Raw genomic sequence first — 57671 nt, 5'->3', positions numbered from 1 at the left:
GAAGGGGATTCACCGTCCAGGTGACCCTCACGCCGACCGGGCTCGATTCACGGCGGGTGACCATCGCGTTCCCCGTGAATAGCCGAGACATCCCGCACATCTACGTGCCTGGCCCCGGCTCACCCCACCGCTACGATGACGGCAGCCTCTGCATCTGGTATCCAGGCGATCCGCCGTCCCAGCGCTGGCGTTGGTATGACGGTGGTGTTGCCCTCGCTGGGCATATCTGCGCGCACTTGATCCGTGAGGCTTGGTGGCACCAGACCGGGGAGTGGGTCGGAGAGGAGGTGCCGCACGGCCCACAGTTGCCTCTCGCGTGGCACGCAGCCTGAACCAAGACTGAAAGTATGGCCAGCCCCACCCCCGAGCCCCCCAACACCACCGCACCGGCGGCGTCCACCACGGGGATGCCGACCGTTCAGCGGTCAACAGCGACGACCGTAACCAGTTCCACATCGCCACCACCAATCGTCAACACCGTAGTGGCCCCTACCTCGGGTGACGCCCTCCTCGCCGCAGTGCTCTCCGGCGCGGTTGTCGCCGCGGCGGTGACCGCCGTCATCAATTCAGTCCTTGCTCGTCGCAGCACCCGCATTGAGGAGCGGTCACGGGTCCGCAATACCTTGGCGGAGGCATACCAGGCCTACGCCGACTACAGGGAGTTTCCGTACGCCATCCGCCGGCGCCGGACAGACCAGAAGGAAGCAGAGCGCATCAGGCTCTCAGAAGAACTCCGCAAGGTGCAGTCCCGGATCTCCTACTACCAGGCATGGACCCAAGCCGAATCGCCAGAGACCGGCACCGCCTACAGCGAGTTGGTAACTGCGGTGCGCAGAATCGCTGGCGGCGCGATGCACAAGGCATGGAAGGCCCCCGGGCTTGAGAATGACGAGGGCATGAACATCGGCCCTGATCGCGTCGACCTGACGGACCTCAGGGCAGCGGAGGAGAAGTTCATCGCCGCAGTAGAGAAGCACGTCGCAGCGATCACGCTCCCCTGGTGGAAACGCACCATCACCTTGATCCAGACATTGGCGTTAGCGCTCAGAAAGCGCTCGACTACCAAGGCGTGATCAGATGCCGGGCGGACTCACCATCGATCGCCGGTTCCGATCAACGCTGATCGACCAGTGTTTCAGTACATGGGAACGGGTGACCGTCGCGGGTCACCGTAGATGAGCAAGAACGAAAGAGCGCGACCCACGCGGGCCAGCGAGAGGTGATTGGTGCCGCTCTCGGTGTGGCTGTGTTCCGACACCACACCGAAATGGGGACTGTAAGAACAAAACAACAAAACAACGGCTCTGTCGCAGATTCGGTGGTGACGAAAGGTTTCACTGCGTCACAGTGAGTCATACATGATCTTGGTTGGCTTGTGACTGTGGTGTTCTCAGGGTTGTCGCCGCTGGTCGTGGAGGACGTCGCGGATGAGGACGAGCGCATCCATGTGCGGGCGAAAACTCCGGGCGGGCCTGTCGCCTGCCCGAACTGCGGGGCCCGGACAGCGTGCGTGCACGGCCATTACGATCGTACTGTCACGGATGTCCCGGTCGACGCACGCGACGTAATCGTGGTAGTACGGGTCCGCCGCCTGGTCTGCCCAACCCGCGGTTGCCGCCAGACCTTCCGTGAACAGCTGTCCGGCGTGCTGGAACGCTACCCAGCGGCGCACGCCCCGCCTGGCCTCCCAGATCGGTGCGGTGGTCCGCGAGCTGGCCGGACGCGCCAGTCAGCGAGTCTTAAGTCAGACTGGGACAGAGCCATCGTGTACGTGTCCTTTGCAGGGAGGATTCAGCCCTTCCCTGTGACCGTCACACGATGGCTCACCTTGTGCTAGGTGCCGATCACCTAGATCTAAGCTGACCACTTCCCTCATGACAGGCAACCACAGGACGTCCACCCATCTCCCCAAGGCCGAGGGCTGCTGGGGCCTGACCGCTGTTCGATCTTTTCAGCGGGTACTCAGGGGGCCTCCAATGTGGCGAGTGGCCTTGGTTGGCCCTGCTCTATGTGTTCCGGCGCTGCCTCACTTCAGGGGAGGACGGCGGCTTGAGGGTCTAGACGCACCACTGCTCGAAGCCGGTGGGGGAGGTTGTGTCCGGGGTGCGGGCGACGCCGGCGTCGAGCTTTCGTCCTTGGGCCGCTTCATGTCGATGATGCCCTGGACGAAAGCCTCGTTGAGGCCGTGGCCGGTGAGGGTGGCGTATAGCTCGTCGAACGGGTGGCGATCGTAATCGACGAGGCGGCCGAGCTGTCAGACTCCTCAAAGGACGGGCTGGCCAGGGCTTGGTAGGCGAGGCCGGCCGCGCTCTCGAAGGCCCGGTCGAGAACCTCGGCTTCTGCATGTGAGCCGGTGATCACCTCGACGCGTCCGCGTGCCGCGTCCAGAAGCTTGTGGACCCTCTCGCCTCCTCTTTGATCATCGACACAAGGAGACAGGTAAGCCTACTCGTATGAGCGGCGGTGCACATCTCCCCTACTCGTTGCCGTGGTGCACCGCCGCGCTTTATATGGTGATCTTGTCCAGCGATCGGCTAGCTTCGCGGGGATGCCACCGGGCCGTTCCAGGGTTTGTAGATTCCGACGAGAGTGGAACTACGCGGGATCAGAGCCCCGTCACCAGGTGTGGTGGCCGTGTGAACGACCTTGACCAGTGTGACCGAGAGCCCGCCCCCGATCCCACGACGCTGATGGAGAATCACCTCCTCTATTCTTTGGCGCCCGGTCACCTGTAGAACGGCGGCCTCATGGGCGCGTGCCCACACGCCGTCGCTTCGTTGCGTGGATACTTGAATCCAGAGGCGATGACCGTAGGGCAGATTGCGGGTGTCGATATATACCTGATGGGTCGCATGTGCGTATCCACCACACCGTCGCAAGTATGAGGCGATCCCCAGGGAGTAACTGCGCCACCCTTTATTCGCGATCGGGATACCCGCAACTACGTCCTTCGCGGGGTGGGCGGCAGCGTAATACGAGGAAATACACCCGCTGGTCGTTGCTGAGGCATACGAGCTTGCAGCCACGGGTGCTGGGCCGAAGCAGACGGTGCCGCAGGCGATCACCAGGGAAAATACGAGCTTTGCGAGGGATTCCCGGTTGGTCACATGACCTCCATTAAGTCCATTTTGTCGCAGCGGTCCAAGTTGCCGCCGCTTCGGTGGACATCATGGAGGCAAGTCGCCATATCCCGCAGCCATGTGGAGAAAATCGAGGCTTTGCTGTCCGGGGAGCGGCGAGAGGAGCCGGACATGACACTTATTAAGTTTATAAGGTCATATATCGGCGCGCTGCCGCTCTACCCCTGAAGCGTGGAGGCTAAGAGTGAGCGAGCGGGGCGTGGATGATGTTGGCACGGGTCTCAGCCGGCGCGGTTCGCGGGTCATGAGTAAGAAGGTCAAGGGCCGCAACGTCATACCCAGGACCTCTGTGGAGTTCTCGGACGGCCTCGGCGATGGTGAGGCAGGCTGCTACGGCGCCGACGTATGCGGCTCCAATGGCCTTACCGGCGAGTTCAACGACACCGCAACGTCCGAGGCGATCCTCTGCGTCTTTGAAAGCGGGCTGGTCGGGGATGGTGACCGGCGGCGTCGTGGAGTCGGCCCAGGCCGGGACGCTTGAGCTGGGGAAGGCTCCGGGAAAGCGATGGAGCGCGATCGATGAAAAATCCCGGGCTCCAGCGCCTAGACCGGCGTCGATGGCGGTGCGCCAGCCGACGGAGGAGAGCAGCCTGCGAGCGGCGAGGTTGTCGACACCGATCAGCGCCACATGCGGGTCCGCGGGATCTGCCTTGGTGTATGAAGTCAAAGGCCGCTCGATGATGCGCGTCCGGTAGGACAGCCTGTCGAGGACCGCCGCGACGAGGCGGGTCTTCGGCATGCCGTCGGAATTCACGGGGGTGAACAGGCCGGTGCTGTGGTTAGCAGGGATGGTGAGATCGGTGTCCTGGAGGATGATCTCGATTTCGTTCGGGTTCTGGTAAGAGAGCCAGGAAATCACCCAGGCGTTGGCTTGGCCGAGGTGGCCGAGTCCGACGAGCCACCAGGCACACGGCGCGTAGCACAGGGGCGGCGCGGGGGCGTCGGCCGGTCGCCCGAGCGACCAGAGGTCCAGCACGACATCGCGGAATCCGGCGTCGTTACCGGGCAGCCGTCGAATGAAGGTGAAGGCTTCTGCCACACCGAGTGCGCCGGCGGCGATCGGGGCGAGAACACAGGTGTCGTCACACGGGTCACCTTCGGTGCGGTCGTCGGCAACCTGGACGCGGGCGGTCCAGCCGCTCCAAGATGCCCGCAGCACAGGAGTACCGGGGCGGGCAGAGGGCGGAGGCGTCTGTGCGCCGATCAGGAGGACCGGCCACGACGGGCCATTCGGGTGAGAAGAAACAGCTCCGATTTCGGTGAGGACGTGGCTGAGTGTCGCGCCGCGGTACGGGCCGGATCTCAGCTGCGCGTCGGCTGTGTCGACGGCGACGAGGACGGTACCGAACGCACGGACGGCTGTCGCCACCGCGGTGAGGAGAGCCGCTTGACCGGCGGCATCTTCGCACGTCGTAGCGTCGGCGTGGATCAGGATGCCGGTTCGCGTGTGGGCGTCGAGCGCGTCCCGCACGGTGGGCTGGGAGCCGTCGTGGGCGGAAAGGAGTGCCGTCCGGTGGACGGCGTCGACACGGCGGGGTTGCTCAGTCATCGGCGGTGACCCTTGCTGAAGAGACGACGGATGATGCGGATGGGGGAGAATGACCCATTGCGGACAGGTTCGATGGAGAGAACGTCGTTGACGGCGTGTCCGTACGAGGAAGTCCAGTTGCCGGCTCCGGTGAAGACATGAACGCCGAGGTCTACCGGTGAGATAACACCTTGAGCGAAGCGGGGCGCGATGATCGCCACGTGTCCGGGGATGGCGATCATCGGGTTGCCCCGGTCTATACGGCTCTGCCGGACCAGCGTGCCGGGATGAGTGTGGATGTCGCCCACAACTTGGAGGCCGTCGCGGCGGCAGCGTTGGTTCAACACGCTGTAGCCGATCGCACTGAAGGTGATACCGCCGGTGAGGCAGTCAGGGTCGAGATCGTCGTAGTAGGCGATCCCGGTAATGGGCCGAGGCCCGCGCTGGGTCGTCGCGTCTAACGGAGTTAGGAGGAAAGCACCGGATTCTCGGACACCCCCGCCCCGACGGGCGAGCTCTCGGATGAGTGCTTCATAACGGTCTGATCGGATGGTCAGTACCGGTCGGCTCGATGTCACCGGTGGCCGTCCGGAAGGGAAGCGTTGCGAAGCTCGCGATGGATCTCGGTCAGATAGAAGGTGATCGTGCGGGTAGGGTTCCAGGCTCGGTCGGAACGCTCGGCCATCCAGTTCCCGTGTGTCAGCAGTCCTTGGCGGTCACAGGCCAGGTAGGGGGCGTTGCCCTGCGAGGAAGACCAGTCGCGGCGGAACACCAGCTCCGCAGTCCCGCCCGTCGGCCACCTGTCGGTGGGCAGGGGGGCGTTCTTGTCGAGGTCCCACGGCTGCCCGGCGGGGGCAGTCGCGGGATACCCCTCGACGTTGAGGTGCATGCCGAGCTCCCGGTCGTCGCCTGCGACGATGGCGACGACGAGCGTGGGCCAGTCGAGTCGTACGAGGCGCCAGAGTCCGGCGTCGACCCCGCTGTCGAACTCTGCGGAGGCGAGGTCGCACTCAAGACGCACCAGCCCAGGATCATGGACGGGGCCCGGCACGGCCGTCACCCCTGCGCCCGGATGTGCGGGGCCAGGTCGAGCGCGACCGAGCAGGTGCCCTCTGCGGCGTAGCCGCCGATCGGCACCGTCTCCGACAGTTCCTCAGTGGACCCGGGCAGGCGCAGGATCAGGTCCGCAGCCGAAGCCTCGTCGATCTGGAACGCCTTGATCGCCTCCCGGTGGACCTTGGCGACCCGCCACCCGGGCTTGGCCTGGATGTTCCGCGACGAGCCGCCGTAGGTGACGGTGACGCGGACCTCCCGGCAGGAGTGGACGATCACGTGCGCGTTGCGGCTGCCGAACAGTTCCTCGACGGTCCGCGTAACGTCGAGCGCCTCGTCCTGGTCGAGCCCGTAGGCCAGCGAGCTGTCCCCGAGGTTCACGAGCTCCTTCAGCGGCGTGCTGGGGGCGATGTCGGCGTAAGTGCGCGGCGTGGTGTCCGTCGCGACGTAGGTGTGGATGCGGGGCATGGGAACAACCCTTCTGTAAACGATGGCGTGGCCGGTGCAGGACACGTCCTTGATCAAGAACATTGAACCACAGAAAATCGCGAAATCAGTTAAGTTTCGATCGTCGGCGTGTCGCGGGGCGTCTTGGATCCTCAACCACCTCCAGGAATAATGTGCGTATGATCCTGACGTTCTCGGATCCTGCCCTCGCGCAGGCCGTCGGTTCGCCCGACCTCCTCAGCCAGACGTGGCCAGTCGCCGTCGGTGAGGTGATGCTGCTCCTGCACGTGCTGCGGATGGCCGCTCCCACCCTGCTCAACGCCCTCGCCACCGGCCTGGTCCGCATCATCGCGCCGAGAACCGCCGAGGCGTCCAGCCGGATCATGCTGTCCTACAAGGCCGTCATCCTCAGTGCCGTGGCTAAGGGGGAGAACGACGCGGAGGTGCTGAGCCCTCACCTCGTCCCGGACGGCGTCTCCAGGCTGGAGATCGCCGAGCTGTTCGTCGGCGGACAGCCCGCGCTGCGGAAAGTGGCGGGATGACAACTCCGCCAGGCACACCGGAGTTCGCGCCGGACTGGTCGCTCCATCCTGGAGCGATCCTTCAGGCGATCCTCGACGAGCGGGGCATCAAGCAGGCGGACCTCGCCGACCGCACCGGCCTTACCCCGAAGCACATCAACCAGATCGTCAAGGAGAGCATCGGTATCTCCGGTGAAGTCGCTCAGGTGCTCGAACGCGCTCTTGGCCTGGACGCGCTGTTCTGGCTGCGTGCGGACGCCGACTACCAGGCTCACGTCAGCAGGCAAAAAGCCGTCAGCCAACTGCTGGACTACGCGGAGTGGTTCAAGGGGTTCGACCGGCCAACGCTCCTTCGCCACGGAATCATCGCCCCCAAGGAGGCCAAGGAGTCCGCTGCCGAAAAGGTGCTGAAGTTCTTTGGCGTCGCGAACCCCGCGGCGTTCGAGCAGACCTGGCAACGACCGCGGGTCTCCTTCAGAAGGAGCCAGGCTTTCGACGTCGTCGAGCAGAACACCGCACTGTGGCTGCGTTTGCTCGACCTAGCCGGCCACGCGCAGGAGGCCGCCCCATTCAAGATCGGCGCACTGCGTGCCCTCACGAAACAACTACCCGCGATGACAAACCTGAGCATCGTGGACGGCTTCACCGTGGCCCGCAACGCCCTGGCGGAGGCGGGGGTAAGGCTGGTCTTCGTGCGGCAGGTGGACGGATCCCGGTTGTCCGCCGCGACCTGGTGGCTCACGGCGGGTCAGCCCCTGATCGGCGTCACCGAACGGCACCACAAGCCCGACGTTTTCTGGTTCAGCCTTATCCACGAGATCGGGCACATCTTGCTCCATCCCAAGCGGACGACCTTGCTCGATCTCGAGGGCGAGCGATCTGAAAAGGACCCGGCGGAGCAGGAGGCCGACTCCTTCGCTGAAGGCGTTCTCTACCCTGCGGACGCCTCCGCCTCCATTGCCCGGGCCACGACGAGAGAGCAACTACTGATGCTCTCGACGCGGTTGGGCATCGGCCCGGCGATAGTCGCTGGCAGGCATGGCTGGCTGACCAATCGGTGGCATGTCGGCTCCAGTCTGCGCGGCAAGATCACAGAATCAGACGTCGAGGCAATGGAAGACATCAGTGGCACCCGCAGAATCGCCGACCTCGTTCCCGGCACGGAGAACCCTGCTGGAAGCCTGGCCCCCTGACCAGGTATATCGCTGGCTCTGTTGACCACGGGAGGATGAGCACCACAGCCAGGCGATCTACACTACAATCCGGTCAGGGGGAACAATTGTCGTGAATACGCTGAAGGCATGTATGTGTCGGACGCTGTCCCCTAGGGCGATCAGCGACCTAACCCAGTGTCCCGGCGAGCGCCGCGATGAGGGAGTTGCTATCCCTTTGTCGTTGATTACAGGGAGGAGGCAGACGCTCTCCGGTATCCTCTGTGGCGGACGGTCGGAGTTCCATGGGAGGCCTGGTGCGGTGGTGATGAGCCTGCAAGCCATCACCACAGTCACAGGTGCCTAGAGCCAACCGTGATAGCGAAGGCTGGATGATCGACTGCCACAGAACGGTGAGCAGTACAGGCGAGGACGTGTCGCGGTGATCATGGGGTGGATGAGCCGCTGAGCGCATACCCGGCAGCACCCTTCGGGGATGACGGGCGCCAGATCGGCCAGTAGCGCCTCAACCCCGGGTAGTTCGGCGGGTAGCGGGTCACGGTCGGCGCGGCACCCGCGGTAGCTCAGCAGCATCTCGAACGCGGCGCGCAACTCAGTGAGGTTGCGCCGGCGGGCGCCGAGCAGTGCGAGGTAATCCTCGACCGTCCAGGGGGCCAGCAAGCCGACACGGGTCATGTACACCGCGACGCGGTCGATGCGGTATCGGTCGTTGAAGTCCATCAGGGTGTAGCCGAGCAGCTGCAGGATCACCGGCAGAGGGAAGTTCTCAATTCTGCGGGTGCTCTTGAAGTCCACCAGCAGCCCGTCGACGATCAGATCGGCGTCAGCTGACAGATGGGCGCTGCCATCAAACGTCGGTCCGGAGAAGCATGCGGCGGTATCGGTCTCAGCGCGGAGTCGGTCGAGTGGTCCGCGTTCGGCGGCGCGCAGTTGCGCCAGGATGTCATCAACTAGGTGCTGGTGCGGGAGCGCCAGCAGCCGGGTAAGAGTGAACCCGCCGGGATCGGCGAACGCCGCCTTGCACAATGGCGTCAGGGGGAAGGCGATATAGCTGCGGCAGTTGAGCGCATACCATGCGGCCGCAATCAACATCCGGGCTAGACGTTCTTCGTCCTCATCAGTGCACATCAACGGCCTGGTCCGATTATCTGGGCAAAGCTCGGGGATCACAGCGTTCATGAGCTCTTCGAGTTGCTTGCCCACGACCTCGATCGTCTCCCACGCGCGGTGGGGGCCAAGGTCGTTGGCGGTGAGTTTCAGCAAGGAAATTCCGGACCGGGTTGCGCTGTCGACCGGGTCGATTGTGGTAAAGGCCAGGCGTAGCCGCTGGTCGATCGCGGTGCCTACGGTTCCGGCCTCGCCGCCCACGCCTTCACCCGGCAAAATCACTGGCCCCGCCGGTAGCTGAGCCCGGTAGGTCGCTCGCAAACGCCGGACCCCCGCTGACAGCTCGCGATCGAGAAACCGGCGAAGGGGTGTACGCGGGCACTGCAAACCATGCGTGAGGCTCATATTGCGTATAGTATTTATCGCAGGCGCTGATCTCCATGTAGACATGGTAGGAGGCGCCATACCAATCTCTAAAAGATCAACCAGGCATCAACGATTCCATCGGAAATGGCCGAACCGCTCGCCTCCGTGGACGAGGGCTCACCCCCGTGCCCGCAAGGGAGAGTCGTCTAAGTCAGGTATTAATTCCGAGCGGCTGATCTAATAGTTGGCAATAAGGCGTTTGGCTGCGAGTCCGTGCGGGCAGGTTGGATAGTTACGTTCACAACAGTTTGAACCGTCGACATGACGGTCCATCCCTGAGCTGTATGCGGCATGGCGTACTCTGGCGGCTTCGGAGTCTTGGCGTAAAGCGGTGACGAGAGAATGAACCTGCGCTGGTCGACGGCAATATTCGAGGCGATCGCCATCATCTCAGCACTAGGTGGGCGAATGCGTCGCCGGTATGGTCATGGCCGTGTGCGGTGGTCAACTACTTGGCTCCTGTAGCTCGGCATCGAGGTCGTCAATATTGGGCGGGAACCATCGGCTGGGCTGGCATACGTCTACCACCGGTGTTAGCGGTATCTCCAGGCGCTCCTACGGTCACCAGTTCTCCGAGTCCTCCATTAGTTGGCACGTGTCACTGGCAACGCTATGGTTCGATCGTTTAACGGTCACATAAGTGGTTCTTGTGACAATCGAGTCCGGACGCTGCGGCGCGGGTCGGATCGTAGCAGCTCTACAATTTCCAGTCTGCCCGGATCTAAGATGGGTGCCCTCATGAGGGCGGTGGCCAGCTCCCGGCGCACGCTGGGATTCTTGTCGGTAGCTAGCTGTAGGGCTATTTCGTGAGGAAGTAGTGCCGGACTGTCACCCCAGCGGTAAGCGGCGAGGGCTCGCAATGCTGGATATGGGTGGGTGGCGGATTGTTGGGGGTGCAGTGTCGAATGCGCGGTTGGCAGGCGGGCAATTGCTTTACCAATATGCCATTGAACATTTACGCCCTCCGCTCCCAGGGTGGTGAGGGCTATGTGCTCGATTTCCGCAGATTGGTCTGGATCTGGATCGAGCATAGCTGCACAACGTAGAGCCATGATTGGCAGCGTGTTCTCCTCATGTTGCTTGACGGGGCGGTCGCAGTATCGCCCTCTGGCGAGGTCCAGAAGGCGTGAAAGACATAGACGCTTTGTCTGGGTGTCGACGTGGGAACTGAGGATGTGCAGGGCGCGGATATCGCGGTCTCGGTTTCGATAAGATTTCCGTTGGTTGAGGGCTCGATCGAGTAGGGTGACGGCGAAATCATTCTTGGTTTCTTGGTCGAGCACAGTCGCAAGTGTGGCATCAGTTGGGGCGTTCCAATGTATGGAGTTCCCATCCGTCTCGCCCGGTTCGGTGGGAGAAAGTTGGCGTTCTACAACCGTACGCGCCAGAGCCAATGTGGGGGCTGGGTCGGCACCGGCTCGGATGATCGCGAGGCAAGCGGGGAGGCTTTTCGATATAGAATGACTTAGAAGGCGGCTTAGTAGTTCGGCGTGCCTCTTCGCTCGTGCAATGTCGGTCCAGATGAATTCACCCATTCGCTCGTCGGTGAGCAATGGCGGGATGAGGAGTGATATGGCCTGCTCGTAACCGAGTTCAGCCAGAGAGATCAGGATATGGGCAACTTGTTTGTCGATCCCTCTGAACCATCCACTCGGCTCCGATAGCAGTAGCTCAAGCTGCTGAAGCAGGCGTTCAGCTTGGCGGCCATTCAAGACATCGGCAACTGCCTGAAGTACATCGAAGGCGTGCACATACGGCGATGGTTCTATGGATGGGAAGCTAATCGGATCTAGCGAGATTTCGTCCAATGCCTTATCCGCCCACCATCGGGCATCGTCATCCTTGAGGAGATCGCTGACCGTGGCGCTGGCCGCGTATGCTGCGGCCCGGCTTGTTGGCACAGCGTTGTGTGGGGCGGCGGGAACGTGTGCGGGTTGCTCCGGGAACGAACGTGCGGCTGCCGCCGCACGTTTCGCCGCCCCTGAACGTATGTAGCAGCCTGTAGCTTGAACGGCATCTCCCTGATTTTCGAGCAGGGAGCCTAAGACTTTTTCTGCTTCGAGCTCACTGGTAATCTGCGCGCGTACGACTGCTTGCCACCGCCAGCGCTGAACTTGCCGGAGACCCTCTCCCGGAGTGGTGTCGTCCTGGGCGGCTCTCAGCGCGAGTTCTGAAACATGTGGCGACCCAGGGAGCGTGCTTGGTCTGGCGTGCGGTCGCAGTGCTTGAGCGATCGAGTGCTGTGGATCATCATGACTGGTGTCGAACCAGAATCGCACCGTACGCAGGGCATATAGCCAGTCGGCCGCCTCGTCGAACATCTTCTCGGCCGACGCACGCTCGATTGCCTCGAGATAAAAATGCTGGGAGTTGGGTCCGTCTCCAGATAGGGCAAGATAGCGAGCATTGCGAGCATAAAGCCACGCGATCATGCGACGTGGTAGGAGACGGTGCATCTCACGCACCAGATCTCCCCATTCACCAGTGGCGTCGGCAAGACACATGCGGACACGAACGGCGAGCTCTTTGACGCGAGAGCCTCCTGGGGCCACCGACCTGTCCACGATCGCTCTCAAGGGGTCGAGTCGTTCGAGTACCAGATTAGGCTGGCCATCGGCTATGGCTTCCTCGCAAAGAAATACAGCCGCTCTGAGCTCATCGTGATCTCCTGTCGCGAGGGCATCGAATTTCGGCACATAGCTCGCTAGATCACTACCCTTAGCAACCCATACGGCGGCGTCCACCACATCGAGGAGACGTCGAGATTCCTGTGTGAATGATATCCTGTTGCCTTCATGATCCGCCCTGTCCAACAGTGCGAAGCCGGCCTCCCAAGGCTGGACGCGATCGAGGTGATCCCAAGCCAAGCTGACGCTCAGTCGAACTGCGGCCTCTACTTCCCCGCAAGCTCGCAGAGCCTCCGCTTCCCTCCTCTTCATCAGTTCGGCATGAGGTGTGAAGTTGGCCGATCGTAGACGCTCAGATAGTTCGGCGTAGTGCACGGCCGCTCGATTGTCTCCAGCCTTGAGCAGGCGTTTTGCCTCGACCTCAGACGCCCTCAGATCAAGAGAGTCCAGAGGACCGCGGACAATGGCGTCGACCTCGATGTCGTGGGAAGACGCGGAGGAGACCTCTGCGGATCTCGGCTTCAGCCCACGTCTTCGAAGGTGACGCAGTACCGTGTCAGCGTCGACGACTCCAGCCATCCGTCCCCATGTTTTTGCCAAGTCGGCCAGGTCACCGAATAGGCTTCGAGATGTGACATCAAAGCTTTCCGCAATCGGCGTTATACGATCGAGTGCTTCCTGGAGATCTCTTTCGCCTTCCTCGACCAGAGGACACCAGACATGAAGGTTGTGCAGGAAGGCGTGGGTGGCGGCATGGACCCCACCGAGAGTTGGTGCACCCCTGGCTTGAGCAATTGTGACAGCATCGCGGATCTTGTTCAGTCGTTCCCGGTACTTCTCGGCGAAAGCTCCTTTGACTGAAGATTCGAAAAAGGTGCGTTCGCTAGCATGGGCTGCTGCTCGGCTGGCTAACTTGGAGAGTTGTTCCAGATCGCCTTTAGGCTTGGCTACAATTCCTAAGCAGATATCTCCAAGCGCGACCCCCTGGGCGTTTTCGTCGAGAACATGGAGAGCTTGTGTTATTACATCAATGAAATCGTGGTTCCTGGGTGACACTGTCAGGGAGGTCTTGACCTGGAACTCTGTATATAGGGCAACGGGCAGCTGTCTACCGTAGACGACGATGTCATCGAGCAGATGACCCCTGACCCGCTGTTGAAGGGCCAGTGCGGCTATGGGAACCGGCAGTCCCGGAGGGTGTGTCCCCCGCAACAGGTGTGTAAGCATTATCGCTGCGATGCGGTACTCGAACAACGTTCCAGCGCCACCGGTCGCCTCTGCGGAGACGATCTTCTTCTTGGGCATGATATTGAAACGATAGCGCTGTCGGCTGGCCTCAGCCGTACTCAATCACTTAGGTGTGCCAGTCAATGGTGGTTCCCGATCTTGTTTGATAGCGTTGGTTGGGGTCAGACGGCCTTCGAAGCCGTTACGGCTGTTGGCCGTCTCACCGCCGGAGCGCTGGTCCTTGTCGTAGCCCAGATGGTCAGTCAACTTCCCCTTCCAGGGCAGACGGTGGGATCTCGGTGGTTCCGCGAGGGTGGCGGCATGCCGTTGATCGAGCTCAGTGCGCCATCGGGCAGGTATCTGTCGTTCACCGAGCGGGAGGAGATCGCCCTGCTCAGGGCCCAGCACAAGGGAGTTCGTGAGATCGCGCGCTGGCTGGGCCGGTCGCCCTCGACCATCTCGCGGGAACTGCGGCGTAATGCCGCCACGCGAGGTGGCCGCCTGGGTTACCGGGCATCGGTCGCGCAGTGGAAGGCCGAGTTGATGGCGCGACGCCCAAAGACGCCGAAACTGGTGGCCGATGCCCGGCTGCGGGAGTACGTGCAGGCCCGGCTGTCGGGTCAGCTCCGGGGGCCGGCCGGTAAACCGGTAGCCGGTCCGCGGGCCTCGGTCTGGAAGGGCCGCAACAAGCCCCGGCGTCAGGACCGTTTGTGGGCGCTGTCATGGAGTCCTGAGCAGATCTCCCACCGGCTCAAGGTGGACTTCCCCGATGATGAGTCCATGCGCATCTCGCACGAGGCGATCTACCAGGCCCGGTTTATCCAGGGCCGCGGAGCGCTCAACCGCGAGATGGTCGCCTGCCTGCGCACCGGCCGTGCACTGCGTGTCCCCGCGCTCGCAGCAGGCGTCAGGCCGGCGGCCATGACACCCCGGACGTGGTGATCAGCCGGCGGCCTGCCGAGGTGGAGGACCGTGCCGTCCCAGGCCATTGGGAAGGCGACCTCGTCATCGGCACCGGCAGCTCGGCGATCGGCACCCTGGTGGAGCGCACGACCCGGTTCACCCTGCTGTTGCACCTGCCCCCGATGGAGGGCTACGGCACTGCCGAACGGGTGAGGAACGGCCCGGCACTGGCCGGCCGCGGTGCCCAAGCCGTGCGGGACTCCATCACCAAACAGATCACCGCGTTCCCCCAGCAACTGCGCCGCTCGCTGACCTGGGACCGGGGAACGGAACTGGCCCAGCATGCCCAACTACGCATCGACACCGGCGTGCAGGTCTATTTCGCCGACCCCCACAGCCCCTGGCAGCGCGGCACCAACGAAAACACCTATTGGGCAGGGTGGGGTGTGTGGGGCTGCTCCGACGGGAGAGGCTCGACGTTGGGTCGTTGGGTGACTCGGAAAACACGTGCCGGAAGGCTTTCCGTTGATATGTCCACAGCGGCCCGCAGGGCGAGAGTCCTGGCGGGGAGTGACTTGATAGAAGCCTGCTGAGCCGTCAACTCGCAATAGGTCTGTCCCCCTACCTGGGCTCTCGCCTCTGTCTTCGTCAACTACGACAGCAGGGAACAGGACGTTTCGATGGTGACAGTGGGGATCGACCCGCACAAGCACGTGCACGTCGCGGTGGCCGTCGGCTCCGACGGCCGACGCATCGGCAAGCCGCTCACGGTGAAGAACGACGCGCTGCTGATGACCATGCTTCTCGACTGGGCCCGGACGATCACCGATGGCTCTGCCGTCACCTGGGCCATCGAGGACGGCCGCGGCTTCGCCCGCCGCCTGGCCGACGGACTGTTGCTCGCCGGCCACGAGGTGGTCTGGGTTCCCACCCGCCTGACCGCCGCCCACCGCAAACTCCACGCCGCCACCGGCGCCAAATCCGACCCCGTCGACGCGGTCGCGGCCGCCCACGCAGCCATCGCCACCCCCGATCTGGCCCGGCACCGCATCGATGAGCACATCCGTGAACTGCGCGTCCTGGTCGACTACCGCACCGACCTCATCAAACGCCGCACCATGCTGATCAACCAGCTCAAGGCCCAGTTCCACGTCTGGCTCGACCACACCCCAGGCGACCTCACCCGCCCCAAGAGCCTGGACTCGCTGACCTCCCTGCTGAACACCGCCCAATTGGGCGCCCACGTCCGCCGCGTCCTCCTGGCGATGACCTCCGAGATCTCCGGAGCCAACCAGCGCGTCCGCGACCTCGACACCACCATCAAACAGATCGTCAGTCCGCTGGCCCCGGCCCTGCTGGAGATCACCGGCATCAGTCATAATTCCGCGGCGGTCCTGATCTCCCAGATCGGAGACATCACCCGCTTCTCCAGCTCAGCCAAGCTCGCCCGCTACACCGGCTGCGCACCGATCCCCGTCTACTCCTCAGACCAGGAACGTCACCGCCTGCATCGAGGCGGCAACCGCCGCCTCAACAGTGTTGTCTACACCGCAGCCATCGTCCAGAAACGCTTCCACCCCGCCGCCCAAAAGCTCCTGGCCCGGCACGAACCCGCCAAAGGCAAACGAGGAGCACGACGCATCCTCCAACGCCACCTCATCGACGTCATCTACCACGCCATGACCACCGACCAAGCGACCTGGCACCACCACATCGCCCGCCACCACCCCCTCGCTTGACATAGAAGCATCAACGGCCTACTGCGCCAGTACTTCCCCAAAGGCACCGACCTGTCACGATGGGATGCCGAACAGCTGGCGGCCGTCGCGCTCGCACTCAACACCAGGCCCCGAAAGACCCTCGGGTGGAAGACACCGGCAGAAGCCCTCAACGAGCATCCAAACTCACTGCTGAACAGCACTGTTGCGACGACTCCTTGAACCCAAGTTGGCAGCCCCTGTCCGAGTGATGGATCAAGCTGTCCCGTTGCGATCGCCGGGCCCCTGCCGGCTGGCCGCGGTCGCGCTGCCACATCGCCATCTCCAGCGCCTCCAGGCCGGCCACCTTCCCACCGAAGCCGAGGAACGGATCGACCGTTGTTCCGCATCCGGCTCGGCCTCACCGCCGTCGACCTCGCCCTTGCCCTGAACCACGAACCGGCGGATCTCCCAGGCGCCCTCATCCAAGTAGCCGCGCAATCCGGAGACGCCTATGCCTACCAGGAGGTGCTGAACCATGCGCCTTTCCGAACCTCCACCACACCAGCTCAGGCGGAACAACCCCTCGCAACAGCCTAACGTGCCGCACTCGGTCAAGGCTCCATCTCACCGCACCTCCTCAAGGAACTCACAGCATCCGCCCACACCGCCACGGCTATCCTCAAGCAAGCCCTTAGCGAAAGCCGAGCGGCTTCCTAGCTGGTTCCGGGAATTGTCTAACGCTTCCTGGTCATCCCCGGGTAAGTATCAAACGTCACATCTGTACGTCCCGATCTTCCCGACGACAGGCAGGCGCTGATGGATCCGCTGCGTGACCCCGATCCGCGCGAGATCGGGGGGTTTCGTCTGGAGGGTCGTCTGGGGCAGGGTGGGATGGGTGTGGTGTTCCTCGGGGTGTCGCCGGCGGGTCAGCGGGTCGCCGTCAAGGTGATCCGGGAGGGCCTCCTTGATCGTCAGGACATCCGGCAGCGGTTCGCAGGAGAGGTCAAGGCGCTCAAGGCCGTGTACGGGTCCCGCATCGCATCCCTGGAGAAGGCCGACGCCCTGGCGGAGCCGCCATGGCTCGCAGTCGAATTCGTCCCGGGCGAGACGCTCGACACCCACGTCAGGGTGCGGGGAACTCTCGCGCCGCACCTGGTGGCGATCCTCGGGGCGACCCTGGCCGAAGGGCTGGCGACGATCCATGCGGAGGGGCTGCTGCACCGTGACCTCAAGCCGCACAACATCATCCTGGGTGAGGGCGGCCCGAAGCTGATCGACTTCGGCCTCGCTGTGCTGGCCGAGCGAATGCAGGTGATCACCGAATCCGGCGTCCCGATCGGGACGCCGGTCTGCATGGCACCGGAGCAGGCCAGAATCGAAGAGCTCACGGTCGCGACCGACGTCTACACACTGGCCGCTACTCTGCTCTATGCGCTGACCGGGCACTATCCCTTCCGCGCCGATGACGTGCGGGTGCTGATCTACCGGATCGGGCATGAGGACATCGCCCCGGATCTGTCTGGAGCGGATGGGCCGCTGAAGGAGTTGTTGGAGGCCATGTTGGCGTTCGCCCCTGCCGATCGTCCGTCGCTGGCCGAGGTGACCGATCGTCTCGTTGGTATCGCGATCGAGAGCGGGATCACGGTCGCCGAGGCGCGTACCGGTCTGTCGACGGCGACTTTCTGCGTCAAGGGTCCAGGGCCGGAGGTTGTCTTCCCTCAGGAGGCGGAGGCGCCGACTGAGCTTGTCGCGCCTCCGTCCCAATTCGCCGGGTCCCAGGGCTCGCCGGGGCCGATCGGATGGCTCTCTGATCGGCTCCGCCGGTCGTATGCACGTCAGCCGTCCCTGTGACCGGCCGCGAACCTGTGACGGGCCAGGGAACGACGACGGCGCTGGAAGCACGGAAAACTTGGCAAGTGAAGGGGATGGCGTGACCACCCAGGATGGGGCCGTTCGGGACGAGACCGCCTTCGCGCCGGGGGCGCGGATTCTCGCGCGGGACGAGGAGTGGCTGGTCCACAACTCCGAGACGATCGGCATCGAGGAGGTGGACGGGCGGCAGATCCTCCACTCGAAAATCAAGGCCGTTGGCATCTCGCCTTTCGTCCAAGATGAGCAGGCCACGTTCTTCACTCAGCTGGAGCCGGTCAGCTTGCTCCGGCCCGAGAAGACCATCCTGGTGGCCGACCCCAGCTCCCGGTTCAGGCGGAGCCGGCTCTTCCTGGAAGCGGTGATCCGCAAGACGCCGTTACCCCAGTCTGAGCGGGGTCTCGCGCTGCCTGACGCCTTCCTGATGGACGCGAAGATCTACCAGCAGCGCCCCGCTGAGCTCGCCCTGCGCGGCCTGAGGCCAAGGATCCTGATCGCCGATGTCGTCGGCTTGGGCAAGACTCTGGAGATAGGGCTGCTCCTGGCCGAGCTCATCCGCCGAGGCCGGGGAGATCGCATCCTCGTGGTAACTCCACAGCACGTGCTGGAGCAGTTCCAGCACGAGCTGTGGACTCGGTTCTCCATCCCGCTGGTCCGGCTGGACTCGGTGGGGATCTCGCGGATCCAGCAGCGCATCCCCTCGGGCCGTAACCCCTTCACGTACTACAAGCGGGTCATCATCTCGATCGACACCCTGAAGAACCGCGACATGTACAAACACCACCTGGAGAGCATCCAGTGGGATGCCGTGGTGATCGATGAGTCGCACAATCTGATCGGGGAGGCCAGCCTGCGCAACCAGTTGGCCAAGGTGCTCGCGCCGCGGGCCGACGCGCTCATCCTGGCAAGTGCCACCCCGCACAACGGTGACAGGAAGTCCTTCGCCGAACTGATCAATCTCCTCGACCCGGCGGCCATCGCCGACAAGGACACCTACTCGGCCGAGCAGATCGCGCATCTTTACATCCGGCGCACGAAGATCAGCCCGGAGGTCCGGAACGCCGTCGGCAAGGAGTGGGCCAACCGTGGGCCCTCGGTCCCTGTCTACTGCCCGGCGACCCCCGCCGAGGAGACGATTCTCGCGGAACTCTCGAGGGTCTGGCTCGCCGGTGAGAGCCTGGTCGATCACAAAAGGCGGCTGTTTCCTTACACCTTGTTCAAGTCGTTTCTTTCCTCCCATCGGGCGCTCGCCGCGACAGTCATTACCCGGCTGCACACGATGAGCGAGCAGACAGGCCTGAAACAGGAGCGGGAGACGCTGGGCCGACTTGTGGGAGAGAAGGGCAGCGTCGACCTCCGGGGCGAGCGGGAAGCGGTTCAGCGTCTGGGCGCGAAGATCGCGCCCAGTCTCAGACCGGAGTGGGACGCTTTGGCGCGCCTCGGTGAGCTCGTCGGCGCGATGACCGACCATGACTCCGCCAAATTGGCCCGGTTGGTGACACTGCTCAGGGAGATCGGAGTCGGCCCGCGCAGCGACCGCCGGGTGGTCGTCTTCTCCGAGCGGATCGCCACGCTGAAATGGCTCGCCGAGGTCGTGCCGCCCCTGCTCGAGTTCACCGACGGCAGCGCCGTCCGGCGGATGGACGGCACGTGCTCCGACATCGAGCAGATGGAGATCATCAACGAATTCGGCCGTGGCGGCAGCCCGGTGCGTCTGCTGTTCACGGGCGACGTCGCGTCCGAGGGCGTCAATCTGCACAAGCAGTGCCACCATCTCATCCACTACGACCTGCCGTGGAGCCTCATCCGGATCGAGCAGCGCAACGGCCGCATCGACCGGTACGGCCAGCGTGAGCAGCCGCAGTTCCACGCGCTCATGCTCACCTCCCAGAGCGGTGCGAAGGACGACAACACCGTCTCGACGCGGCTCCTGGAGCGGGAGGCGACGGCGAATGCCAGCCTGGGCAGCGCGGAGTCGGTCACCGGCCTCTACCGGGCGGACAAGGAGGAGCGCAGACTCATCCAGGACCTGCTCGCGGGGAAAACCGTGGATCAGTCCTTGGACGAGTCGGCGCCGCAGGACGAGGGCTGGGCCGCGTTGATGGGGGAGAACGTCGCGCCGGCCATCGAAGCCCCCGCCCGGGCGAAGATCCCGAGCCTCTTCGCACAGACCCGTGACTTCGTCGAGGAGGCCATCCGCGAGGTATACGGCGATCACGGCCTGAACCTGGAACGGGACGCGGACATGTTCCAGTTCACCCCGCCGACGGACCTGTGGCACCGGCTCTCGCTGCTTCCTCCGTCCTACCTCAAGGAACGGAACATCCGGGAGCAACTCCGGCTCACCTTCGACCGCGAGACCGCCCAGGAGCGGCTCGACCTCGCCCGCAACGACGAGAACACCATCTGGCCGGACATCGCCTACCTCAGCGACATCCATCCGGTCGTCGAATGGCTGGTCGACAAGGTTCTCGTACGGCTGGGCCGCCAGCAGGCGCCGGTGATCGTCGCGGAGGTGGGCGACCCGGTCTTCCTGGTCCAGGGCATCTACTCCAACGCCCACGGCAAGCCCACCGTCGTGGCCTGGATGGCCGTAACCGGCCTGCCCGGCGCTCCGGTCGTGCGGGACATGTTCGAGACGCTCGAACGAGCCGGTGTCGGACCGCGCCTCAGCAACACGAACGAGACGGTCGACCTGGCCCACCTCCAGACGCTCGTCGGCAGCGCGGTGCAGGCGGCCCGTGATCATGTGGAGGAGCAACGGGCCGGGTGGGACGCGGAGGTCGCGGTGCCGCTGGAGGACTACCGGAGCCGACTGGCGAAATGGCAGCAGGACAGTCTCCCCGGTCTGCCGAGAGGCCGGGACAAGGATGCCGTTGTGGAGACCGCGACCAGGCAGGAGGAGCTGGTGAACAGCTTGATGACCACGGGTGAACCGCTCATCAGGGTGCTGGCCGTGCTCGCAGGGAAGGGCCGCTGATGGCTTTCGACTCCCTGGTCAACCGTGGCGAGTACTTCTCCAGTCACTACCTGGCCGAGATCCTGGCCGGTGAGCTGAAGCGCGGCGTCCTGGCCCGTTGGGCCGATGAGGAGAAGGCAGGCCGCAGAACGCCGCGGCTCGGCCTTCGCGCCCTGCGCCGCCCTGCCAGGGGGGAGCGGGGTTTCTTCGACGACCGTGGTTTCTTCATCGAGTACGGCTCCCGCCCCGACGACGACCCGCCCGCCGAGGCCGAACGGGCCGAGCGTGATAAGAAACTGCACGAACTGCACATCGCCGTGCTCGGCGCGCTTGGCTTCCGAGCGCAGCCGCGAGAGATCGAAGTGGTCAACTCCGGTAGGACCTGTCAGGTTCCCGTGGCGTACGCGGACCAGAGTGTGATCGCCGTCGAGTGTGGCTGGGCGGCGACCGTCGATGCCGCCATGGACCAGGCGACCGCGGGCAGACTCCTCACCCCGGTCCGGCTGGACACCCGGGAGTCGATCGACACCGGAGCGGACCTCGCCTCGTTCCTGTTCTCCGCCGAGCAGCCGCCAAGGTATGTGCTGATGCTCGCTGGCGGCGTGCTGATCCTCGCCGACCGCCACACCTGGGGTGAGCGCCGCTATCTCGGCGTCAGCCTGGACCTCGCCTTCGGCCGTGGCGACCTCAAGCCCGGCGGCGAGCTCGACATGATCGCCGCGCTGTTCGGCGCGGACACACTGCTGCCTCCCGCCGAGGGCGGCGCCGAAGCCCTCTCCGCGCTGGTCGACGGATCCCGGCAGCACGCCGTCGGCGTGTCCGAGGAACTGCGCGAGGGGCTCCGTATCTCGGTCGAACTCATCGCCGACGAGGTGCTGGCCAGGTTTCGCCAGGCCGATGTGCGTCCCGAGGAGTTCATCGACCCCGGGCAGCTGACCCACGAGTCGCTGCGCTACCTGTACCGGATTCTTTTCCTGCTCTACGCCGAGGCCCGGCCCGAGCTGAAGATCCTCCCTGTCGATGACGAGGCCTACGTCGAGGGGTATGGCCTGGCCCGCCTGGGTGACCTGGTGGTCCGCGACCTCGTCGGAGAGGCAGCCCACGGCTTCCACCTGTATGAGTCGCTGGACCTGCTCTTCCGCATGGTCAACCAGGGCCACCAACCGCGCGAAGTCGTGCGAGCCGATGGGAAGCGATCCGATGGTGAGGGGCTGCGCTTCGAGGCGCTTCGCTCGGAGCTGTTCGACGCAGGGAAGATCAGCTTGATCGGCCGCCGAGGCACGCCTGGTTCAGGGTCGGGCATCGTCGTGGACACCCGTCTTCGCAACGCGACCCTGCATGAAGTCCTGCGCAGGCTCATGCTCCGCAAGGCGCGGAAGAAGGAACGCGGGGGGTTCATCTCCTACGCGCAGCTCGGAATCAACCAGCTCGGCGCGGTGTATGAGGGCCTGATGTCCTACACGGGCTTCATCGCCAAGGAACGCCTTTACGAGGTCGCGAAGGGCGATCCCAAGGATGGTTCGTGGATGGTTCCCGAGTCGAAGGTCGCCCAGTACGCCGACGAGGTCTTCGTCAAGCGGCCGCACCCAGAGACCGGAGTGATGCAGCGCGTCGTCAAAGAGCCGGGCGGGTTCGTGTACCGTCTCGCGGGGCGGGACCGGCAGACCAGCGCCTCCTATTACACGCCGCAGTCGCTGACCGAGGTCACCGTCCAGCTCGCACTCAAGTACCGCCTTGACCAGGAGGGGGTGACCACTCCGGCCCGTGAGCTGCTCAACTGGCGGATCTGCGAGCCGGCCCTTGGCTCTGGTGCGTTCCTCAACGAGGCCATCAACCAGGTCGCCGCCGAATACCTCCGCCGAAGGAGAACCGAGCCGGACGCGCCGAAGTTCGACGACGACAAGTACCCCGAGGAGCTGCAGAAGGTCAAGGCATACATCGCGCTGCACAACTCCTACGGCGTCGACCTCAACGACACCGCCGTCGAGTTGGCCGAGGTCTCGCTGTGGCTGAACGTCATGCATTCCGGACTGCAGGCCCCCTGGTTCGGCCTGCACCTGCGCCGCGGCAACTCCCTCATCGGCGCGGGCCGCCGCGTGTATGGCACAGCCCAGTTGGCCAAGGCCGCCTGGCTCACCCAGGCGCCGGAGGACGCCCCGTTCTCCACAGGCACGTTGCCGCCGGAGAAGATCCACCACTTCCTGCTCCCCGCGCACGGCTGGGGCGCTGTCGCGGGGGAGAAGGAAGCCCGGCAGCTCGCTTCACAGGACACCGCGAAACTCGCCGCCTGGCGTAAACAGATTCGCCAGCCCCCGACCGGCAAAAAGAAAGCCGGGCAGCGGCGGAGCCAGATCCAGCGGCTGCAGGAACTCGCGCAGCGCGCCGAGTACCTCTGGCGGCTCGTCCAGCAGCGCCTGGAGATCTCCGAACGAGAGATCAGCCGCCGCATCGACGTCTACGGCGCCGATGATCTGCCACAGCCGGCCAAGGCGTACGACCGTGCGGACATTCTCCGGGATCTTCACTTGGTCGGCGCACCCTACTGGCGGCTCAAGACCGTCATGGACGCCTGGTGCGCCCTCTGGTTCTGGCCCGTGGACAAGGCCGACCTCCTAGACGGCTCCGCCGAGATCTACACCCGCCTCCAAGCCCTCACCACCGCACTTCCCGCTCCGTACGGGTCCCGCGACCGCGAGCAGCCGGAGCGATCGGTCCTGAGCGGATTTGGAGGGGATAACGCCGGCTTCCCCGAAGCGTGGGAGCAGGACTCGCTGTTCGGAGGCGGCCTCAAGCAGCTGACGCTCGCGGCCGGTGGCCCAAAGGCCGCAGCCAAGTCGCAGTCGAAGCCAGTGGATCACCTCGCCGGGGTCCGCCCGACGATCCCGCTCGCCGACCTGGACGACTGGCTCGACTTCGCCGAGGCCGTCCTCGGCCGAGCGGACCTGGAGAAGGGGTTGGCTCCCGAGGAGATCGACGACCTCGGCGAACTAGCTCAGCACGAGGACCAGGTCCAGGACGAGATGTTCATGGACCCGCCGACCCGTATCAAGGACCGCTTCCCCTGGCTCGACATCGCCGAGGACATCGCCAAGGCCCAGGGCTTCTTCCACTGGGAAGTCGAGTTCGCCCACGTCTTCAAGCACGGAGGCTTCGACCTCCAGATTGGCAACCCCCCGTGGGTGCGACTCAACTGGGAGGAGGGCGCCGTCCTCGCCGAGCTCGATCCCTGGTTCATGCTGGCGGACAAGCCCCCGGTGGCGGAGTGGCAGGCGAGGAAGGAGGCGTTGCTCGCGGCTGAATCGGACCGGGCGTTTTTTCTGACGGAGCTGGCCAGCAACGTTGGCGCGGTCGAATTCCTCGGCTCCGTCGCGACGCACGATCTGCTTGCGGGCACGCGTCCCAATCTGTATAGGGCCTTCATGGTCCGGGCCTGGCGGAGTCTCGGGCCCTCCGGCATCGCCGGCCTGCTCCACCCCGACAGTCACATGGTCGGGGCTCAGGAAGGGAGGCTCCGTGCCGCGGCCTACCGGCATCTTCGGATGCACGCCCACTTCCACAACCGGCGACTGATCTTCGCGGATGTGGACTGGAACGTCGAGTATGCCGTCCAGATCTACGGAGCTGTGAAAGAGATCGGCTTCACCCATGTGAGCTGGCTGTATGACGTGGCCGCATTGATGGGGTCGTTCGACCATGACGGTATGGGAGAGCGGCCGGGCATCAAGTTCAACGGATACTGGGACCTGCGCCCGCACCGGGACCGGCTCATCGAAGTGAACGAGGACGTCCTGACCGAATGGCAGCTGCTGACCGGGGAGACAGGCGTCCCGGCCGCGGAGACGAAGTTGCTCTACCCGGTGACCAGTGCGGAGCAGGGCGCCATCGCCGCTCTTTCTCAGGTGAAGCGTCGGCTTGGTGCATTCGACCCACGGATCAGCATCGGTTACAACGAGACCAACGCCAAGAAGGACGGGCTAATCGAATGGCGGGCGGGTGCTCCACGGGACTGGTCGGAGGTGATCCTGCGCGGCCCCCAGTTCACCCTCGCCACTCCGTTCGCCAAGCAGCCTCCGCGGATGGGCCGGAACGACCCTGTCGTGAACGTGGCCACGCTTCCCTCTGATGCGGTGCCCACGACCGACTACCAACGAGCGACCGACATTGACCGTTACCAGCAGGCCCAGGACCGCTGGCTCGACCATCGCAAGCTGGCGGAGTTGCGAGCCGACATTGACCTGATCGCCGAGATCCGGGAATCACTCGCGACCAGCAAGAAGGTCTCCCCAGAGGCGGTTTCCGACGGGGAGATTGAGATCCGGCTACGCGCGCTGGCCACCCGCCGGTACACGGAGTTCTATCGGCTCGCCTGGCGGGAGATGATCCCCAACAGCACCGAGCGGAGCCTTTTCCCCGTCCTTATCCCGCCCGGGCCGGCTCATATCCATCTCGTCCGGAGCGCGGCTCTCGCCACCAATCGGGAGACCACTCTGCTCGCCGGGTTCTGGTCCGGGTTGCCGCTTGACTATTTGCTCAGGGTCACCGGACGAGGGCATCTTGACGTGACGGGGGCGCGGACACTGCCCGCTCCCGATCCGGAACACCCTCTGGCGGAGGCCCTGCTGCTCCGGGTCATGCGGCTGAACTGCTTGACCGACGCGTACGCCGACCTGTGGGGCGAGCTCCACACCGACGTCTGGCGAGCAGAGCGTTGGGCTTGCGGCTGGCCTGGGCTGGAGCCACTTGGTGGGGTCGGCCCCGTATGGTCGGCGGCAACGCCGCTTCGGACGGAGCGGGCGCGGCGCGCCGCCCTGGTGGAAATCGACGCGCTGGTCGCGTTGATGCTGCACATGGATGCCGATGAACTTTCCGCAGCTTACCGTTCCAGGTTCCCCCACATGATCACTTACGAGGGTGCCATGTGGTTCGACGCGAACGACCGGAAGATCGCGGAAAATTTCAACGCTTACGGTCACGGCCAGACGAAGGGGCATTTCGAGCAGCTCATGAGGCACCTGGCCGATCCGGGGAAGGTCTCGCCGCCGGAGGGATACTCGGCGCCGTTCTACAAGGCTGACCGGGAAGGTGAGTACCGGCAGGCGTACGCCGCCTTTGCCGAGCGGCTGCGTGCCGCGCGGGAGGCGCAAGCCGTACGGGGGGGTGGGAAGTGAAGCCGACGCTGACGGCGGAGGGGCTGCGGCGGAGCCTGACCCATTACCTGTCGACCACGTTCGCGCTCGCTGAGAGGCCGGTCAGGGAGGCGCTCGGGCAATTTCTCAACGACCCGGAGCAGGGCATCTTCCGCGGTCCCTTCTTGCGGATCCGCACGCCGTTCCAGCAGGCCGAGGCGGGTTGGCGGGAGTGCCTCGGGTGGGCGCCCGCGAGTCTGCCCAGCCCGTACCGGCACCAGGCGGAGGCGTTCAAACGACTCAGCACGCTGCAGGGCGCGGCCGAGCCGACGCTGATCACGACGGGTACCGGTTCTGGTAAGACCGAGTCGTTCCTAATCCCGGTGCTCGATCACTGCAAGCGGATGGGCAAGCCCGGTGTCAAGGCCGTGCTGCTCTACCCGATGAACGCCCTCGCCACCGACCAGGCCGAGCGGATCGACCGTTACCTGGCCGACGCGGGGCTGGCAGGGGTGAAGGCCGGACTGTATATCGGTGATACCCCTGCCAAGGGGTTCGGCAATGTGCTGACCGACCGGGCCGACATCCGGCGGGAACGGCCTGACCTGCTCATCACCAACTACAAGATGCTGGACCTGTTGTTGCAGCGCTCCGAGGACCTGGAGCTGTGGGAGGGCTGCGATCTTGCTTACGTCGTGGTGGACGAGTTCCACAGCTACGACGGAGCGCAGGGCACCGACGTGGCGATGCTGCTGCGGCGCTTGGCCGCCGCGGTCGGCCAGGCCCGGCCGGGTAATCCGATGGGCGGCATCTGCCCGGTCGCCACCTCGGCCACTCTCGGTGAAGGCGGCGACAGCGCGGAGATCCGCATGGTCGCAGAGCAGGTCTTCGGGGTGCCGTTCCCGGCGGCGTCCGTCGTTGTAGAGGACCGGCTGGGTGTCGACGAGTTCATGGGGGAGATCGACTACCGGCTACCTGTGCCCAGCCCCCAGGAACTCGCGGCGTTGCCCGATCCGATCGCTGACCCGTCGGCGATCGAGAAGATCGCCGAGCTTCTCCTTCGGAGAGGGCCGGACTCGGACTACCGTCCGCTGGACCAGGAGCAGCTCGGCGAGGCGCTTCGCAGCCACCTGTTCACGCGGGCGGTGCTCAAGGTGCTGGACGGTGGGCCGCTGACTCCGGCGGAGATGCTCGGCCCGCTTCCCCGCGATGGTGCCTATGGCTGGGACAACGCGTTGCGCAAGGATCCCGGACTGGCCGCGGACGCGCTCGCCCGGTTCGTCGGCCTGCTCGCTCATGCCCGGGGTAAGGACGACAGCCCGTTTCTGCACATCGAGAGTCACTTGTGGGTCAGGGCAGTCTCCCGGCTGCTGCGGGCGGTGACCCCTGAGCCGATCTTCGCCTGGTACGGCGACATGGCCAGGACGACGCAGGTCACGGGTGGCCCCGACACGCCCGCACTGCTGTCTCACACGTATCTGCCTGCTGTGCACTGCCGGCACTGCGGCAGGTCCGGCTGGGCGGCGGTCTCGCCGCTGAAGAACCCCGCCGAGCTGGTCGTCTCGCCGGAGCGGGTCTACCGGGCGTCGGCGACCGAGCGGGCCCGGCTACGGCCCCTCATCGCGGCCACTGTGGAGGAGGCGCGGTCGCAGCTCACGGCCGGATCGGCCTCCGGCGCGGGGGTGGCGGTGCTGGACCTCGGCGGGAGCCGTCTGCGTCCGCTGTCCGCCAGGGACCTGGAGGCCGAGGACGCAGGTATCGACGGTGGCGTCTTCGTTTTCGCGGACCTGATGAACGACCAGGCCGCGAGGGACGAGCGGTGCCCGGCCTGCCAGGAGGACAACGGCACTCTGTTCCTGGGTGCGGGCATCGCCACCCTATGTTCGGTGGCGATCACGCAGCTGTTCACCGGCGGCTACCTGGAACCGGAGCAACGCAAGACGCTGCTGTTCAACGACTCCACCCAGGACGCCGCGCACCGGGCGGGGTTCGTCGCCAACCGCTCCTACCAGTTCTCGCTCCGTTCCCTGCTCGCCTCGCAGCTGTCGGAGGAGGAACCGAGCACGCTGAACGACCTCATCGGATCGCTCATCGATGTCGCCGGGGAGCCCGGAAACCTCGTCGCGGTCGTCCCGCCCGACCTGTACGACCGGCCGGGAATCCACAGTCTGCTCTCCAGCGGGGGCAGCGGGTCGCGGGAGGCGTGGGACCTGATCGGCGAGCGGCTGGCGTTCGCGACGGTGCTGGAATTCGGGCTGCACTCCCGGCAGGGCCGCACCCTGGAGCTGACCCGCACGGCCGCTGCCGAAGTGCTGCTGGAGGACCCCGCGAGGGTCGCCGCTCTGGCCCGGAGTCTGCATGAGCAGATGCGTCAGGAGAACGAGGATCTGCTCGCGCCGGCCGCACTGCCTGGCGAGGCGAGGTACGTCGCGTTCGTGCGGGGGATCTTGGAGCAGCTCCGCCGACGTGGTGCGGTGCGGCACCGCTGGCTCGACCCCTACATCGACCAGGCCGGAGTGCGGCGCTGGCTCATCTGGGGTGGCCGTCCCGACGGCATGCCGGCCTTCCCCAAGGGACGCTCCGCGCCGGCGTTCCTGCTTGACCGGCCCAAGACCGGGAGCCAGTTCAAGGTCGCCACCCGGGCCGGCAGCTGGTATGAGGACTGGACGCGCCGCTGCCTAGGCCTGGACCGGCCGGGCGCGCTGGCGTACCTGACCCGGCTGTTGCCGATCCTGGCGGAGAACGGAGTGCTCGCCGCGCGGACCACGCTCGACGGCGGCACCCGGGTGTACGGCCTGCACCCCGGGCACATTCAGGCATGGAGGCTCGGAGACGACACCGTGGCGCGTGCCGGGGTGGAATGTGACGTCTGTTCGTGGGAGCAGACCCTCCATCCCGACCGGATCGCCGACTGGAACGGTCAGCCGTGCCCGAAGCTTCGATGCTGGGGCAAACTCGGCCCGGCGACAGACCATCGGTACCGGCAGGACTATTATCGGACCCTCTATCGTAGTTCCGGCGCTTTCCGTGTGGTGACCGCCGAGCACACCGGTGTGCTCACCCGGGCACAGCGCGAGGACGTCGAGGCTCGTTTCAAGCAGTCGGCCGGCTACACCGATCCCAACGTGTTGTCGTGCACCCCCACCCTCGAACTCGGCATCGACATCGGTGATCTGTCGGCCGTCATCTTGGCCTCGCTCCCCTCGGGACCCGCCAACTACGTCCAGCGTGCCGGGCGTGCCGGTCGGCGCACCGGCAGCGCCCTGGTGCTGACCATCCTCGATCGGCGCTCGCGGGACCAGTACTACCTGGCCGAACCACGCCAGATGATCGACGGCGAGATCATCCCGCCGGGCTGCTATCTGTCAGCCGTGGAGATCCTGCGTCGCCAGTACCTCGCGCACCTGCTCGATCTGGCCGGCCGGGACAGATTCCCCGGGGTGCCGCCGATGCCGCGGCTCTCCTCCGCCCTGTTCGGCTGGCTGGTGGCGCTCGCCGCCGCGGCCCAGCGGGACGGGGCCCTTCTGGCGGAGCAGTTCCTGGCGCTGTTCCCCGCCGTGGGTGACCAGGAGACCGTCAGCCCGCTGACCGCTTCGGACCTCACTCGGTTCGCGCTCACCGGGCTGGAGGAAGCCGTCAACAGCGCGCAGGAGATCTGGAACGGGCGGGTCGAGGATCTGCGCGCCCGGTTGCGGGCCATCGGCGAGGCCGCCGACGGGCTGGTACCCTCCGACCCCGAGCAGCTCAAAGTCATCAAATCGCTGCGGGCCGAGCGCAGGGCCGTCGCCGAGCACCTCAGCGAGATCGGCATGGCGGGCGCGCACGCCACGATGGTGGAGCTCGGGCTGCTGCCCAACTACTCCCTCATCGACTCCAGGACTGCACTGGAAGCCACCCTTACCTGGGAGGAGAAGACCCCGGCGGGGGACCGGGTCTACCACAGCGAGCTACGGGAATACAGCCGCTCGGCGAAGCTGGCGCTGACCGAGCTGGCACCGGGAAGCTCCTTCTACATCCGCGGATACAAGCACCGCGTCTCAGGGCTGGACATCGGGTCGCCCGAGCGGCCCAGCTGGCAGCAGTGGCGGATCTGCCCCGAATGCGGCTACGTCCGCACCAACCGGGCGGCTCAGGACAGCAGCCGGTGTCCCCGGTGTGGAAACACCGATATCGGCGACAGTGAGCATCTGCATAAGGTGCTGCGGCCCCGGCGGGTGACGGCGCGGGACCGCAGAGACGACGCTCTCATCCGCGACGACCGTGAGCAGCGGGAACGCGTCTACTACAACAACGCGGTCGCGGTCGACATCGACTCCGAGCGGGTGGAACCCCAGGCGTGGCGGCATGCGGAGGTCACTTTCGGCGCCGACTTCACCCGGCACGCGGTGATCCGCACCTTCAACCTGGGCGTCGCCCGGGGAGACCGGGGCGCCGAGGTCGCCTTCGCCGGGCAGTTGGTGCAGATAAATCCGTTCTTCACCTGCGTGACCTGCGGCGGCACCACGATCAACGGCAGGCCTGACGTCGCAGACGCCACGTCGACGGTGTCGGGGCCGCCGAGTCCGGCCGCCGCTCACCACCAGACGTGGTGCAGGCACTACCGGTCCCCGGGCACGGCGACGCACGAGGACCTGATCCTCGCTCACGAGCTCCCCACCGAGGCCCTGCGCATCCTGCTGCCGGTCGCCCTGGCCAGGGTCAGGGAGCGGCTGCTGTCGTTCACGGCCGCCCTACTCGCCGGGATCCACGCACACTACGGCGGCGACCCGGATCACCTGGCCGTCGTGGCCGCGCGGATGCCCGACCACACCACCGGCGTCGTACGGAACTTCCTGGTCCTGCACGACACCCTGCCCGGTGGGACGGGGTACCTGCACCGGCTGGCGTCCTCCGACGCCTTCCGGGATGTGCTCTTGCGTGCCCGCGAGGTCATCCAACGCTGTCCCTGCGTGAGTGAGGCACGCCAGGCGTGCCACCGCTGCCTGCTGCGCCACGTGTCCGGCCGGGACTACGAGGTGGTCAGCCGGACCGAGGCGCTCGACCTGCTGGACCAGCTACTCGGCGAGAACGGGGACAAGTGGGTCATCGCGCCGGTGTCCAGCGTGGCCGGCATCTCCCTGGACAAGCAGGTGGAGAGCGAGCTGGAGGGCCGTTTCCTGCAGGGCCTGCTTGACTGGGCAGGCCGCCCAGACTCCCCCGGCAGTCTCACCGAGAGCGGAAAGGCCGACGGCAAGCACACCGGGGACCTGCGGATCAGCGGACCGGACGGCACGGTCACCCACTGGCGGATGACCTTACAGAACACCCTGCCCGGTACCCGACCCGACGTGGTGTTCGAGCGGTTGGACGCCGCGCGGCTCGTCGTCGCCGTCTACCTGGACGGCTACCGCTACCACGCCAACGTGGAACACAACCGGCTGGCCAACGACGCCGCGATCCGGGCCCGACTGCGCGCGCAGGGGGTGGTCGTCTTCCAACTCACCTGGGACGACGTGGAAGGCTGGACCGGCACGGAGCGGCCCCGCGTCTGGCCGCCCTACCAGGGACTCGCGCAGGACGCCGCCCGCGGCATTCTCCGCGGCCCCCGAGGTGACGGTGATCCGGCTGACCTGGAGCGATACATCTGGACCAACCCCGTCGACCTGCTGCTGAGTTTCCTCGCCTCCCCGGAGGCCGAGTGGCGTCGCCGGGCCGAGGCCGCGGTGGCCGGACTGATCCGCCAACCCGGCGTGGCGAAGACCGCTTCGTCGTCCTCCGGCATCGCTGAGCGGATATCGGCCGCGCTGCGCGGCGAACCCCTGCCGGAACCCACGACCGGATCCATCACCCTGTATCGCGCCGAGGACGACAACCGGTGCCCGATCACTCTCCTGCTGGATGTCCGGGCAGGCGCGGCGGCCCCCATCGTGACCGCGCTGACTGTCCTGGACGACCGGGATGAAACGATCAGCGCCGACGAAGACGCACATCGGCGCCGCTGGGCCGCCTGGCTCTACTGGGGTAATCTCCTCCAGTTCCTGTCGACGGGCGACGGCGACGGCGGGCAGCTCGCCTGGAGTGCCCTCACCGGCTTCGACCCCGCGCAACTCGCCGTGACCGGCGGAACGGGTTTGATGCTCGCGCTCCACGACCAGCCGCCCATCGACCTGTTCGCCGACGATGTGGTCCCCCCGCGTTCCATCGTGGAATCTTCGGTGGCGGAAGCACTGCCAGGGGATGGGGAGTGGGCGGAGATCTTCGAGTATCTGAACATCGAGGAGCCGGGTCTCCTTAGCCTCGCCCAAGAACTCGCCGCACGGGGTGTCCCCGCACCCGAGGTGGGCTACGAGCTGGGGGAGGGGGCATGGCAGGCCGAACTGGCCTGGCCCGCCGCCGAGGTAGGAGTCGTGCTGGCCGCCCGCAGCGAGGACGACTCCGAGGCCGAGAAGCGGGACGCGGCATACGCCCACGCCGGCTGGCTGGCGCGTCCGGCTGTCGACTGGAACGCCGATTCACTGGCTGAGCTGATCAAGGGAGTTCGATGACCGCGGCGACCCTCCGGCTGCTGGACAAGGCCGACCAGGAAGTCGGCAAGCTCGACCGGTCCGTTAAAGGCGCCGTCTACGAGTTCCAGCACAAGTTCCGCAAGAACCCCCACAGCCACGGACTAAATCTCACGCAGCTCAAAGACGGCTCGCGACTGTACTCGGCATGGGTGACCGCGGACTACCGGGCGCTGCTCCTGCACGTCGGGGACGCGGACTACCTGCTGCTGTCGGTGCTGCACAGCAAAGATATCGACGACAAGCTCGACCGGCTCGCCTACCAGATCAACCCCGTGACGGGTGGAATCGAGTTCGTCGACGTCCAACGGATCGAGGACACTGTCCTGCGGCCTGCCAAGGCCCCCGGACTCTTCGATGCCTACACCGCCGAGCAGCTACTCGATCTCGGTGTCGCCGAGCCGCTGCTGCCGCTCATCGCGAAGATCACGACGGTTGGGGAGCTGCGCGGTCTCGCCGCGTCCGCGCCGCAGCTCACGGTCGACATCCTGTTCGGGCTGCACGACGGCAAGAGCCTTGACGAGGTCCGGGAGCAGATCACAGGGCCGGTGAAGGCCGACGACCACATCGATGCCGACGACTTCGCCACCGCCGCCACCCGGCCGGCGACCCTCGTCACCACCGACGACGCGGCCCTTCAGGCCGTGCTCGGCGAGTCCTTCGAACGCTGGACGGTCTTCCTGCACCCGACGCAGAAGAAAGTCGTGGAGCGCAGGTACAACGGGCCCGCTCGGGTGAGCGGAGGTCCGGGAACCGGGAAGACCATCGTCGCCCTCCACCGGGTGAAACACCTGATCGACCGGATCGGCCCCGGACACAGCAAACCGGTCCTGCTCACCACCTTCAACCGCAACCTCGCCGCCGATCTTAAGACGCGACTGCTCGAACTCGGAGGGCAGGAACTCGTCGACCGAGTCGACATCGTCAACATCGACAAACTCGCCCACGAACTCATGGCCCAGGCGTCAGGCCAGGGCAAGAACCGCCGCCTCATCTCCGACGAACAGACCGTACGCGAGTGGCGGCAACTGCTCCTCGAACTCGGAGAGACGGGCTGGGACCCGGAATTCCTCGCCGCCGAATGGTCCCACGTGATCCTCGGCCAGGCAGTCAACTCTCGCGCCGAATACTTCCAGGTCCGGCGGGCCGGGCGCGGCCGGTCCATCAGCCGGCCCGAGCGGGCGAAGATCTGGCAGCTCGCCGAGCGCTTCACCAAGCACCTCGACGACAAAGGACTGTGGACCTGGCGGCAGGTCGCCGAGCACGCGGCCAGACTGGAGATGGAACGAGCCGCCAGGGTCCGCCGATACGAGAACGACAAAGCCCGCGTCGGCGGGCAGGAACTCATCCACCGCGCCGCCGAGTCAGGCGCCTGGCTCGACTACCGGTACAAGCACGTTGTCGTGGACGAAGCCCAGGACCTCAACGCCGCGCACTGGAAGATGCTGCGCGCCATGGTCCGCCCCGGACCCGACGATATCTTCCTGGTCGGCGACGCCCACCAGCGGATCTACGACAACTACGTGTCACTCGGCAGCCTCGGAATCAACATCCGCGGCGGGCGCTCCTCCCGGCTGACCCTGAGCTATCGCAGCACCCACGAAATCCTCGACTCCGCCCAGGACCTGCTGACCGGCGAGACCTACGACGACATGGACGACGGTACCGACCATCTCACCGGTTACCGCTCGGTGCTGCGCGGCCCCCACCCCGACTTCCGGGGACTGCGGACCTGGGACGAGGAGCGGAACGCCATCGCGGACCAGATCGCCCAGTGGAACGACGTCCCGCCGTCCGCCATCGCTGTCTGCGTCCCGACCGGGGACATGGTCACCGAGGTCGCCTACCGGCTCGCGGAGAAAGGCATACCCGCGGTGGAGATCGGCCCTGATGGCCCTCGCGGACCGGACGGGGTCAGAGTGGGCACGATGCACCGTTTCAAGGGTCTGGAATTCCAGCGGATGATCATCGCCGGGGTATCCGACGGGCTTGTGCCTCGGCGAGCGATCAAGGCATATCGTGATGCAGATCCGCTGCGGTACAAACGGGAGCGGCAACGGGACCGATCGCTGCTCTTCGTCGCCTCGACCCGCGCCCGCGATTCCCTGGCAATCTTCTGGCACGGCATGCCGAGCCCTTTCCTGCCGGTCCCTTGATGCTCATCGCCGACACGCCGACGCCGGTCTGTGCACTCATGAGCCCTGTCATACAGTCTGCCGCCAAGGCCCGACCGAGGGGTCACGCCCTGTCGCTTAGAGCGCGAACCCCAGGGAGCACCACTGCTACCCCGCGACCAGCACGTCCTCACGGTTCGGAAGCAGGCGTAGAGCGCTTGCGGTGACACGTGTGCGGCCGCACGGGGTAGCTCCAGCTCCGCCGCGAAAGGGCGCCTCCCGTACTCCCCTCGGTCGTTGACTTCCTGTCCGCACCACCGGCCACCCGGCGCGGACAGGGAGGACATGGGTGAGACAGCGGAAGTCCCGACGTGGAGCGCTTGCTCAGCGAGGTGTGCGGATGGGGGGATTGCAGTCACGCCAACTGATGAAGCCCGGGCCTGCGTATCCAGAGCAGAGCTTGAACACCATGATCCAGCTGATGTAGGTGCGATCACTCTTGCAGTCGCCCTCTGGGGCCGTGACCGTGTAGATGGTGGGGTCGACTGGATTGTCCGTCGCGTAGTCGACCTTAAAGCGTAGGCCGTCGGTGGGGTTCTGGTCGCAGACGGTGATGGTCCGGCGGTCTGCGGAGACTGTGGCTTTGGCCGCGTTTCCGTAATGGTCGACCCAGGGGCCGGACATGGACGCCGGAGCTACGGGGGTCGTGGTGAGGAGGATGGCGAGTGCGGCGGCGTGTTGGAGAAACATGGTGACCTCCCTCGGCAACGGACGTACATGGTAGGTTGCTTAGAGTAATGTATCGAGTGCAGGTTGTTAATGCTGCTGGCTGGTGACGTAACGATCGGGTCGGTGTTGCGTCGTGGGTAGGTCGGATGGGAGGCAGTGATGAGGATCAGAAGTTCGCCGTCTCCTGGGCAGGGTAAGTCGCCGGCCGCCTCCGAAGATCGGTTCAGCCCGTTGTCTCCGCCCGCGTCACGCGCGATGCCGGTGAGTCCCCGCCGGCGTCGGCCCGCCTTGGCCGCGCTCGCTGTTTTGCTCATCGTGGGTGGCGGTCTAGGCACGACGTTGCTCGTGATGCGGAGCGGGCATCGTGTGGCGGCTATTCAGCTTGTGCGGCAGGTGGGTACGGGCCAGCAGCTTGAGTTAAAGGCGATGCGCGAGGTTCAGATCGCCGACACCGGCGTCGAGTACCTCTCCTGGTCGCTACGCGAGACCTACTCCCGGCACTACGCTCTGGTCACGTTGGTGCCGGGCACCCTGCTGACCAAGCAAATGATCTCCTCGGTGCGACCGGAACTGGGTCCCAGTGCGGCCCGTGTAGGGCTGGCGCTCAAGGCCGGGCAGTTCCCCAGTGGGCTCAAGCCGGGTTATCGGGTCCAGGTGATCCACGCACCCCTTCAGGGCGGCTCTGCCGGGCGGTACCGAGTGCTCGCGCCGAGTGCTCTGATCGACGGTGTGGAGAAACCGGTCACGGGTGGATCACCTGGGCTGATATCGGTGATCGTGGACAGCACGGTTTCTCCGGCCGTCGCCGCCTACGCCTCCAGCGGCGAGATCGCGCTGGCGGAACTCCCCGCATCTCGCTGAGTAAGATCGCTCTGCACGCAGATGGAAGCGCGACTCGCGACAATATGCGCGGACCACAGAGGCCTGCCTGTATGCCTGCGTTGTGTGGAGTTGCCTCTAAAATAATTCCTCGGGCTAATTGTCCTTTATGTGAGGCTGTCCAGGCGCAGAGGTCGATCGAAATCTGCCACTAGAGTTCCATAACTCTCCGTAGTAGCATGACTACCAAACGCAGTTATCCCCTTTGAACTGCGAGGAAGCTCATGTGGCGCGATATCCGTGGCTTGACGATGGCCGGAATGCTGGTGCTGGTTGCACTCGCCGCATGTCAGCAAGCGCCCAACAATGCCATCTCACCTGAAAGGCTTCCTCCCTCTATAAATCCCGCCGATCCGGCAGAGTCTCAGGTAAAAGAAGCTGTACTGCGTGCGTATCGGGGCATGTGGCAGGATTTCGCCTCTGCGGCGCGGACAGCTGACTGGAATGCCGCCGAACTGCGGGATCACGCCACGGGTGACGCGCTGCTCATCCTGCGGCATGGCCTCTGGCTCGCCCACCGCAATGGGGAAGTGATCAAGGGACAGCCGGTCCTCGATCCGCGGATCACCTCCCTCGTGCCGATGCCAAGTCCCACGAAGGCGAAGATCACTGACTGTGTGGATGACACCGACTTCCGTCTCCGCGGAAAGTCATCTAAGCCTGGCAAGGAGGATTGGCCGGCCGGCCGCCACAAGACCACGGCAGAACTCAGTCTGCGAAAGGATGCCTGGTACGTCACCGCTTTTGTGCTTCGAGAGGCGGGGACATGCTGACACGTATCGCTCTGCTGATCGCAGTGACCTACGTCACGTTCGCGACTGTCCCCCATGCCTCCGCGATGACGGATGGTGATGATCCTGGCGGCAGTGCGCTTGTCGGATGCGGCTCTGATCGCAGGACCGGGTGCATGACCGAGGCTCGGCGCTGGGGAAGGACACCTTCCGCGGTCCGACCGCCCCGGCCTGGTGACGGGGGTGTATCAAAGACCGGGGCGAAGCCACGTTGCACGTCATGGCCCGGGGTTGCGCCTCCAGGTGGCCCGGAGGGCGGGCGGTGGATGATTCTCAGGTGTCCTGGTCAGCCCGGATTGCTGATTCACGACGATGGAGCGCCGGAAGCCCCGGAAGGGGAGGATTCTGACAGGCCGTCCGTCACGCCTCTGATGGTGGCGTTGATGGCCAGGGATCGCTTCGTTCTGCCGATTCCGAAGATCAGCTCGTCGCCGCGGCCCTCGGACCCGCAACTGGTGCGGTTGCCGATCTGGCTGGCGATCGCGCACGACATCTGGCACCCGTATATGTCCACCGCCTCGGCGGGAGGAATCACGGCGACGGCCAGGGCCACGCCGGTACGCGTGGCGTGGGTCATGGGAGACGGGGCGATCGTCGTATGCCTGGGGCCGGGGACGAGGTACCGGGATGGAAAGGACGACCCGCGGCGGTCGTCACCTACCTGTGGCCACACCTATCTCGAATCGAGTGCGGAAGCGCCTCATGCCAGGTACCGGGTGACGGCGACGGTGACCTGGAGCGTCACGTGGAGCGCGATTGGGCAGAGCGGCACGCTTCCGGCACTGACCACCACCGCGGCCACGAGCTTCCGCGTGGCCGAGTCGCAAGCGATCGTCACGTCGTGAAGGGGAACCACGTAGTGACTACAGGGGTCAGGCCGGTACGACCGGCGACCGGGACACCGAAGAGGCGGCGTAGCGCCGGCCGAGTGCTCTTCGGCGGCATTCTGGTGATGGGATGCGCGTTCGTCTCAGCCGCGGTCACGTTACGGGTCGACGGCCCCACCGAGGCGATAGCCGTACAGAGGGACTTACCTGCCGGCCACACGCTCGCGGCCGCGGACCTGCGGTTCGTCAAGGCCTCCACGGACGCGGAGTTGATCGCGGCGGGACGTGCCGCGAGCGTCATCGGCAGGACGCTCACGGTGCCGATGGTGGCGGGTGCGTTGCTGGTGGATCGGAACGTCGGTGAGCCGGCCTACCCCATGCCTGGTCAGGCGATTATCGGAGTGGCGGTGAAGCCAGGCCAGTACCCGCCTGAGCTCGCCGCCGGGGATCGTGTCGCCGTGGTCGCGGTTCCTGGAGATGCGGCTACTTCGGACGTGAAGGTCGAGCCGACGACGATCGTGGCGGTGGTGACCCGGGTCAGCCAACCGGACCAGCCGCAGAATCCAGCCGTCGTGACCTTGCTCCTGGCACGGACATACGCCGAGAAGATAACCGCTCCAGCGGCGCAAGGGCTGGTGAGCCTGATGCAGATCTCTCCGGAGGAGCCATGACCGTGATCGGTGTGGCGTCCATGAAGAATTCGCCGGGCGTCACCACGTTCGCGCTCGCTCTTGCCGCCACCTGGCCGTGCGGAGAGGTGCTGCTGGCGGAACTCGACGCCGCGGGCGGCGAGCTGGCGGGTCACTTCCGGCTCGAACCCGACCCAGGTGTCGCGTCGCTGGCCACCGAACTGCGCCGCAGTCAAGAGCCGGACGTGTTGGGCAGGCACACCCAAGCCTTGCCGAGGGGACTCCGCGTCATCGCCGCTCCCGTCCGGCAGGATCAGGCGTACGCCGCGATCAGCGCGATGACAGCCACGCTTCCGGACGTGCTCAAAAAGCTGCCCCCAGAAACCACCGTCGTCGCAGATCTCGGACGGCTCACCGGCCCTTCTACGGAGCTCGCGGCGAGGGCGGACCACGTCCTCATCCTGACTCGGCCCAGACTCACCGAACTCGCCCACTTGCAAGGGCTCGCGGAAGCCGTCCCGCACGCAGAGATCGTCTTGATCGGCCGCGGCACCTATCCCGCCAACGAGGTGACCGAGGCGGTCGGACTCCGTATCCGCGCCCACATCGCCCACGACCCTGGCGCACGGGCGTTCCTGGAGGGGCGTCGGCAAAGGACTCGGGTGGTCAGGGCCGCACGTCGGCTGGCCACAACGCTTTCGACGGGAGCTCATGTGGGGGCGGCGTCATGAGGGAGATCATCAGCCAGCTGCGTGCCGAGGTGGCCGACCGCCTGGCCGCCCGCAGCCAGGCGGATGAGGAGAGCGGCCGTCCCCCGATGACGCCTCAGGATCGTAGGGAGTACGGCAGGGTACTGCTCATCGAGGCTCTTGACGCCTACACCCGGCAGGCTATCGAGACCGGGCGGTCTCCGCTGGACGCCGGCACCGAGGCGCGTATCGCCCAGGCAGTGGAGAACGCGCTGTTCGGTCTGGGCGGCTTCCAGGCTCTGCTGGACGACCCCGAGATCGAGAACATCAACGCTAACGCTTTCGACGACGTGCACGTCACCTATGCCGATGGCAGGGAGGAACAGGTCGATCCGGTCGCCGAGTCCGACGAGGACCTGACCGAGCTGATCCGCGCGGCGGCCGCTCTGCTGGGTGTGGGTGAACGGCGGTTCGATCCCGGCTCTCCGATCCTGTCCATGGAGCTGCCGGACGGCTCACGCCTCTTCGCGGTGATGTCGGTCTCCCGGCGGCCCGCCGTGTCGATCCGCCGTCACCGGCATCCACGGGCGACGCTCCCGGAGTTGCGAAAGAACGGCAGTTTCGACGAGCGCACTGAGGACCTGCTCCGCGCCATCGTCCGGGCCCGCAAGAACGTGGTCATCGTCGGCGCCACCGGTAGCGGCAAGACCACGTTGCTACGCGGGCTGGCGTCGGAGATCCCCAGAAGTGAGCGCCTGGTCACCATCGAGGAGCACTTCGAGCTTGGCCTGGATCGCGACAGGGACGCGCACAGCAATGTGCTCGCGTTGCAGGCCAGGCACGCCAATGTCGAGGGCCAGGGCCGGGTCACGCTCGCTGAGTTGGTGCGGACGGCCCTCGGCATGTCTCCCGGGCGCGTCATCGTCGGTGAGGTCCGCGGCGACGAGGTCATCCCGATGCTCAACGCGATGAGCCAAGGCAACGACGGTTCCATGTGTACGTTGCACGCCAGCTCCAGCAAGGGGGCGTTCTCCAAGCTCGCCTCGTACGCCGTCCAGTCCGCCGAGCGACTGCCGATGGAGGCCAGTGCCGTCCTCGTCTCCGAGGCCGTGCACTTTGTGATCCACATGGCGTTCGCTCCGGACGGCATACGGGTGCTGTCCAGCATCAGGGAGGTCGTCGGATGTGAAGGCATCTCCGTCACATCCAACGAGATCTGCCGGCCGGGGCCGGAACATCGCGCGGTGCGGGCCCATCCCCTTCGTACTGAGACCCTTGAGGAGCTGGAAGCCGCGGGACTCGACGTCGAAGCGTGGTTCGAGTCATGACGGAGAAGGCGCTTCTCGCCGCGTTGGCCGGAGCCGGCATCGGTATCGGCCTTCTGATCATCGTCTCCGGCCTGAAGCGGCGCGACGTCCAAGGAGAGAAGCGGGGCTTCCACGCGAGTCCGCAGATGCTCGTACGGTTCGCCGGGTGCGTCGGCGTCGCCGTCCTCCTCGGAGCCGTCACGCGCTGGCCCGTCGGCGCCGCACTAGGAGGGCTCGCCGCCTGGTACCTGCCGGCATTGCTGGGCCCTGACCGCGAGCAGGCACGAGCCGTGGCGAGAATCGAGGCCATCGCGGCGTGGGCCGAGATGCTGCGCGACATCCTGGCCGCGTCGGCGGGGCTCCACCAGGCGATCAGCGCCACCGCACCGATCGCTCCCGAGGCCATCCGGCCGCAGGTCGTCGAGCTCGCCACACGAGTGGACCAGGGGGAACGGTTACCGGCGGCCTTGCAGCGGCTGTCTGACGACCTGGCCGACCCGACGGGTGACCTGGTGTGTGCCGCACTGATCTTGGCCGCCAGAAGGCAAGCCGGCCAGCTCGGCGAACTGCTCGGCTCGCTGGCGTCCGCCGCCCGGGCTCAGGCCGTGATGCGGCTGCGTGTGGCCGCCGCACGTGCGCAGATCAGGTCCTCGGTGAGGACGATCGTCGTCGCCACGATCGCCATGGTGGGTGGGCTGATGCTGTTCAACCGCCACTTCCTCGCCCCCTACGACACAGCCGTGGGGCAGGCGGTACTGCTCACGGCGGGGTTCGTCTTCGCCGGGTCGTTCTTCACGCTCCATCGGCTCGGCCAGGTAGGTGAGCCGGCACGGATTCTCACGACTTTGAACGGGGGCGATGATTGATGGCACTCGCGCTGCTGCTCGGAGCCGGGGCCGGTCTGGGCCTGCTCCTCATCGTCTACGGGCTCTGGCCTGGCCGGTTGACTCTCGCTCAGGAGCTAGAGCGGCTGCGGTACGGCAGTCCTCCCCGGCCTCTGGCCGATGGTGATGCCGGTTGGGGCGGGCGGCTGGGGCGGCCGTTCATCAGTCCGCTGTCCTCCTGCGGGCTTCCGGGGGCGGTGACTCGTCGTGACCTCGCCATCTGTGGCAAGTCCGCGGAGCGTTACCTCGGTGAGAAGGGCACGGCGGCGCTCGTGTTCGGGTTGCTGGGCCCGTCCTTGTACGCAGTCGTCGTGCTGAGCGGCATTCCTGTGCCCTGGCAGGTGCCGGTCTGGTCGGTCGTCCTGCTGACGGTCATCGGCTTCTTCGTGCCCGACCTCGCGGTGCGCTCCCAGGCCAAGGAACGGCGGGCCGAGTTCCGGCAGGCACTTTCCGCGTTCCTGGACCTGGTGGTCATCTCCCTGGCGGGCGGCCGTGGCGTCGATGGCGCCCTTGCCGATGCCTCTGAGGGCGGTGACGGATGGGCGTTCGCGCGTCTTCGAGGCGCCTTGCAGGCCTCCCGTACCGCACGACGAACCCCGTGGGCGGCTCTCGGGCGGATGGGCGAGGAGTACGGCGTGCGGGAGCTGTCCGAGCTGGCCGCCGCGGTTGGCCTGGCGGGCACCGAGGGCGCCCGGGTGCGGGAGTCGCTCGCCGCCAAGGCGGCTTCTCTGCGGGCTCACCAGCTCGCCGACATCGAGACCGTCGCCCAGCGGTCGACGGAGCGGATGAGCCTGCCTGTGGTCGGCCTGCTCTTCGGCTTCCTGCTCTTCATCGGCTATCCGGCCATCGCATCCGTGCTGGTCGGCTTGTAATCCGAAGGAGGAAACGGTGACCCGACTCATGACCCCTTGCATCGCGATGAAGGAGCGCCTACACCAGTGCCGAAACATCGCCCGGCGCCAACCGGACCGAGGAAGCTTCACCACCGAAAGCGTGATCGTCACCGCGATCCTCGTCGGGATCGCGATCGCCGTGGGAGCCATCCTGCTCGCCAAGGTTCTGGCGAAGGTGAAGTCCATCGATCTGCAGTAGAGGCCGGGGCGGTGACCTCGGAGACGGCGGTGGCGTTCCCGTTCGTGCTGCTGCTCATCCTGCTCATCGTGCAGTTCGGCGTCTGGCAGCACGCCACCCACGTGGCCCAGGTCACGGCCATGGAAGCGCTGGCGTCCACGCGCGTCTACGGAGGCAGCCCCACCGCCGGACGGGTGAAGGCGTCATCGATGCTCGCCCGGCTTGGGCACTCGGTCCTGCACTCCACCCACGTCTCGGTGTCCCGCACTTCTGACGCCGCACGCGTCGAGGTCGCCGGAGTGGCGCAGGCGGTGGTGCCGTTCCTGCGCCTGCCGGTGAACTCGGTGGCCTACGGTCCGGTGGAGCGGTTCAGAGGAGACGGCAGATGAGGGCGACGGAGCGAGGGACGACAGCCGTCGAACTGATACTCCTCGCGCCTCTCTTGATCGTGCTGGCTCTGCTGATGGTCGCCCTGGGCCGTCTGGTGACCGCCCGGCTGGATGTGAACAACGCCGCCCACCAGGCTGCCCGGGCGGCATCGCTGGCGCGGACCCCGGTCGCCGCGGCCTCCGCTGCCCGCTCGGCGGCCGGGGCCGCCCTCGCTTCCAGGCGAGTCACCTGCGCCCGTCGCACCGTCGATGTGACTCTCGGCTCCTTCCAACCCGGCGGCAAGGTCACCGTGAGCGTCACTTGCCGCGTACGGCTGGCCGACATCGCGATGGTCCACATTCCTGGTGGCACCGCCCTCTCCGCGAGATCCGTCGCGCCCATCGACTACTGGAGGTCTCGATGAGCGGTTTCGTGGCCGGCATCGTGGGTGGCTTGCTTCTGCTCGCCGGCATCGTGCTGGACGGCGGCCTGGCCCTCGGCGCGAAGGTGCGGGCGCTCAACGAGGCCCAGGAAGCGGCGCGGTCCGGGGCGCAGCAGCTCGACCTCGCGGCCTACCGCCGCAACGGCGCGGTGCGGCTGGACCACGCCCGCGCCCGGACCGCCGCACTTGCTTACATCGCCGCCACCCCCGATACGGCAACTGTGGCGGTCTCCGGCAACACAGTGACGGTGGTCGTGCACGCCGTCCAGCCCGCACAGGTTCTCGGCCTTGCCGGAGTCGGTGCCTTTCGCGTGTCAGGCCGCGCCACCGCTATGGCACAGCGCGGAGTAACGGGAGTCTTGCAATGAAGAGCGCGTTCGCAGTCGCCGGCCGACTGATCAGAATGCTCGGCGTCCTGGTCGTGCTCGTGCTGATCGAAGCCGGGCTTCCCCTGATGCTCGCCCGGTTCGCCGGCTGGCCGCTGCCGAGGCGACTCCTCGCCTGGGACGGGATCGAGCACATGCTGGTGAGCCCGATCCCCGACGACGCGCTGCTCAAGATCCTCGCTTGCCCCCTGTGGCTGCTGTGGGGGGCTTTCACGGCCTCGTTGCTGGTAGAGATCATCGCTGCTGTCCGCGGCGTGGAGATCCACGTCCCCATGCTCGGGCCGATGCAGACCTTGGCGGCAGGACTGATCGGCTCACTCGCGATCGCGGTCCTGCCGATGGACGGGGCAGCGATGCATCACAGCCAGGCAGGACCCGCCACGGCGGCGGTCGCTGCCGTCACTCACGAGCTGTTGCCGGCAGCGCCGGTCAGTGAGGCGCGGCGCCGGACTCAGGCCGCGGACCCGGCACCCGTCCACGTCGTCGAACCCGGCGACACACTCTCGAAGATCGCTGAACGCAAGCTCGGGAGCCCGGGCATGTGGGGCCGGATTTGGCGACTCAACGCCCACAAGGTGCAGACCGACGGGCAGGTCTTCACCGATCCCGACCGCATCGTCCCTGGTTGGCGTCTCCACCTACCGAGGAATACAGCCCACAGCCACAAAGCGACGAAACCCGAACGGCCAGAGGGTGACACATCACCGTCAACCGTGGAGCGACGCTTTCCACCACCACCGGCGTACCCGTCCCCTCCGGTCCGACCACCCGTCCAAGAGAGCACGCCAGCACCAGACGCTTCACCAAGCTCAGCGCAGACGCCGGACGCTGTCCCGCAGGTGGTGGTCACCGTGGAGCTCCCGTCCGGGGGATTGGTCTCCTTGGCCTTCGCCGCTGGCATCAGCACCGCATGGGCGGCCGCACGCTTTCACCGTCGCCGCCGACGGATTCCGCCGCCGCTGTCATCCGATATCCCCGCCGATCCCGAAACCGACCCGCGACCCGCACCGGCGGTCAGAGCGCTACGCCGTGCCCACCTGCGCACGTACGTCGAGAGGGACCAAGAGCTACCGTCCGACACCGCCCTCATGCGAGCCGCGTTCTCCATCGACGTCCCTGACAAACTCGTCGCCGGACGGCGCGAAGACCAGACAAGCGTCGAGATCCAGCCGTCCGGACTGAGCCTCGGCCTCATCGGGCCAGGAGCCCGGGACGCGGCCCGCGTGATCGTCCTGGACCTGCTACGGCAAGCGGACAACTTCCGCTGCGAAGTCATCATCGGCGCCCACGACGCCCAGGACCTGTTCGGTGCACCGCAAACCGAACTGCAAGCCACAGCAGACGCGATACCTGGACTGACGCTGGTGGAGACGGCCGGCACAGCCACCGACCGCTTCATCCAAACCCACTTCACCCGCAGCCGTATGCTCGTCGAACGCGGCGCGGAAGACATCGACACGCTACGCCTGGCCGACCCCGGCGAAGTCCTGCCCGCCGTCGTGCTCGTCGCCTCGCTGACCGACGACCTCTTCGACCGAGGCATCGGCGCCATCCTGATGTCCGCCGACCGCAGCGGCATGGGAGCCCTGCTGATCGGCGACTGGCCCGCAGGAACCACCTGCGAGGTGGACCAGAACGGCACGGTGACCAGCGCCGGAGGCCCGAATGCTGCCCATTTCAGCGGCGCTCAGCTCTTTCACCTCCCTCTCCAGGACGGCACCGCCTGTCTTCGTCAACTCGCCGAAGCGGCCGAAGATGTCAGCGACGCCGCTCCGATAGAGGACGCCTCACCTGAGCCAGGATCAGCCACTTGGGCCGGTACTGCGCTTATCCGCCTCTCCATCCTCGGCCGCCCGCTGATCCAGGCCAAGGGGCGTCCTGGGACAGTGGCATTGGGGGGTCTCCAACTCCAGCTACTCGTCTTCCTCGCCCTTCACCCGGACGGCGCGACCCGAGACGAGATCTGCGTCGCCCTCTGGCCCGACAAGGCAGTAGACGTAGGTGTCCACAACCCGCTCCGACATCTGCGTGACGCTCTGAGATCGGCATCCGGCTACGCCGACAAAGGCCGTCGAGACGCCCCCTTCGTCAAAGCACATGGCAACGCCTATCGCCTCGATCCCAGCTTGGTAAGCGTGGACCTATGGGATTTCGACACCGCCGTCAGCGAGGCCCGCACCGCTAACGACCATACGGCTCGTCTCATCGCCCTTACACGAGCCGCCGACCTCTGCCGTGGCCCCTTGGCGCAGGGCCTCACCTGCGAATGGATCGACGAGGCACGCACTTTTCAGACCAGGACCCAAGTCGACGTCCTGAGCCAGTTGGCGTCCCTCCAGGAGGAGGAGAAACCGGAAGAGGCACTGAGCATCCTCGAACGAATCCTTCTTCTCGACCCCGATCCAGAAGACACCTGGCGTCGCATCATCCGTCTACAGATCCGCTTGGGACGCCGCAGCCAGGCGCGGAGCACAGCAGCGTTGCTGCAGAAATATCTGCAGGAGCTGGGTGTCCAGCCCACCCAGGAAACGGAGAAGCTGCTGACCGAGCTCTAGTGACGCTTAGCCCTCGCTGGTCCGGATGGGCACTCCTATCTCATTTCGCTCGTAGTTGCGGCGAGCGTTTTTCTCGATCTTGCGGGTGACCTCGTCGGCGAGGTTGAGGCCATTCATCTCGGCGACTGCGGCTACGTAGATGAAGATGTCCGCCAGTTCCTCCCCTAGGTCGGGAAGGCTTCTGCGCCATGCTGTGAAGGCTTCTCCGACTTCGGCGGTGAGAAGGCCGAATTCTAAAGCTACATCCGTAGTATTGAACCCTTTGTGGTTCTTGTTCTCCCAGATGAGTTTTTGGGCGGATTCGATGTCCAAGACTCCTCCGGCGATGGTGCAGCAGGGGTCTCAGAAGCCTAGCGGGACTCATGTGCCGTGTACTGGTCTATGCCGCAGTCAGCCTGTCGAGGGGAGTTCGAACGTCGTGGTGTCGAGGGTGAGCACGGTGGTGTAGTCGGCGAGTGTGGCGAAGACTCGCTCGTAGCCGGTCAGGACAGCGGCGATGTCGTCCAGGGGGAGGATCCTGCCGTCGCGTGCGAGGAGTCGTTCGTGGACGGTGGCCAGGGGGGCGGTCAGGTGGATGAGGGTGCCGGCGCGCGTGATGACGCTTTCGGCGAGGTCGATCGCTTGGGCCCAGGTGATGCGGGATCGGCCTCGATAGAGGGGGCCGTAGACCAGTTCGCTGATGAAGCAGCGGTCGAAGAGGATGCGGCCGGGTTGGGCCAGGATGGTGCGGTAGCGGTCGGCGAGGTCCAGGTGGTCGGGGGTCTTGGGGGAGTGCACCACGGTGAAGTCGTGGTGGGTGGATAAGTGTTTTGCCAGGGTGCTCTTGCCGACTCCGTCACAGCCTTCGAGGACCAGGGTTCGGTACTGGCCCGCCACCTGGTCGAGGTTCATGTTGAGAGCCAGGCTTGGACAGCTTCGGGGGTGTTCAGGTGTGCCTCGGTGGCGTACTGGATCATCAAGTTTCGCCAGTTGGGCTCGCGGCCGTGAGCGTGGGTGTAGGTGGGTCGTGGGTGCACCGCGGCTGTTCGAACGCCACGGGCGGTGGCCGCGCCGATGAGCAGTGCGGTTCCTGGAGGTGTTTCGGGGCCGGAGACGTCGGCGAGGAGCCGGGTGGCTGCGCAGGCTGCGGTCAGATCTAACAGGGCTGCTGCCACCGGGTCCGGGGCGTTGAAGCGCTGGGGGAGTGTCACTGTGTGGCCGGTGGCTCTGCACGTCTCGGCTAGTCCGTCACCCCACACACCGTACGGCGAGGCTTCGACGTAGATCGACGGAGAGGTGAAGGGGCTTTGGCTTACCTGATGTTCTGGGCCGTCGGGCAGGTCGAGCAGGGCCTCGACCGCTGCGTCCAGTGCGCTGTCCACCTGGGACAGGTTGCGTGACCGGAAGGCGGCGAAGCGAGAAGCGGCCGGCGGCTCAGGCGTAGGCGGGCGGCCGAGCCTGGGGACGCGGACGATACGCGTGGCCACGGCCTGAATGAGGGGGTCGGGGAATTCAAGGTGGGGGCCTGTCTCGGACAGGGAGTAGGTCTGGAAGTCCGTGCTGAGGACGACGACTGGGACGCCGCAGGCGACGGCGTATCCGATCTCCATGCAGACACCGTCGTCGAGGCTCGGCCCGTGCAGGAGGGCAACCATCGCGTCGAGGGTGCGGAGGCGCTCCCGGTCCAGTTCGAAGAGACGGCGGCCCTTGACCTCCGCGACCAGGTCTTCCTCGTCGGTGTCGCAGAAGGGGAGGAAGACTTGTTCGGGTCCTACCTTCGCCGCGAGACGTTGGGCCAGGTCGGCCGCGAGAGCGCGGTCGTGCGCGGCGAAGAGGCGATGGGCTACGTAGATGGACACCGGAATGCCCCCAAGGCGATGAGTCAGCCGCCACCAGGTGCGGCCATCGGATATGACGGGGCGGCGACATATCGGGCTGCGGCTATGGCGGCTTCGGCCAGAGCCTGCCCAGGTGTCGCGCCGTGCGAACGGCGGGCGAGGAAGGTGCCGGCCAAGGTGTCGCCGGCTCCCGAGACCTCACGTGGAGTGGACGGAGGGGGGACGACGGAGATCGTCTGCTCTCCGAAGTGTCGTATCACTGCGGCCCGAGGGCCATTGGTGACGACCAACTCCGGCAGATCGGCAGGATCACCGAAGTTCTCTAAGAGCCTGTACTCCGCCGCGTTGACGAACACCGTGGTCGTCTCCGGCAGCCATTGCGCGGCAGCGCGAATCATCTCTTCGGCACTCGACAGAAAGAAGTCGACGCTGAACTCGGCGTTGTGCTGGGCGAGTCGGGTAAGGACCGCGGCCACGTCGAGCGGCCGGCGGCAGCAGACATGGTACGTATCCTGCGGGTGCCGATCGATATGGGCGAGGGCGTGTGCGGTCAGGTGTTTGGCCACGCCATAGTCCGGGCGCACCGCGACGAGTTCGTCTTCCGCGTCGTATTCCAGTTCAAAGGAGGCGGAAAAGCCGTCCACCTGGCCGTGTGCTGTCCAGTCGATCGCGTCGAGTCCCGGGACCTCTGGCAGATGCGCGAGGTCGTTCCCGAGCACGCAGACCGGTGCGGCCGGTCGGCCACCCTTGACGGAGGCCAGAGCCACGAGAAGGGCCGCGCCACCCACTCTGCTGCCGGTTCGGCGGTCCGGATAGCGGATCTTGTCGTGGCTTACGTTGCCTATGACGTCAAGGCGCTTCATGATCCCGAGCCTGTTCAGAGACGATGGGGGCGGTGTGTACAGGCGACGACCTTCGTGCAGACCGGCCGGCGAGCGCAGAGCTGCGGGGCCGGGCCGTTGAGGTAGAGGCGTTTGAAGTAGATGAGGACAAGGTGCACCCACCACGTGGGGACGACTTCGCCGGGGATGGTGACCCGGTATCCGAGCTCGGCAGGTAGTGATCGGTAGTCGGCTGAACGGGCGTGCACGGCGGCTTCAAGGGTGTGGCGGAAGACTTCGTGAGCGATGGCGCTGGACGGGAGGCGGATGCCGAGTGCGGGGGCCAGCTTGCTGACCATGCCGGAGTCCACCGGGATGATCCCGCAGTGGTATCCGAGGGCGGTGAGCATCGCGCACTGGGCCACCTTGTAGGAGGCTCCGCGGACTCGCTGGGCGAAGTCCAGGATGAGGGCATCACAGTCGGCCTCGCTGGTCGGGTCGATGCCTTCTTTGTCCCAGTTCCTGAGAAGCTCTGCCAGCGACCGCAGGTAGTCGATTCGGGTTCGGGGAAGGCCGATAGGCCGCACCAATTCACTGAGTTCGGCGTCGGTGGCGGCGATGAGACGGTCGAAGCCCTGGGCATCCGCCGCGGCGATCACCTGGGCGTAGGTGCTCACCATGCGGTAGGAGACCCGGGTGGACCAACCGGCGGCCAGCATGCGCATCCGTGGATCGGTGATCGAAGTCGGCCACCAGCGGTTCTCGTCGTGATTCGCTTCGACCTCGGCCTGGACATCGGGCAGCGCGGCGGCGCGGGTGACCAGGCGGTGGACGCGCCGGATGTCGATCGCTCTCGGTTGCGCGCGTTCGATGGTCATGGAGTGACTCCAGCACAGACGCGAGCCGCCAGAAGCGCTATAGCCAGATTGGATGAGAACACGGGCTTGCGGAACCGGTGTTCCAGCTCGTTGATCACTGGAAGGGTGTGCCATCCGGTGCACGACAGCACCACTGCGTCGGCGGCTACGACCGCTTCCCTTGGCAACCGCTCCATGAGGCCTCGGACACGGTCGGCGGTCACCTGAGGATAGTCGTCAACCAACTCCAGACTGGCGTGGGAGAGGACCTGGATGCCGACGTCGCCCAGTGCCACTGCTTCTGCTTCCGTCACTGGAGCGGGATAGGGCGTGGCCAGTACGACACGTGTAGCGCCCGAAGCAGCAAGGGCACCCAGCAGTGCGTCGAACGCGGTGAGGACCTCTGCCGGCAGCGCCGGCCCGCCGGTGAACCCCGCTGAAGTGCACGCCAGCACTACCGCGTCCAAAGGGACATGCGACAACGATTCCAGCGCCTGCGCGGACGCCTCGCGCAGACCGTGCCAGAACGAGGAATCGATCGCGGTCGTTCTTGACGCCGGAACGAGCCGAGCGTGGTGAAAGACGACATTGGCCAGCCGCACACGTGCCAGCTCGCTCTCCACCGCGATATTGGCCCAGGGCAACAGCAGCCCGACCCGCACGGTACGGGGAAGCGACGCGTCCAGGGACGCCAACGTCGCGAGCGCACCGTCAGGCAGTGGTCGCAACGCGTTCTCCGTAGATCATGCGCGGTGCATGCCCTGTGACGACGAGGTCGGCGGTCGTGCCGAGTGGAACCGCGGCGTCGCGCTCCACGATCTGGATGGAGTACGAGCCCAGCCGCCGCCACCACGTGCCGTTGGGGCCGACGAAATAGGAGTGGAGACCGGGCACTCGCAGCCCGGCCGGGTAGACCCGTTCCTTCATCGGCTTGTCCCAGGCGTAACCGACGTCCGCTTTCCACGACGCGAAGTGCTCGGCCGACGGCAACGGCTCCAGCTCGCCGAGCGCCGCCAGCGGTGTCCCCGGGTAGGCGCGGGCGAGTCGCACGTTCGTGCGGTGGCACATCAGGCCGGCGTCGAGAATGTCGGCCAGACCACGAAGGTTCGCGACATGGGTGGCATGGGTCTCGCCCGGCAGGCCATAGATCAGATTAAGGCCTGGCAGCAGCTTCGGCAGACCGCCCGGGCCTCGATCGGCACCCGCCTGGTTCACATGCTCAACGGCTCGAATCAGGATCTCAGGCGTGCAGGTGAGGGAGTTCCGTTCGATGACGACCGGGTCGAAGCTCTCGATGCCCATCGGCGCGCAGTTGCCCTCAGTGCAGTAGTCCGCCACCAGCTTCGCGATGCGCAACCCGACGGGAGCGGCCACAGCCAAAGGATCGGCGTTGTCGATGTGCAGCACCTCCAGCTCGGGGCAGCGATCCCGGATGCCGCTCAACAGGGCGTGGATCTCGTCCTCGTTCCGATTCCGGTAGGAGAAGAAGCAGGTCTGCTGGCCGAGCCGGAAGTTCCGGACTCCGGCCGCGTAGAGCTGGGCCGTTTCGGCGATGACGTCCGGCACTTCGCGGAAGACGACGAGGGGCGACTTGGCTGGCTCATTGCAGAACTGGCAGAACTTCCGCCGCGTGCAGCCGCGGTACAGCTCCAGCTCGGCGATGGGCCGCCAGAGCATCTGCTCGACGAGGGCGGTGAAGGAGTCGCGGTCACGCCGCATCCCGTCGTACTCGGCCGGATGCCAGCTGCCGAGCGCAAGGTTCCCGGATGTCATCGTGTGCGTGTGGACGGCGTCGAACAGTCCCGCGTATCGAGCTGGCTCGGCCAGGGCGTATGTGGACAGAGGGCCGAGAAGGTACCGGCGGCCTCGCGTGCAGGCGAGCGCGCGGGCGATCTCCTCCAATGAACCGTTGACAGCGTGGAGATGGACGGACGGGACCGCGTCGCCGGCGACGACCACCACGATCTCAGCGTCCCGCAGGAGGTGGATGGCGTCGTCGCGATTGACGGTCGCTGAGTACGTGAGCGGGTCGCTCTGTGGAGGTTCCACCGTGGGCTTCCCGCCCGCCAGGCACCACCGGACGTCGTCGATCGTCAGGTAACGCACATCTGCCTCGGGCAGGAGGCGCCGAAGTGCCGACCAGGCGTTGCGGACGTAGGTGGACAGGTACGGCGGTACTCCCAGACCGCTCGGCTCGACGGTGTAGCAATCCAGGATCACCACGGGCCGCATGTGGTCCTCCTTCCACGAGTGCGTCGACGGCGTCTCAGGCAACGGTCCGCCGGAGGAGATTGCCGCCGCGGCCCTCTCAGTCTCAGCGCCGCCGGTGTTTCACAGGAGGGAGTGACCAGGTTGTTCGGTTGTACGCGGGTTGTCATTCGGTGGCGCAGTGTTCAATTACTGGAACCCAGGGTGATCGGCGAGGCATCATCAATACATGGGTGGCTCAGGAGGGAGCGGCGAAGGTAACGCCGCGCTCGCGGCCGTGATCCACGAAGCCGGGTGTTCGCACGCCGCGTTGGCACGCAGGGTCAACGAGCTCGGCGCCTTGCAGGCGGAGGTGTCGCGCTATGACAAGGCGTCCGTGACCCGTTGGCTGCAGGGTATGACCCCCCGGGGTCGTGCTCCCCAGTTCATCGCCGCAGCCTTGGCAGGCTTCCTGGGGCGTCCTGTCGCACCGATCGACCTCGGTTTTCCGGAGCAGCCTCAGAGGCCCGTGGTCGCGCGTGCGCTGACGTACTGTGATGACGTGGGTGAGACGCTGCATACTCTGGCCGAACTGGGTTCCACAGACATGTCCCGGCGCAGCCTGCTCGGCACGGTGCCGTTCGTCGCCACAGCCCTTATGGACCCGCAACGACAATGGCTTCTCTGGCTTCTGGAGGAGGAGCAGGCCCCGCGTCTTGCCGCCGTCACGGACGGTGGACCCGTCGAGCAGGTCCAAGCGATGATCGACATGTTCGACGAGATGGACAACCGGTACGGCGGTGGCGGGGTGCGGGCGAGCATCGTGCACTACTTGAGCACCCAACTGGTCCCCATGTTGCAGCAGCGTCACATGCCCGTTCGTCAGAAACAACACCTGTACACCTCGGCTGCGAAACTGGCCGCGACAGCCGGTTGGTGCTCGTATGACTCCGCCGACTACGGACTCGCCGAGCGCTACATGATCCAGTCGCTCAGGTTGTGTGCCGAAGGCGGAGACCGGGTCCTCGGCGGTCAGATCTTCGCGGGTATGTCGCACCTCGCCACAAGTCTCGGCCACCCGGCAGAGGGCGTCTCATTGGCCCGTGCGGGACTCGCCACCGCGAAGTCGGCAGGCAGCTCCCTCGGGCTCATGCGGCTGCACGTCATGGCTGCCCGGGGATACGCCGCCCTCCGCGACTCCCGCCAGGCGACGGCCTCCTTGCACGCGGCCGGAACGGCGCTCGAGGACAGCCAAGGGTCTGCTGAGGAGTCGCCTTGGGTCCGCTTCCTGGACCATCACTATCTGGAGGCCGAGGCCGCCCTGGTCCACCGCGACCTCGGCGAGGCGCAACAAGCGGAGCGTCTGGCCACGGCCTCGGTGAGAGCCAACGGCGACCGGCGTCGCCGCCAAGCAATCAGCCGTTCGGTACTCGCCACCGCTCTGCTCCAGCAGGACAGGCTGGACGAGGCCATCGCCACCGCGAGCAACGCCCTCGACCTGCTGGGAGACGTCCACAGTGAGCGCTCTGTGCAGGCTCTACGCGACTTCCGCGGACGGCTGGCACCCCGCAGGAACGAGGCGATCGTGCGCGACTTCGAGCGGAAAGCCCGTCCTGTTCTCGGCGCCGCGGCCTGATCGGGTCAGTACCCGTCAGGCGTCGGCGCGTTCTGGCCCCTGTCCACAGGGATGTTCGCACCTGTGACCGCTCGGGACTGGTCCGAGAGCAGGAACGCGACCACATCCGCCACCTCCTCCGGTAGCACCAGTTCACGTCCGGGGAACTCGTCGCGGAACCGGTCGAATGCCGGTGGGTCGTCCCGCCGCATCCGATCCCAGCGCTTCCCGGGTATGAGCATCGATCCCGGAGAGACGGCGTTGACGCGGATGCCGTCCCCGGCCAGCTCCCGCGCCAGGGACGACACCATGTGGATCTGTGCCGCCTTCGCCGCGCCGTACTGGGCTTGCGGTCCCGGTTTCCAGCCGGAGATCGAAGCCACCACGACGACGGAACCTCCACCGGCCGCCCGCAGGTGAGGGATGCTCGTCGCGATGAGGCGAGCCGCGTGACCGACGTTGACCTCCCACGTCGCCGACCAATCCTGAGCGGTCGCCTCCGAGATGCCCTGGCCTCGTGCTCCTCCCGCACAGGCCACGACGCCGTCCAGGCCGCCCAGCGTCGACGCCGCCTCCTCGACGAACTGCTCCAGGGGCCCTGGCACGGCGACGTCAAGGGAGCGGGTGAACAGCGCATCCGCCCGTCCGGACGAGCGGCGTAGCGTCTCCAAGAACTCGGGTTTGCGGGCGCATGTCGCCACGCCGGCTCCCTCGGACAGCAGCAGGCGGACCACCTGTTCACCCAGCCCTCGCGAGCCGCCTGTCACCAGGACTCGGCGTCCTGTGAACCGCTCCGCTCTCGCTCGCTGCCCCACCTCGGGCGTTTCGTCGGTCATTCCGCAAACCTTTCCCCAACTCTGCCAACCCGCACGCCCCAAGACACCCTCTGTGCTCTCTTCTGCGCCGACGGCCCAAAGGGTTCCCTTGTGGTCGTACTCGGTCCAGGACGATTCGCGAACAGCGGCCGCTCCCTGATCCGAAGACTGCGCGAACCCGGATGCGCCTCCGCCAACTGCCGAGGGGCGGCACCGGGTCGCGAGCCCAATCACGACACGAGCGAGAGCCAGCGACCGCGCACTGGGCTCCTCTCCCAACTCGGGAGGCACACCATGTCCCCGGTATCAACCCCGCGCAGCAGTCTTGTGCTGACCGGCACCCCCCAAGCCGTCAAGGTTGCGCGGTCGCACACCGCCGATGTCCTAACGCGATGGGGCGTCCAAGGAGACGTCGTAGAGACGGTGCAACTCGTGGTCTCGGAACTGGCGACCAACGCCGTGCGGCATCCGCAGGAGAGGCAGGGACAGGCACTCGTTGCCGCCGAGCACGGCAGCGGGCCGGCCTTCGAGCTGTCCTTGGAACTCACGGGCGACACCGTCAAGGTTTCGGTGTGGGACCAGGACTCCACGCCACCGGTACGGAAGCAGGCCGAGGTGGAGGCGACAGGAGGACGAGGAGTTCTCCTCGTCGAGGCGCTGAGCAAGTGCTGGGGGCATCACCCGGCCCCCGGCAGGCCGGGCAAGGTCGTATGGGCCGAGGTCGCGTTCAGTCCCGCCAGTTTCGGCGCCTTCGGCGAGGGGTCGCTCATGGCACAGGGAGAACCCCCTGGGTTACGCACTCCAGGACCGTCACAGGAAATGAATCGTCACTCGACAGTCGGCGTCAGTGTGCAAGCGGCCCACCCCCGGCTGCTGCTGACCAAGGAAATAGGGTCGCCGCTCTCGTTGGCGGCCTCTGACACCGTCCTCGGTGGCCGGCAGGCCCCCTTCGACGTCACCTGGCCGGCAGTGCGCGGGACACCCTCTGAGTGACCTTGCTGATCGACATGCACTTCCTGAGCCCCACGCTCTCCGGAGCCGTCTCACAAGAGGAAACGTACGTGACTACCATCTTGGGCGAGACCATCGCCGATCTGTTCACCAGCGCAGTGAAGCTGACCCTGCGAGGGCAAAAGGTCAGTCCTCGGGGCATGGCCACCCTAGAACTCCTGGACGTGCGGCTGCAACTGGCCCAGCCTCGTGCCCGGCTGCTGTCAGCCCCGCCCGCGCGGGTTCTCAACACGGCATTCGCGGTCGCCGAATGTGTATGGATCCTTTCGGGGTCAGATGATCCGTGGATTTACGGCTACAACAGTCGGCTACGCCAGTTCGCGGAGGACGACGGCATCCTGCGGGGCGCGTACGGGCCCCGGATGCGCCGCTGGGCCGGCCATATCGACCAGCTCGCCCAAGTGCTGACGACGCTGCGTGCCGACCCGGACTCTCGGCGAGCCGTGATCCAGCTTTATGACCCGATCCGTGACGGCGGCGGTCATCGGGACGTGCCGTGCACTCTGGGCTATCGCTTTCACCTCCGGCACGGCCGGCTGGACATGGTGACCACGATGCGGAGCAACGACCTGTGGCTCGGATTCCCTTACGACGTGTTCACCGCCACCGTCCTGCACGAACTGATGGCCGCCTGGTTAGGGGCCGAGCTGGGCACCTACCGCCATCACGTCGATTCGCTCCATCTGTATGAGCGCGATCTGGAAGCGGCTGCCACGCTCGCTCAGATCGGCGCCAGCCAGGTCATGGCCTCGCTGTGGACTCCATGGGAGCACTTCGACGAGCTACTTGCGGCTGTCCAGGCCGGCGAGCCGGTCGGTCATCAGGGCTGGGACGCGATGACTGCCGTCCTGGTCAGCTACAGGAACTGGAAACGTGGCGAGCGCACCGACGCGGTCCAGGCCACGGGCGGCATCGAGGGCCCACTCGGCGCAGGTTTGCGCACCTGGTACGAGACCCTGCTCAACGACGCCCCCGTGGTGATTGCATGAAGCCGTCGCTTCGCGGCCGTGGCCCCCGCGTCATCCTGGGCCTGTGCTCTTACACGCATGACTCCTCCGCTGCCCTCCTCGTCGACGGCGACCTCGCAGGCTTTGTCGAGGAGGAGCGGCTGTCGGAGGTCAAGCACACCCACGCTTTCCCTGTGCACGCCGTCGAATGGCTCCTGTCAGAGGCGGGCATCGGTCCGGAGCAGGTGACCGACGTCGCCTACAACTTCCACGGTCCCCGGTATCTGTCCGCGGTAGCGAGCGCGCTCCCCATGCTCGCTCACCCCGCCACCAGGGAGCGCGCCCTGCCGCGAGCTATCGCTTTCACCAAGGTGGGTGTCCGTACGATCCGCCGTACCCGACAGCTCGGCCGCTGCTTTCCGCATGCTCATGTCTGGCCGCTACGGCATCACCGAACGCACCAGATGTACGCCTTCGCCGCGTCAGGGTGGTCGAGCGCGGCCGTTCTGGTCGTGGACAGTCTCGGCGAGACGCAAACCACCACTGTCGCAGTAGGTCGCCATTCGCAGCACGGACGTCCTGCGTTGTCTCCAGTGCTCGCGCTACGCGACCCTGCCTCGCTCGGCTATGCCTATGGTGCGGTCACCGAACACCTGGGATGGCGGCGCGGCGACGAAGAAGGCACAGTGATGGCGCTGGCCGCGCTCGGGGACCCTGCCCGCTTTCGCGCTTTGTTCGAACGCGCGATACCGATCACCCGGTCCGGATTCGCGCTGAACCCTGCTTATTTCGCCCCACGAGTACTGTCGTCGAAATTCCCTCGGCTCACGCCATGCTTCACCATGCAGACCTGTCCTGCCCGCATCCCGGCGGCAGTGATCTCGCAGGCCCACAGGGATCTTGCCGCTGCCCTTCAGGAGCGTACAGAGCAGGTGATGCTTCACCTGGCCCGATTGGCCTCGGATCGTACGGGGGAGCGACGGCTCTGCATCGGCGGAGGCGTGGCCACGAATTGTGTCGCCATTGGAAAGATCATCAAGGCTGGATACTTCGACGAGGTCTTCGTACCGCCCGCCCCTGGTGACGCGGGCACGGCGATCGGCGCTGCCGCCACCGTTCATCTTCGGGTCGACCGGCGACCCCTGTCGGGAATCGTCGGCAGTTGTTACCTCGGGCCGGCCTTCCCGGACACCACGCTGGAACTGACGCGCTGGCCTCAGCTCACGGAACTGCCGTTCCCCGGAGATCCGGCCGAATTCCTCGCCGAACAGCTCGCTCAGGGCCGCATCATCGGCCTGTTCCAGGGCCAGGTGGAGGCCGGCCCCCGCGCACTGGGTAACAGATCGATCCTCGCCTCCCCACTGAAGCCCGATGTGGTGGCCCGGCTGAATGACACGGTGAAGTTCCGTGAGCCGTTCCGCCCGTTCGCCCCCGTGGTTCCGGCCGAGCACGCGGCCGACTATTTCACCCTCGGGCAACCGGCGCCGTTCATGTCGATGGCATCAGGTGTCACCGAACTGACCCGTAAGCGGATTCCGGCGGTCATGCACGCCAATGGCACCGCTCGCGTCCAGACTGTCAC

41 protein-coding genes and 3 pseudogenes (1 of these 44 only partly in view) are annotated in these 57671 nt (G+C 66.0%); 29 read left to right on the top strand and 15 right to left on the bottom strand.

All coding sequences use genetic code 11. The features are described from left to right. The first annotated feature begins 347 nt into the window (after positions 1-347). Entirely contained in the window at positions 348-1073 is a 726-nt protein-coding gene (locus tag ABGB17_RS17485) for a hypothetical protein (RefSeq protein ID WP_347630666.1), read from the top strand. Between the two features lie 281 nt (positions 1074-1354). Continuing rightward, positions 1355-1748, top strand: a pseudogene (locus tag ABGB17_RS17480) (transposase family protein); the annotation flags it as partial. A gap of 1570 nt (positions 1749-3318) precedes the next feature. On the opposite strand, the gene ABGB17_RS17475 reads toward ABGB17_RS17480, so the two are convergent. The 4 genes from ABGB17_RS17475 to ABGB17_RS17460 are packed head-to-tail and all read right to left on the bottom strand — an operon-like array spanning position 3319 to position 6189. Then, positions 3319-4689: a hypothetical protein gene (locus ABGB17_RS17475; RefSeq protein WP_347630664.1), complete on the bottom strand. Its 1371-nt coding sequence runs from the start codon at positions 4687-4689 to the stop codon at positions 3319-3321. After that, positions 4686-5246, bottom strand: coding sequence for a hypothetical protein (locus tag ABGB17_RS17470; RefSeq protein WP_347630662.1), 561 nt, complete (start codon positions 5244-5246; stop codon positions 4686-4688). The genes ABGB17_RS17475 and ABGB17_RS17470 overlap by 4 nt, the downstream gene beginning before the upstream one ends. Beyond that, on the bottom strand, positions 5243-5689 hold the full coding sequence (locus ABGB17_RS17465; protein WP_347630660.1) for a hypothetical protein: 447 nt from the start codon (positions 5687-5689) through the stop codon (positions 5243-5245). The genes ABGB17_RS17470 and ABGB17_RS17465 overlap by 4 nt, the downstream gene beginning before the upstream one ends. Before the next feature lie 35 nt (positions 5690-5724). Next, positions 5725-6189 carry a hypothetical protein gene (locus ABGB17_RS17460; protein WP_347630658.1) on the bottom strand — a complete coding sequence of 155 codons (465 nt, stop codon included), beginning with the start codon at positions 6187-6189 and terminating at the stop codon, positions 5725-5727. Positions 6190-6347: 158 nt separating this feature from the next. Between ABGB17_RS17460 and ABGB17_RS17455 the strand changes: the two genes are divergently transcribed. Continuing rightward, positions 6348-6710, top strand: a complete 363-nt coding sequence (locus ABGB17_RS17455) for a hypothetical protein (RefSeq protein ID WP_347630656.1) — start codon at positions 6348-6350, stop codon at positions 6708-6710. Continuing rightward, positions 6707-7882 (top strand): helix-turn-helix domain-containing protein, encoded by a 1176-nt coding sequence (locus ABGB17_RS17450; RefSeq protein ID WP_347630654.1) that lies wholly within the window; start codon positions 6707-6709, stop codon positions 7880-7882. Before ABGB17_RS17455 ends, ABGB17_RS17450 begins: the two co-directional genes overlap by 4 nt. A 321-nt stretch (positions 7883-8203) precedes the next feature. On the opposite strand, the gene ABGB17_RS17445 is transcribed toward ABGB17_RS17450, so the two are convergent. Next, positions 8204-9373, bottom strand: a complete 1170-nt coding sequence (locus ABGB17_RS17445) for a hypothetical protein (protein WP_347630652.1) — start codon at positions 9371-9373, stop codon at positions 8204-8206. 653 nt (positions 9374-10026) lie between these two features. Then, positions 10027-13326: a hypothetical protein gene (locus ABGB17_RS17440; RefSeq protein ID WP_347630650.1), complete on the bottom strand. Its 3300-nt coding sequence runs from the start codon at positions 13324-13326 to the stop codon at positions 10027-10029. Between the two features lie 177 nt (positions 13327-13503). Between ABGB17_RS17440 and ABGB17_RS17435 the strand changes: the two are divergent. The 8 genes and pseudogenes from ABGB17_RS17435 to ABGB17_RS17400 all read left to right on the top strand — a co-directional run bounded on the left by ABGB17_RS17435 (position 13504) and on the right by ABGB17_RS17400 (position 34503). After that, positions 13504-14744: pseudogene (locus tag ABGB17_RS17435) on the top strand (IS30 family transposase). Positions 14745-14831: 87 nt separating this feature from the next. After that, a complete protein-coding gene (locus ABGB17_RS17430) occupies positions 14832-15890 on the top strand; it encodes an IS110 family transposase (RefSeq protein ID WP_347630648.1) in 1059 nt (352 codons plus the stop codon). After that, positions 15891-16091, top strand: a pseudogene (locus ABGB17_RS17425) (IS30 family transposase); the annotation flags it as partial. A gap of 576 nt (positions 16092-16667) precedes the next feature. Further along, positions 16668-17702 (top strand): serine/threonine-protein kinase, encoded by a 1035-nt coding sequence (locus tag ABGB17_RS17420; protein ID WP_347630646.1) that lies wholly within the window; start codon positions 16668-16670, stop codon positions 17700-17702. A gap of 79 nt (positions 17703-17781) precedes the next feature. Continuing rightward, positions 17782-20700 carry a DEAD/DEAH box helicase gene (locus ABGB17_RS17415; protein WP_347630644.1) on the top strand — a complete coding sequence of 973 codons (2919 nt, stop codon included), beginning with the start codon at positions 17782-17784 and terminating at the stop codon, positions 20698-20700. Then, positions 20700-25847 (top strand): class I SAM-dependent DNA methyltransferase, encoded by a 5148-nt coding sequence (locus ABGB17_RS17410; protein ID WP_347630642.1) that lies wholly within the window; start codon positions 20700-20702, stop codon positions 25845-25847. The genes ABGB17_RS17415 and ABGB17_RS17410 overlap by 1 nt, the downstream gene beginning before the upstream one ends. Next, complete coding sequence (locus tag ABGB17_RS17405; protein ID WP_347630640.1) at positions 25844-32329, top strand: DEAD/DEAH box helicase; 6486 nt, start codon at positions 25844-25846, stop codon at positions 32327-32329. Before ABGB17_RS17410 ends, ABGB17_RS17405 begins: the two co-directional genes overlap by 4 nt. After that, a complete protein-coding gene (locus ABGB17_RS17400; protein WP_347630638.1) occupies positions 32326-34503 on the top strand; it encodes a UvrD-helicase domain-containing protein in 2178 nt (725 codons plus the stop codon). Before ABGB17_RS17405 ends, ABGB17_RS17400 begins: the two co-directional genes overlap by 4 nt. A 342-nt stretch (positions 34504-34845) precedes the next feature. Here ABGB17_RS17400 and ABGB17_RS17395 read toward each other — a convergent pair whose 3' ends face one another. Then, positions 34846-35211 carry a hypothetical protein gene (locus tag ABGB17_RS17395; RefSeq protein WP_347630636.1) on the bottom strand — a complete coding sequence of 122 codons (366 nt, stop codon included), beginning with the start codon at positions 35209-35211 and terminating at the stop codon, positions 34846-34848. A gap of 345 nt (positions 35212-35556) precedes the next feature. Between ABGB17_RS17395 and ABGB17_RS17390 the strand changes: the two genes are divergently transcribed. The 13 genes from ABGB17_RS17390 to ABGB17_RS17330 all read left to right on the top strand — a co-directional run bounded on the left by ABGB17_RS17390 (position 35557) and on the right by ABGB17_RS17330 (position 46019). Beyond that, a complete protein-coding gene (locus tag ABGB17_RS17390) occupies positions 35557-36051 on the top strand; it encodes a hypothetical protein (protein WP_347630634.1) in 495 nt (164 codons plus the stop codon). Between the two features lie 278 nt (positions 36052-36329). Then, positions 36330-36842 (top strand): hypothetical protein, encoded by a 513-nt coding sequence (locus ABGB17_RS17385; protein ID WP_347630632.1) that lies wholly within the window; start codon positions 36330-36332, stop codon positions 36840-36842. A 401-nt stretch (positions 36843-37243) separates the two neighbouring features. Beyond that, positions 37244-37705: a hypothetical protein gene (locus tag ABGB17_RS17380; RefSeq protein WP_347630630.1), complete on the top strand. Its 462-nt coding sequence runs from the start codon at positions 37244-37246 to the stop codon at positions 37703-37705. Positions 37706-37788: 83 nt separating this feature from the next. Further along, positions 37789-38358, top strand: coding sequence for an SAF domain-containing protein (locus ABGB17_RS17375; RefSeq protein WP_347630628.1), 570 nt, complete (start codon positions 37789-37791; stop codon positions 38356-38358). Beyond that, the gene (locus ABGB17_RS17370) at positions 38355-39047 is read left to right on the top strand and encodes a hypothetical protein (RefSeq protein ID WP_347630626.1); all 693 of its coding nucleotides are present in this window, start codon (positions 38355-38357) and stop codon (positions 39045-39047) included. The genes ABGB17_RS17375 and ABGB17_RS17370 overlap by 4 nt, the downstream gene beginning before the upstream one ends. A gap of 29 nt (positions 39048-39076) precedes the next feature. Beyond that, positions 39077-40333: an ATPase, T2SS/T4P/T4SS family gene (locus ABGB17_RS17365; RefSeq protein ID WP_347630624.1), complete on the top strand. Its 1257-nt coding sequence runs from the start codon at positions 39077-39079 to the stop codon at positions 40331-40333. Then, positions 40330-41178, top strand: coding sequence for a type II secretion system F family protein (locus ABGB17_RS17360; RefSeq protein WP_347630622.1), 849 nt, complete (start codon positions 40330-40332; stop codon positions 41176-41178). Before ABGB17_RS17365 ends, ABGB17_RS17360 begins: the two co-directional genes overlap by 4 nt. Continuing rightward, positions 41178-42068, top strand: a complete 891-nt coding sequence (locus ABGB17_RS17355) for a type II secretion system F family protein (protein WP_347630620.1) — start codon at positions 41178-41180, stop codon at positions 42066-42068. Before ABGB17_RS17360 ends, ABGB17_RS17355 begins: the two co-directional genes overlap by 1 nt. A gap of 16 nt (positions 42069-42084) precedes the next feature. Further along, positions 42085-42288, top strand: a complete 204-nt coding sequence (locus ABGB17_RS17350; protein ID WP_347630618.1) for a hypothetical protein — start codon at positions 42085-42087, stop codon at positions 42286-42288. A gap of 11 nt (positions 42289-42299) precedes the next feature. After that, positions 42300-42656: a TadE/TadG family type IV pilus assembly protein gene (locus tag ABGB17_RS17345; RefSeq protein ID WP_347630616.1), complete on the top strand. Its 357-nt coding sequence runs from the start codon at positions 42300-42302 to the stop codon at positions 42654-42656. Beyond that, entirely contained in the window at positions 42653-43060 is a 408-nt protein-coding gene (locus ABGB17_RS17340; protein ID WP_347630614.1) for a TadE family protein, read from the top strand. The genes ABGB17_RS17345 and ABGB17_RS17340 overlap by 4 nt, the downstream gene beginning before the upstream one ends. Continuing rightward, on the top strand, positions 43057-43446 hold the full coding sequence (locus ABGB17_RS17335; protein ID WP_347630612.1) for a pilus assembly protein TadG-related protein: 390 nt from the start codon (positions 43057-43059) through the stop codon (positions 43444-43446). Before ABGB17_RS17340 ends, ABGB17_RS17335 begins: the two co-directional genes overlap by 4 nt. Next, the gene (locus ABGB17_RS17330) at positions 43443-46019 is read left to right on the top strand and encodes a BTAD domain-containing putative transcriptional regulator (RefSeq protein WP_347630610.1); all 2577 of its coding nucleotides are present in this window, start codon (positions 43443-43445) and stop codon (positions 46017-46019) included. Before ABGB17_RS17335 ends, ABGB17_RS17330 begins: the two co-directional genes overlap by 4 nt. Before the next feature lie 6 nt (positions 46020-46025). On the opposite strand, the gene ABGB17_RS17325 is transcribed toward ABGB17_RS17330, so the two are convergent. From ABGB17_RS17325 to ABGB17_RS17295, 7 genes are all read right to left on the bottom strand, one after another. Next, the gene (locus tag ABGB17_RS17325) at positions 46026-46331 is read right to left on the bottom strand and encodes a MazG nucleotide pyrophosphohydrolase domain-containing protein (RefSeq protein WP_347630608.1); all 306 of its coding nucleotides are present in this window, start codon (positions 46329-46331) and stop codon (positions 46026-46028) included. A 78-nt stretch (positions 46332-46409) separates the two neighbouring features. Further along, the gene (locus tag ABGB17_RS17320; RefSeq protein WP_347630606.1) at positions 46410-46910 is read right to left on the bottom strand and encodes a hypothetical protein; all 501 of its coding nucleotides are present in this window, start codon (positions 46908-46910) and stop codon (positions 46410-46412) included. After that, on the bottom strand, positions 46907-47857 hold the full coding sequence (locus ABGB17_RS17315; protein WP_347630604.1) for a nucleoside 2-deoxyribosyltransferase: 951 nt from the start codon (positions 47855-47857) through the stop codon (positions 46907-46909). Before ABGB17_RS17315 ends, ABGB17_RS17320 begins: the two co-directional genes overlap by 4 nt. A 23-nt stretch (positions 47858-47880) precedes the next feature. After that, positions 47881-48699: a carbohydrate kinase family protein gene (locus ABGB17_RS17310; RefSeq protein ID WP_347630602.1), complete on the bottom strand. Its 819-nt coding sequence runs from the start codon at positions 48697-48699 to the stop codon at positions 47881-47883. A 14-nt stretch (positions 48700-48713) separates the two neighbouring features. Further along, positions 48714-49535: a hypothetical protein gene (locus ABGB17_RS17305; RefSeq protein WP_347630600.1), complete on the bottom strand. Its 822-nt coding sequence runs from the start codon at positions 49533-49535 to the stop codon at positions 48714-48716. Further along, positions 49532-50242: a hypothetical protein gene (locus ABGB17_RS17300; RefSeq protein ID WP_347630598.1), complete on the bottom strand. Its 711-nt coding sequence runs from the start codon at positions 50240-50242 to the stop codon at positions 49532-49534. Before ABGB17_RS17300 ends, ABGB17_RS17305 begins: the two co-directional genes overlap by 4 nt. Beyond that, complete coding sequence (locus ABGB17_RS17295; RefSeq protein WP_347630596.1) at positions 50226-51746, bottom strand: hypothetical protein; 1521 nt, start codon at positions 51744-51746, stop codon at positions 50226-50228. The genes ABGB17_RS17300 and ABGB17_RS17295 overlap by 17 nt, the downstream gene beginning before the upstream one ends. Before the next feature lie 205 nt (positions 51747-51951). Between ABGB17_RS17295 and ABGB17_RS17290 the strand changes: the two genes are divergently transcribed. Next, positions 51952-53337: a hypothetical protein gene (locus ABGB17_RS17290; protein ID WP_347630593.1), complete on the top strand. Its 1386-nt coding sequence runs from the start codon at positions 51952-51954 to the stop codon at positions 53335-53337. Between the two features lie 5 nt (positions 53338-53342). On the opposite strand, the gene ABGB17_RS17285 is transcribed toward ABGB17_RS17290, so the two are convergent. Further along, positions 53343-54152, bottom strand: coding sequence for an SDR family oxidoreductase (locus tag ABGB17_RS17285; protein ID WP_347630589.1), 810 nt, complete (start codon positions 54150-54152; stop codon positions 53343-53345). A 273-nt stretch (positions 54153-54425) separates the two neighbouring features. Here ABGB17_RS17285 and ABGB17_RS17280 point away from each other — a divergent pair, with 273 nt between their 5' ends. The 3 genes in view from ABGB17_RS17280 to ABGB17_RS17270 are tightly spaced (each overlapping or abutting the next) and all read left to right on the top strand, a layout consistent with a single transcriptional unit that may run on beyond the window. Next, entirely contained in the window at positions 54426-55124 is a 699-nt protein-coding gene (locus ABGB17_RS17280; RefSeq protein ID WP_347630587.1) for an ATP-binding protein, read from the top strand. Further along, positions 55121-56131, top strand: a complete 1011-nt coding sequence (locus ABGB17_RS17275; RefSeq protein ID WP_347630585.1) for a thymidylate synthase — start codon at positions 55121-55123, stop codon at positions 56129-56131. Before ABGB17_RS17280 ends, ABGB17_RS17275 begins: the two co-directional genes overlap by 4 nt. Beyond that, positions 56128-57671, top strand: partial view of a carbamoyltransferase C-terminal domain-containing protein gene (locus ABGB17_RS17270; protein WP_347630583.1) — the 5' portion only. 193 nt of this gene lie beyond the right edge of the window; only the first 1544 of its 1737 coding nucleotides appear in the window; it begins with the start codon at positions 56128-56130; its stop codon lies off the right edge, out of view. Before ABGB17_RS17275 ends, ABGB17_RS17270 begins: the two co-directional genes overlap by 4 nt.

Origin of the sequence: Sphaerisporangium sp. B11E5 (genome assembly GCF_039871875.1) — a bacterium.
GTDB lineage: Bacteria > Actinomycetota > Actinomycetes > Streptosporangiales > Streptosporangiaceae > Sphaerisporangium.
This window is presented reverse-complemented; position numbering and strand designations above follow the sequence as displayed.

Bases quoted from the DNA above. Each gene is read 5' to 3' on its own strand.
- ABGB17_RS17485 (WP_347630666.1), top strand. From the start codon at position 348: ATGGCCAGCCCCACCCCCGAGCCCCCCAACACCACCGCACCGGCGGCG.
- ABGB17_RS17475 (WP_347630664.1), bottom strand. From the start codon at position 4,689: ATGACTGAGCAACCCCGCCGTGTCGACGCCGTCCACCGGACGGCACTC.
- ABGB17_RS17460 (WP_347630658.1), bottom strand. From the start codon at position 6,189: ATGCCCCGCATCCACACCTACGTCGCGACGGACACCACGCCGCGCACT.
- ABGB17_RS17455 (WP_347630656.1), top strand. From the start codon at position 6,348: ATGATCCTGACGTTCTCGGATCCTGCCCTCGCGCAGGCCGTCGGTTCG.
- ABGB17_RS17450 (WP_347630654.1), top strand. From the start codon at position 6,707: ATGACAACTCCGCCAGGCACACCGGAGTTCGCGCCGGACTGGTCGCTC.
- ABGB17_RS17445 (WP_347630652.1), bottom strand. From the start codon at position 9,373: ATGAGCCTCACGCATGGTTTGCAGTGCCCGCGTACACCCCTTCGCCGG.
- ABGB17_RS17440 (WP_347630650.1), bottom strand. From the start codon at position 13,326: ATGCCCAAGAAGAAGATCGTCTCCGCAGAGGCGACCGGTGGCGCTGGA.
- ABGB17_RS17430 (WP_347630648.1), top strand. From the start codon at position 14,832: ATGGTGACAGTGGGGATCGACCCGCACAAGCACGTGCACGTCGCGGTG.
- ABGB17_RS17420 (WP_347630646.1), top strand. From the start codon at position 16,668: ATGGATCCGCTGCGTGACCCCGATCCGCGCGAGATCGGGGGGTTTCGT.
- ABGB17_RS17410 (WP_347630642.1), top strand. From the start codon at position 20,700: ATGGCTTTCGACTCCCTGGTCAACCGTGGCGAGTACTTCTCCAGTCAC.
- ABGB17_RS17400 (WP_347630638.1), top strand. From the start codon at position 32,326: ATGACCGCGGCGACCCTCCGGCTGCTGGACAAGGCCGACCAGGAAGTC.
- ABGB17_RS17395 (WP_347630636.1), bottom strand. From the start codon at position 35,211: ATGTTTCTCCAACACGCCGCCGCACTCGCCATCCTCCTCACCACGACC.
- ABGB17_RS17385 (WP_347630632.1), top strand. From the start codon at position 36,330: ATGCTGGTGCTGGTTGCACTCGCCGCATGTCAGCAAGCGCCCAACAAT.
- ABGB17_RS17380 (WP_347630630.1), top strand. From the start codon at position 37,244: ATGGCCAGGGATCGCTTCGTTCTGCCGATTCCGAAGATCAGCTCGTCG.
- ABGB17_RS17370 (WP_347630626.1), top strand. From the start codon at position 38,355: ATGACCGTGATCGGTGTGGCGTCCATGAAGAATTCGCCGGGCGTCACC.
- ABGB17_RS17360 (WP_347630622.1), top strand. From the start codon at position 40,330: ATGACGGAGAAGGCGCTTCTCGCCGCGTTGGCCGGAGCCGGCATCGGT.
- ABGB17_RS17355 (WP_347630620.1), top strand. From the start codon at position 41,178: ATGGCACTCGCGCTGCTGCTCGGAGCCGGGGCCGGTCTGGGCCTGCTC.
- ABGB17_RS17340 (WP_347630614.1), top strand. From the start codon at position 42,653: ATGAGGGCGACGGAGCGAGGGACGACAGCCGTCGAACTGATACTCCTC.
- ABGB17_RS17335 (WP_347630612.1), top strand. From the start codon at position 43,057: ATGAGCGGTTTCGTGGCCGGCATCGTGGGTGGCTTGCTTCTGCTCGCC.
- ABGB17_RS17330 (WP_347630610.1), top strand. From the start codon at position 43,443: ATGAAGAGCGCGTTCGCAGTCGCCGGCCGACTGATCAGAATGCTCGGC.
- ABGB17_RS17320 (WP_347630606.1), bottom strand. From the start codon at position 46,910: ATGAACCTCGACCAGGTGGCGGGCCAGTACCGAACCCTGGTCCTCGAA.
- ABGB17_RS17310 (WP_347630602.1), bottom strand. From the start codon at position 48,699: ATGAAGCGCCTTGACGTCATAGGCAACGTAAGCCACGACAAGATCCGC.
- ABGB17_RS17305 (WP_347630600.1), bottom strand. From the start codon at position 49,535: ATGACCATCGAACGCGCGCAACCGAGAGCGATCGACATCCGGCGCGTC.
- ABGB17_RS17295 (WP_347630596.1), bottom strand. From the start codon at position 51,746: ATGCGGCCCGTGGTGATCCTGGATTGCTACACCGTCGAGCCGAGCGGT.
- ABGB17_RS17290 (WP_347630593.1), top strand. From the start codon at position 51,952: ATGGGTGGCTCAGGAGGGAGCGGCGAAGGTAACGCCGCGCTCGCGGCC.
- ABGB17_RS17285 (WP_347630589.1), bottom strand. From the start codon at position 54,152: ATGACCGACGAAACGCCCGAGGTGGGGCAGCGAGCGAGAGCGGAGCGG.
- ABGB17_RS17280 (WP_347630587.1), top strand. From the start codon at position 54,426: ATGTCCCCGGTATCAACCCCGCGCAGCAGTCTTGTGCTGACCGGCACC.